This window comes from Caballeronia sp. GAWG2-1, from assembly GCF_023631405.1.
Taxonomy (GTDB): Bacteria; Pseudomonadota; Gammaproteobacteria; order Burkholderiales; family Burkholderiaceae; genus Caballeronia.
Genome location: NZ_JALQDD010000044.1, coordinates 1 through 57,509, shown reverse-complemented (window position 1 = coordinate 57,509; position 57,509 = coordinate 1). Strand labels below are relative to the sequence as shown.

Here is a 57,509-nt window from a genome sequence, read left to right as displayed (position 1 = left end):
AGACTACATCACGAGGCCAACCGTTCTCTTGATCGACGCTGGCTACTATTCGCCGATCACACGGAGTTTGAGCCGCTGGAGCCTAACGCCCCTCAACATAGACGCGCGACTAGGTTCATACACGGCCACCGATAGGCATGTGAGCCGCCACCAATCTACTTGTGCTGCGCGCCCTCGACGCTGTTGCGTGTCACCTCAATTATGAGACGCCAGACTTTGCGGACTAGCTGCTGCAGCGGGTGGACGGGTTCTAGCTTCGACATCCTTGTTACGACTGCGCATCAATTCCCAAGGGCATTTTGTCGAATTCACAGCCGAGCGTATCGATGTGGGTATTCAATACGGCGGCGCAAGTTGGCCAGAGATTGTGTCGACATTTTTGCGACGCAATGAGTGTTTCCAGTCTCCCGTCCAAGGCTGTCAAAGGGGTAGCGACGCTTGAAGACGCCGCTCGACTTAAAGCATTACCGGCTGTTTCACGATACATCTGCGCGTGGGTCACTCGAATTTCCGACTTGGCGCTAGTCGGAGGCCGCGCTCAACTGTTGTCTCTACACGGTGGTCTGGATGACCGGTCCGCTCCGCTACCAGCCCTTAGGTTCGCAATTGAACGACCGGCTGCTGTGGGTCGAGGTTGTGCGAAAACAAGAGAAGCACCTTGGCGAGCACACGGATGTACCCGATCAATCGACGGACGATCGAATAAGTGCGGTCACAAAAGAAAATTCGCCTCGCTTGCGATCAAGGCGACTCGCCGCTTGTTCTTATGTTCTTATCGCTTCGATCAGCGACGACGTACCCAGAATACTGATTGCTCGCTTCACGTTGTACGCCAAGATGTGAAGGCTCATCTCGGTTCTCACCCGAGGAAGCGTTTTCGTCAAGAAGTGCGCCGAGCCCATCCAGAACTTGAGCGTCCCGAACGGGTGCTCGACCGTCTGTCGTCGTAGTCTTGCAGCGTGTGGACTCTTATCGAGGCGACGCTGCATGTCCTCGAGTACCTTCTCATGTTCCCATCTCGCTATCCTTCGATATGGACTCGGAGTGCATTGCGACTTGAGCTTGCAACTTGGACATGCTGACGGCCAGTATTTGTGAATCGTCAGTCCCGCCTCGACCGTCTTGAAGTGCCAAATAGCTCTTTCGCCTGCCGGGCAGCGGTACTCATCGTCAGCCTCAATGTAAACGAAATCCCGCTTATCGAAACGACCGTCTGCCTTGCTGTTCGATGTCAGCGGTTTGGGGACGAGTGTCCTGATTCCTTGCTTCTCGCAGCGAAGAATTCCATCGCTCTTGTAGTAGCCGCGATCGGCAAGCACCGTCAACTTCTTTTTCCCGATAGCGTCCCGCGCCATTTCCGCCATTCTCGCCAACTGCGTTCGGTCATGTCCAACGTTGACGACATCATGTGCAACGATCATGTGACTCTTGAGGTCTACAGCGGTCTGTACGTTGTAGCCGACCATTCCCGTCCCGCGCCCACTGGTTGCCATCGAGCGAGCGTCCGGATCCGTTAGCGAGATTTGGCCATCGGGCGCTGCGCGCATTAGCGCCTCAATTTCGCCGAGCTTCTGCACTTGCGCTTTGAGACTTTGGATCTTCTCTTTCAAATGAGGGATCCGTTCATCCGGCAGGCTCGCCGGCTCTCGATCGGCCCGGTCCAGTTCATCCATATAGCGAGCAACGCTTTGTTCAAGTTGCTCCATGCGAGCCTGAAGCTTGCGATCAGTGAAATTATTGTCACGGTTGTTGACCGCCTTAAATTTGCTGCCGTCGATAGCAACGGTAGCGTCTGCGAATAACTTCAACCGGCGGCAAAGCAACACGAACTCGCGGCACACTTTGCGGATCGCAACGCCGTTGTCCTTACGAAAGTCAGCGATGGTCTTGAAGTCAGGCACCAGTCGGCCTGTCAGCCAGATCAATTCGAGATTCCTTCGTGCTTCCCGCTCGAGGCGGCGACTCGATTGAATTCGATTCAAGTACCCGTAGATGTAAATCTTGAGCAAGGTCGATGGATGATATGCTGGTCTGCCCACCAAAGAGGGCGTGGCTCGCTCAAACCCAAGACCTACTAGATCAAGCTCATCAACAAAGACGTCTACCACTCGTACTGCGTTATCAGCATCGACGTAGTCGTCGAGACACTCGGGTAGCAGTGCGACTTGATCTCGCGCCGCGCTTTCAATAAATCGCTTCATGGGCCACCACCGAAAGACGTGTTGACTAACTATAGGCAATCAACACGTTTTCGCACAGCCTCGGTCGCGAAGCGACTGTCATGGTCGACTAGTCGACCTAGTCATCACTCAACTCTAGTGCGCTCACAAGAGCTCCTAGGGCCTCGACATTGGCCTGAAGCATATAGACCGTAATGTTCATAGCTGTTACATCCCGAATCCAAGCCGGAGACACGATTTGTAAGTCAGCGGTTTCCACACGGTGAGCAGCTATTGCAGTAAGAGCGGTTATTCTTAACGTCTGTCGGAGATTCAGTGGGGAGCTCGCTTCTCGGCTTAAAAAAGGTTTGTTGAGCAAGATGCGACGACCTGTTAAGGTCAATCATTGCCTTGTCTCGGAGTGAAGATGCAACTCAAGTCGAACAACCCGTTGCGAGAAGACGCAATCCGCCTGCGTGCCTATTATCTTTGGGAGGCAGACGGTCGGCAGCACGGACATGATGATCTCTATTGGGACGAAGCGATTGCTCAGTTGCAGAACGAGAGTCGTGTCGCTTCGTCCCCCACTTTACCGGACGTTCTCGTTGATGCGGCCGATACGAAGCGGGTCTTGCAAGCGAAGAAAGGTGCGAGCACATCGAAGGGAAGGGCGGCCGCGCAACCCGATCACGACTTGCAAGGTGGCCGTGCACATGCGGACGCGGAGCCAGTCCGGACGACGGAAATTCCCGCATCAGCCACTGGCGCGAAAGTAAAGCAAGGCACAAAACACGAAGAGCCGCCAGCCAAGCCTGCGAAAGAAGTGGTCACGAAGGCGTCGAAGATCGCAAATGAGTCGGACGCAAAACCTAAGCGATCTTCCAAACCCAAGAAAGCTTCATCGGATGCAAGATCATAGCGGTGGCCTGTTCGGAAGCCCTGCATCAGTCAGCAGAAGTTGCGGCTGACGGACGTGAGTCCCCCAAGCAAGTGGGACAAGTCCACCAGTCGATGGGCAACCAGGTGTCGAACTTCTCCCTCGCACTGCCAGGTCCCGTACACGGCGAGCAAGGACGCTCCGAGCGCTTCCCTTCGTTGCTTTTCCTGCAATGACGGCCAGATGATCACATTGACGTTCCCCGTTTCGTCCTCGAGGGTGACGAACATTACGCCCTTAGCCGTCCCCGGTCTTTGCCGGACAGTGACGAGGCCGCAGCCACGCGCCAGACGCCCGTTTCGATAGGCTCGCAAGGTCGAAGCCGGCATCAGCCGTTGCTCAAGCAGCATAGGTCGAAGTAGCGAAAGGGGGTGGCGACCGAGTGTCAAGCCGGAGGCGTTGTAGTCGCTCACGATATCTTCAGCTTCAGATGGCGCACCCAACGCTGGCGTCTCGTCATCAATCCGGCCGTCGGCGAGGATGTCACGATCGGGTACGGCTGCAACCGATTGCCACAGTGCCTCGCGCCGATTGCCCGCTAACGACTGAAGCGCGTTCGCGACGGCCAGTACCTGAAGATCATGACGATCCAGCTGGGCTCGTCGCGCCAGGTCGCTCACGCTCCCGAAAGGGCTCACCGCTCGCGCGTTCTCGATGCGCTCCGCCGCCCCATCACGCATGCCCTTAAGCAACGATAGCCCTAGGCGCACAGCAGGCTTCCGGCGACCTGGGTGTGGCTCCAGCACCGAATCCCAGCCGCTGATCGTGACATCGATGGGCACTATATCGACGCCGTGGCGCCGTGCGTCCTGTACGAGTTGCGATGGCGAATAAAAGCCCATCGGTTGCGAGTTGAGCATAGCGGCGAGGAAGGCCGCCGGCTCATGGCATTTGAGCCAACTGCTCGCATACACGAGCAACGCAAAACTCGCCGCGTGACTCTCCGGAAAGCCGTACTCACCGAACCCTTTGATCTGCTCGAAGATGCGCTCGGCGAAGGCAAGGTCGTAGCCTCGTTCCTTCATGCCGTTGACGATGCGATCGTAGTATTGCTCCAGACCGCCTTTGCGCTTCCACGCAGCCATCGCACGACGTAGCTGGTCGGCTTCGCCCGGTGTGAAGCCGGCAGCCAGGATCGCGACTTGCATGACCTGCTCCTGGAAGATCGGCACACCCAACGTTCGACCCAGTGCCGTCTCCAGTGCTTCACTCGGATAGGTCACCGGCTCGAGCTTCTGACGCCGCCGCAGATATGGGTGCACGGCGCCGCCCTGAATTGGACCAGGGCGCACGATCGCCACTTCGATCACCAGATCGTAGAACGTACGCGGTTGCATGCGCGGCAGCATGCTCATCTGCGCGCGAGATTCGATTTGAAACACGCCGACTGTGTCGGCCTGCGAGATCATCTCGTAGGTGGCCGGATCCTCGGGCGGGATGTCCTGCATTTCGAACCGCTCACCACGCTGCTCGGAGACAATGTCGAGCGTGCGACGGATGGCCGACAACATGCCAAGCGCCAGCACATCGATCTTGAGCAGCCCGAGTGCCTCGAGATCGTCCTTGTCCCATTGAATTGCGCTGCGATCGGCCATCGCGGCGTTCTCGACAGGCACAAGGCGCGTAAGTTTGCCGCGGCTGATGACAAAACCTCCCGAGTGCTGAGAAAGGTGCCGCGGAAAGTTCAGGATCTGTGCCGCGAGCGTCGCCCACATCCGGATCAGCGGATTTTCTGGATCAAGGCCGGATTCCTCGAAGCGACGCAAAAGATCCTGCGAATGATCGAACCACTGGTGGCTCTTAGCGACCTTGTCGACGATTTGCGGGTCAACGCCCAGCGCCTTGCCGGTCTCGCGCAGTGCGCCACGCGGTCGGTAGGTTGAAACGGCCGCCGCGATTGCCGCCCGATCTCGCCCATACTTCCGATAGATGTATTGGATGACTTCTTCCCGTCGCTGATGCTCGAAGTCGACATCGATATCCGGTGGCTCGCCGCGTTCCTTACTAAGGAATCGCTCGAAGAGCATGTTGCCGCGAGACGGATCGACTTCCGTCACGCCAAGGCAATAGCATACGGCGCTGTTGGCCGCCGAGCCACGCCCCTGACACAGGATGTGCTGACTACGCGCAAATCGCACGATGTCGTAGACCGTGAGAAAGTACGCCTCGTAGCGCATCTCGCGAACGAGCTGCAGTTCATGTTCGATTTGTTGCTGAACCTCGTGCGGAATACCGGCCGGAAAGCGCCTGTGCGCGCCAATGTAGGTTTCCTGTCGCAGATATGCTTCATGCGTGAACCCTTCCGGCACCAGTTCATCCGGATACTCGTAGCGCAACTCATCCAGCGAGAATGTGCAACGCTCGAAGATGTTGAGCGTTTGAGCGAGCGCGTGAGCCGGATACAGATTCGACAGACGTAGCCGTGAACGCAGGTGCTGCTCCGCGTTCGGTGCGAGATCGTAGCCGCATTCCGCCACGGGCTTGCCGATACGGATTGCGGTCATTGTGTCTTGCAAGGGCTTGCGCGAGCGCACATGCATCACGACATTACCCAGCGCGACAACCGGTACGCTGTGCCGGTCGGCGACGTACTCGACGCTGCCGCGATGGATGTCATCCATCGCACGCTGGTGCAAGATCAACCCGACCCACGCGCGGGCCGGAAAGGTATTGTTGAGCCACTCGACTTGTGCCGAGAGCGCTTCTTCCTTCGCCGGGAAATCCGGCACGAGGATAGCCAGGCAGTCTGGCATGCCACGTAAATGAGCGTGTTCTTTTTCAGGTTTGGAGAGATCGTGCGGCGTGAGCAGATAATTTCCCTTTGCCGCCCGCATGCGGCCGAGCGTGATCAGCTCGGACAGGTTGCCGTAGCCGTTGCGATTCTGCGCGAGGAGAATGAGGCCGAACGCGGGGCTTTTGTCGGCATGCACGAGCCGAAAATACGAGCCGATGACGAGAGGCAGCTTGTCTTCCTTTGCCTGCACATGCGCGCGCACCACGCCGGCGAGCGAACACTCGTCGGTAATCGCAAGGCCTGAGTATCCCAGTTGCGACGCGCGCAACACCAGCTCTTCGCCGTGCGATGCGCCGTGCAGAAACGAAAAGTTCGTGAACGCGAATAGCTCCGCGTAGTCGGGTAGGGTCGACGAAAACAGATCCACGACAACACCACTTACCCGAACAGTCCGTGAAGAAACCAGCGGACTTCCTCAGTCTTCACGCTCGGTCGCTCGCGGTAGATCCAGTAACAGCTCTTGTCGGTGGCTTCCGCGACGTAGTAGTCGCGCGTCACGAGTTCGCCGTCGTGCCAGCCCGCTTCAATGCGCTCGCCAGCGGAAACGAGTTTGAGCGGCGAGCCGTAGAACGGTCGGTGGTTTTTGATCATGAGCCGCACCGGCTCGTTGAGTAGCCAGGTGGGGCGCGGAAGTTCGGCCGGGGGCGGACACGCTTGGGCGGTGTCCTGGACCGGTATCCACTGATTGGCGTGTTCAGGCCGGTGGTCTGAGGTGGGCGCAGGCCGCAGGACATTCTCAGGCCCCAAGCGCGCCACCAGCAATTCGAGCAGCCGGTTGTGATCTTCCGTCGAACCGCCCGGGTCGGGAAACAGCGAATCGCTCGGCGGCTCGGCCGGCTGGACTCGGGATGCCGTCAGCCGCACGGCAATGACGGCTGCTTCGAGCTCGATCCGTCCAAGTCGCTCTCTGAGCAGGCGGACCAGGTGTTCCTCGTGCCAGGTGGGTTCGGCAAGCGCAATGTCGATCTGCGTGGGCTCAATGGCCTGGCGACCGCGCTCGTGTTCCAGCGTGATCGTGGCCTGCGTGAGCGCGAGTTGCTGCGCGCTCAGCCAGCCGCACAGTTGGACGATCAGACGGCGCGCGGAAAAGAGAACGGCCTCGGCATGCTCGACCCGATCGGGCAGTTCGGTGCGCGCGCTGAAAGCGGGTGGCAACTCAAGCCACTCGTAGAGTTCAGGCGACAGGCCATAGGCGCGGTCAAGCGACTCCAATAAGTCCACGCCACACCTCTTTTTAAGCCCTGCACGCGGCAGGCGTCGAATATCGTCGAGCACTCGGCAACCGAGACCATTGAACCAGTCGCTGAACGACCGAATCTCCGGCACCACCACGAAAGGCAGCACGCCAAGGTGGCGTTCGAGCGAACTCATCTTGAGTACGCGTCTGCGCCCGCGCTTGGCGAGCAGCCACGCGCCCTGGCCGGTCGGCGCCACGCTCATGCGGGCGGTGACGCCGATCGTCCTGACCGTCTCGTTGATCTGCCGGCACACCTGTCGAATGCCGCCGAAAAGCCGAAGACTGGCGGTGACATCGACAATGAGGGTTTCTTCCTCGCGCATGGCGACCTGCGGCGAGAAGCGAAGCAAGGCAAAGGCGACTTCACGTTGTACATCGTGTTCACGCGTCGGGTCGCGGTCAACCATCAGCGCATCGGCCGCGAGTGTCGTGACACCTCCTCGTTTCATCCCCACTCTCACCCCCGCGTCTTGTGCTGCCTGGTCCAGCACAATGACCTTGTCGCGTTCCAACACCACACATCCGTGTTCAGTCGGAGGCGACCACCTCGGACGGAATACCTCCAGCGAGAGCCGGGGCAGGAAGATGGCGACGAATACGGCCATGGGGGCTGAGCAAGATCGGAGACGGTTGAAGGTGGATGGAGAGTGACTCGGTTCGGGTGGGTCCTCGTCGCTTGATGATGTCGACAAAGATGCCGCCGTCGGCGGGCCGCACTCCCAGTCGTAACGTCGCGGGTGACGAATCTTGGGCGGCGGCGAGCGGTCGAACCAGAATCAGGAGCGTTTCGGTTGCTTGTGCCGCCAGATGCAATCGCCGCAACGCCTCAGATCGAATGTGCTGCTGCCAGAAGAGCAGGGCGCCACAACTTCGTGCGTTCAGTACGCGCTCGGCGCACCAGAGCGCATCCGCGGTCTTCGGCGCGCGCAGCATCGTGAGCTTGTTCAGCGGCACCCCCAAGTAGGCGAAGGCGAGGCTGTTCGGCACGTGCGGGGCTTGCAGCAGCGCGACCGGTCGTTGGCTCGCGGCAATCAGCGCGGGAGTAAGCAAGCGCATTTCGCCGATTCCCGGCTGCTGGACGAGCAATTCGACTAAGGAGCCAATGGGCCAGCCCCCGCCAGGTAATTCCGCCGACAAAGCCGCGTAGCCGGTGTCGATCGTCTTGCCGTAGGCCCGCGCGAGTTGCGACCCACGCCAGATCGCGGGATGGATCGCTTCAATGTGCTTAAGCAGAGCGGCCATGGCAAAGAAGGTTCAGAAACACTGTATGGATGTACAGTGGTATCTTAGCGCAAAAATGAAGCAGTGAATTGCGCCCTTTTAGCTGGAACCGAAAAAAGCTGATCAATATGCTTATCCCAGATACTTCACGGCGGATCGCCGGAGTCGTGACCAGGCTACGTCGCGCATTCGACGCCGCGACCATGCACGAAGCGTTTCGCGCGTAAAAAGCGGCCCAGCCGACGTTTTTGCGCAGGAGAACGGGTGTTTGTTCGAACGAAGCCTCTTGATGTTTTCAATCGCTGGGAAGCCGACGGCAGCGTGCGCGATCGCCATTACTGTCGAGGGGCGACCCGCAGCGCGTCCGCATCTGCAACCGAGGTCGGCGGATCGGTACTATGGTGGAAATACGGAGGAAAAGCAGGATCGACATGATGAAACCTGACATCGACGAACTGACTGGCGCACGTGCGGATTTGCTCTGCTTTCTGGTGGCGACCGTAGCCGCGTCTTACGCTTTGACGCACGAATGGCGCGTCGATCACGTGGTGGAGAGCTGCCGCATCTGGCTTAAGCGCAATCTCGTCACGATGGACTGGCTCGCGCGCATCCGCATAGGCCAACTGGCCCTCAAAATTGCGCGACGCGATCTGAAGGGAGCGGGCATTGCCGTGCGCCAGGCGGACGTGCAGACACTGTTCACGGATGGCATGGGCCTGAATCACGCAAGCACAGTGGTGCAGAAGATGATGCGGCTGTGCCGTGACGCCACCGGCACGGCGAGCTAGCGCCCCCTTTTTACGATCGGACTTAAGGTCAATACCCAGGGAGACAACAGTGTGCTACTCGGCCCAGATTCAGGCGGACTACCGGAAATACGTCAAGATGTTCGGCGCGCAGATGGACATTCGTGAGTTTGCGCGCCTGTTCTGGGAGCGCGCCGAAGGCAGCAAGGCTAAGATTCCGAAGGCGATGGAGGACGCATTTCACGAACCACAAAGCGACGACGAACGCCAGATCAAAGAATTCATCGATCGGTTCAATGTCGAGCGGACCTCAAAGATCGAGCAGGAGCTTTTCAGGCAGCGCACGCGTCTTGCGGATGCTGAGCGCACGCTGCAAACGAAAACTACCAAAGCCGCTACCGAAAGCAAGCGGATCGCGACTGACAAGATCGAAGCCTCGTTGCGACGCCTGGAGGACCTGAACCGAACCGAGTTTAGGCCGCGCGACGCACGGATTTTCCCGGGCACGTTTGCACCGGTCCTAGTTAGCGAGAACGGCGAGTACGTCATCAAGCCGATGCGCTACCAGTGCCGAATCGCAGGCAAGCCGGCCAACTACGACGTCAAGTACCCCGGCACCTACAATGCACGGCGCGACAATCTCGAAGGATTCTGGAAGCCGTGCTTCGGTCACACGCATGGACTCATGCTGGTTGATGTTTTCTACGAGAACGTCAGCAAGGCAAAGATGGAAGGGACGCTGCTGGAGACTCATCAACGGGACGAAAATATGGTCCTCGAGTTTCGCCCGAACAACAAGCAGCTGATGTATGTCGCTTGCCTGTGGTCGAAATGGAGCGCACCGGGGGAGCCGGACCTGCTCTCCTTCGCGGCCATCACAGACGAACCGCCGCCGGAAGTGCAGGCCGCTGGCCACGACCGCTGTATTGTCCCAATCAAGCCCGACAACGTCGAGGCATGGTTGAATCCAGACGCCTCCAATTTGGCCGCGCTCTATGCGATCCTCGACGATCGCGACCGGCCCTATTACGAACACCGGCTCGCTGCTTAGGCGGGCGTGCGCTGCGCAGCTCCAAGCCGACGCCGCTAATACGCAGCGATTTATTCAAAAAGACGCTGATCGTCCCGGTCCTGACTAGCATGTCGCGATAGACATCCTGGGAGGACACATGGACGAACTAGAGAAACACCGAAGAACGCGATCGAAGCGCTTGCTGGCTTTGCAGTTTGCAGTCGCGAGCATCGCTCACACTGAAGGCGTGGTTTGCGAATTGCACGCGGGCGATGCTTGCACAGTGGGTCTGGAGTGCTCCAGGTCACCACTCTAAATGGCTCGCAAGCTCCCTCGCTTCGAGGCTGTCGGCATCAGAGAAGGCCGAACGTTCTGGCGCAAGTATCGCGGCAACGCGGACGTCGAGCGCATGTTGCTCGAGATCGCACAGGCGCGGGAGGTCATGCAGCAGATCGGCGATTACTTCGACTGCCTGCACAAGGTGTGGGTTGAAGAAAATTTGGGGCAACTGGTCGCCCTCGAAAAGATTCGCTTGCTGCTGAACGAGCAGGCCCTGCGACAGCGTGTACTCGCGGGACTCAAACCACCGCCTCGTAAAGGTGAACCCGATGACCGCAATGGACCCGATGAACCCGAAACTGAAGTTATCGGCTAGCCTCAAACAAGCCAGAAACATTGACTGGGAAGGCAAGCTGACGAACTTCAAGGTCAATGACGTACGTCGCGCGGTGCGCGCGCCGTACGAACGCGGGGCACAGCGGTTGCTTTACTTGGTCATTATCCACGTCAACCAGGAGGACATGATGGCAGGCGATACAGCTAATAAACCTGGACAGATCGTGAAGGTGTCGGGTATTTACTCGGTCGTTCACGATGATGGAAAGGACACGTTCGAGGTCACCTGTGTAAAAGGTGAACATTTCCCGCCGACGCGAAGCGGCAAGGGCGCACATTTCGAATTGAAGTATGGCGCGACCCACGCTCATCAGCATGAGGCACGCAAGGGTACGGGCTCGGGTACAGAATCGGTTTCGCAATCGCGGACTTAAGCCTTCACGGCTACTTCATGCCGACGGCCCGGCGCATTGCGAGTGTAATGCCTTGCCGCGTGCGCCAGTAGCCGTCCCACGGGTCGCGGTCCAGAGAGCGTTGCCTCTTGACGGCCTCCAGCATGCTCCATTGATCGCCGCTCTTTACTTCCTCGAGTTCGTCCCATGCGATGGGCATCGACACGGCCAGGCCCGGACGGGCGCGAACTGAGAACGCTGCCACGGTGCTCGCACTGCGTCCGTTGCGAAGATAATCGATAAAGATTTTTCCAACGCGGTTTTTGGGACCGAGCACGGCCGAGAAGCGGTCCGGTACAACCTGGGTCATGTGTTGGGCGACAGCTTGCGAGAACGCTTTAACTTCCTCCCATCCCTGTCGACGGGTCAGCGGCACGACGATATGGAAACCCTTGCCGCCGCTTGTCTTGACGAAGGAACGAAGTCCGATCTCATCGAGCACCACCTTGACCAATGTGGCCGCCTCGAGCATCGCGGACCAGGGCAGCACCGGGTCGGGGTCAAGGTCGAAGATCACGCGGTCCGGATGCGTAAGATCCGGCGCGACACCATTCCACGAATGAATTTCGACCACGCTCATTTGTGCGAGACCAACCAGTGCCTGAGGGGTATTGGCGGCAAGCAGTCGTGCATGGTTGGGATAGACACTGGCGGGCAGTTCTTCGATGCCGGGAATGCGGGCGCGCTCGCTGTGCTTCTGAAAGAACTGCTCGCCCGCGATGCCGTCGGGCGCGCGTACCAATGCCAGTGGTCTGCAATGAAGGTAAGGCAGCGCCCACTGCGCGATCGCATCATAGTAACGGACGATTTCCAGCTTGGTTAAACCGGATACCTTGTCCATCACGCGTTGTGGATTGCTGATCCTGATGTCGCGAACAAACACGGTCCCGCGCGGGCCAGTACGTTCGCGTGGCGCGCCAACGCTTTCGACTGCGGGATCGTCCACTGTGGTGCCTGCCTTTTCCTGCGTCACTGCGCTCGCCGGCTTGTCTTCCCGGAGTGCCTGAAACACAGGATGCCGGATCTCGCCGGAGGGCGTCCACTCCAGAAACGAGACTTCGGCAACGATGTCGGGCGCCAACCAGTGAAAGTCTCGATCGCGCTCTGACACCGGTGCATTGTGGAACGCTGATTTCGTCTGCCGAAGCGTTTCAGCGCGCTTGGCAAAGGCAGCCGCGCGTGACGGCGTGAAGTGAGGCGCAACGTTGCCCGCAAAGCGCAGCGATCCGTCTTCTTCGTACACGCCGAGGAGCAACGAGCGTACGCCCGACTTCGCCCCATTGACGCGTGAGAACCCGCCAATCACAAATTCTTGGCGAGACTTGCACTTGAGTTTGATCCAGTCCGGTGATCGGCCAGAGCGGTAGGGCGCATCGCCGCGCTTGCCGATGATGCCCTCGAGTTGCATCTTGCATGCGGACGCAACCAGCGACGCGGGGTCGTCGGCGAAGTCATCGGAAAAGCGGATGAGCGGGCTCCCGACTGCGTCCAACAGCTGGAGAAGCAGCTTGCGGCGCTGACGCAGCGGCTGCTCACGCAGGTCAACACCATTGAGCCAGAGCAGATCGAAAACAAATAGCACAATATCGGTGGTGCTACGACGATCGAAGGCGTTCTGCAACGCATTGAAATCGGGCTTCCCTGACGCGTCCAGCACAACCGCCTCGGCATCGAGCCACAGGTTGTCCACCTCAATCGATGCGAGCGCCTTCTGCAAGCGCGGCATGCGGCTCGTCCAATCGTGCCCGTTGCGAGTAATCAGCGTTGCAGCGCCACTCTCGACGCGAGCGAGCATGCGATAGCCGTCGAATTTGATTTCGTAGGACCAGTCGCCGCTCGCAGGGTGGCGTTCCATTAGCGTGGCAAGTTGCGGCTCGATGATGAGCGGCATCTCGCCTGCCGGCGTTGCCGGCGCGCGTACGCGGGCCTTGCTTGGGCCATTCCAGCGCCCCATCTTACGACTCGCCGCGATCGGGTTGAGCGGGCGGACCGTACACGTCGCTACGTGGGAAGCTTTGGCGTGGTCGAGATTGCCGCGGATGTAGCAGTTGAGTGGTGTCGATACCGGCCATCTGAAAGACCTCGGCAATCCGTCGGAGCTTAATGCTGAAGTTCATTGGCCAGTGAGACTTATCGTCGTCGCCGAAAACCGTTATGTTGTCATGGATCGTGAGGGCATAGCGCGCTAGCAGAAGAGCATCGACGAATCGCGCTTCGCGCGCGACCTGTTTTAGGAATGCGTGGGTTTTCATGGCGCCATCTCCAGGACACGCAGGTGCAAACAGCGGGCCCGACTGCGGGCCCCGATTAGTGTTGGTCCGTGCCGACGGCCCCTTGCGAAACTGCGATACGGGTTTATACTAACCAGCGTCTCCTCCATGTCTCCTGATATGGATTCAACCCGCTCGCAACCGAGCGGGTTTTTTTCAGCGCCGCTTTGTGACCGGTGCGCTCGTCTACGAGTTCGAACCGGCGCCTGGCAAGCTGCCTTGTTGGTTGGCACGCCGCAAAGTGCGACGTCACCGTCGCGTGCCTTCGATCAGAGTCCCGTCGAGGGTCTGACGTAATCGCGTCGCCGTTCGATGGCTGGACAAACCCATCAGAACACTGACCTCTTCATTGGTTTTACCCGCGATGAGATAGCGTCGACCAAACGTGTTCCGCAGCAGGCGCGGGCTCTCGTCCGGTGCGGAAAGATTTGCTTCATGCAAAGCGGCGCGCACACAGATTAGCAGCGTGTCCGGCCTCATCGGCTTGCCGGAGGCGGTCGTAACGAACAGCCAAGACGTTGCGCACTTCATGGAGCGGCGCGCGTCAAGATATGCGCGCAGCACCTCGGCAGCGAACATTTCGATCGGCACCCGACGCGCGATGCGCGCCCCATGCTTGTCGACGAAGACGGTCGGGCGTGCGCTTCCCATAACTAGGTCATCAATGCGTAATTGCCTGAGTTCGGCTGCTGTCACGCCTGAGGCAAGGAAGAGCGCAACGATAGCCACGTTCCGCAGTTGTTTGAATGACTCTGGCCTGGACGAGGCGCACAGTCTCTGCAGCCGCGCATCGTCCTCCGCAGACAAATAAATTGGCCTCGGTTCATCTTCCGGCCAGCTTTCGATGCTGAGCAGGACGGCGGCCGGATTATCCTTGCGCAGTCCCATGTTCACCAGATGCCGTGTGAAGCGATCAATCAGTTTGAGGTAGCGAAGCTTTGTCGTCGTACCGGGCGAGCAGTCTCGTGCAAGCTCGGCAAAGAAGCCCTCGACGTAATCGGTGCCGAAGGTCGCAACGGTCTGCCGATGCCCGGTGAGGTAATCGTTGAATCGCGAAAACATCGAGCGATGCTGAACGATGGATTGTTCTGCAAACGCTCGCCGGTCGGCGCCGACCGCTTCTTCGCGTTGCCATTGCCCGTAAGCTTTTTCAGGATCGGACAGCCACAATTCCATTGTCGTAAAAGTCGATATACTGAATTTAGCGAAACCCAAACATAACGCGAAGCTTACGTTTCGCCAAGCGCGCCGTCACCAAGAAGAGGGCTGTTCGACGGGCCAACGCGCCGGGCTCGACGCTATCACTCTCCGGTACTGGCACACCTTTACGCCATTACTCGCGGATCGGCGCATAGGGCAGATGCCCTCCGCCGCTTCAAGACGCCAGATCACCGCACAAGATCTGACACATTCACTCGGAGTACTGAGGATACGGTGTCGACGCGACGGGCATCGCTAAGCGTGACTCAAAGTGAGACCAATAGCGGCTCGCGAAGCGATGAGCGGAGGAATGGAGCACGATTAGTTCGCTGGCTCCCTATCGCGGCTCAAATACAGGCACTTTCGCTTGCTTAGGTATCGGAAATTTTCAAGGTAGTTGTCGCCTCAACGATTAGATTTCAGGCAGCCTCTCTGTCTTGATTTCGGTGTTGTGGGGCGTCGCCCCGATTGTCGATTCGATCCGGGTTCAGGTGCACAGCATCGACGCGTTGCCAGTTGCGCGTACGGCGTTTCCATCGAAGCGGATTGCATTGCCGGGCATTCTCGTAGAGCGCCGCGCGTCGATCCAGAATGTCCTGATCGAGGTTGGCATGACGCTGCGCCGGCGTCACGAAACGGATCGCGCTATGACGATGCTCCTCGTTGTACCAGCGCACCAGTGCGCCCACCCACGTGCGCGCGGCAAACAGGGTATCGAATGCCTTGAGCGGGTAAGCAGGTCGGTACTTCAAGGTCTTGAACAACGACTCCGAGTAAGGGTTGTCGTTGCTCACGCCCGGGCGGCTCAACGACGGCATGACGCCCAGCGCCTGAAGGGTGGCGAGCATCGTCGCGCCTTTCATCAGGCCGCCGTTGTCCGAATGCAGAATGACCTGGGCGGGCTGTATCGCTTCGCGCGCGCAGAGATCCCTGAGGACTTCGCTGGCCAGCACGCAGCTTTCCTCGGCATAGACCTGCCAGCCGACAATCTTGCGGCTAAACACATCCAGAAACAGATACAAGTAGGAATACTGCCCACGAACCGTGGTCGGCAGGTACGTGATGTCCCAGCTATACAACTGGTTCGGTGCATCGGCGCAAACTGAACGGGGTTTGCTGCGTGCCTGTGCCGGCCGTTCGCTGCGCCGATGGGCGAGTTGCTTCTCGGCCTTCAGGACCCAGTAGAACGTCGATTCCGAGGCGATATAGCGTTGCTGGTCTGCCAGTCGAGGCACGATCTGGCTTGGCGGCAGATGACCGAAACGGGGCGATCGCCAGAAGCTCGGCGCGTTCGTCGGCAGAGAGCTTGTGACGCGGCTCATGGTGCCGTAACGAGCGCCCGTCCACCGCATCAGGTTCGCCGCGCTGCCAGCGCTGAACCGTTCGGGCACTGAGCCCCAGAATGTTGCACGCACGCGCCTGGCGAGCCCCGGCCAGGGTCGCCTCGCTGATCAGGCCGATCAATGCCTTGCGCTCTTCAGGGACCGTCATTCGGCCTCGCCCCCGAACAGCGCCCGGTGCTTTTTTTGCAGCACCAACAGCGCCGCAGCTTCAGCGAGCGCTTTCTCTTTGCGTTTGAGTTCGCGCTGCAACTCGAGATTGGCCTGCTTCAGATCCCGCACTTCCTGGGCGCTTTCGCGCCGGATCGCGGTTCCACCGACGTTGCAAAAATCTGCTCGCCACTGCGCAAGATGATGCGCGAACAGGCCGCGCTCGCGACACCAGCCGTTCAACGCTTCGTCGACCAACCCATGGCTCTGCTGCAAGGCCATCAGCCGTTCTTCCAGCGACCAGTCTTCCGGACGTCTTGCGTGTCCGGAGCTCGAGCTCTGCTTCGTGGCGGCGGCCCCTCTCATCCATTTCCTCAATGTCAGTACGTTCACGTTCAATTCGTCGGCCACCGCTCCAACTGTTCGGTCACCGCGCTGCAGGACCTTCGACAGTGCCTGCTCTTTGAACTCAACAGAATACGTTTGTTTCGCCTTCAACTTGTACCTCTGACTCTTCTTGATAAGAAAGTTCAGAGGCGACAACTACTATGACGCCGGGGGGCCGCATCTGCGTTTTCTTGCCGCAGGTCGGCCAGCAGCACATGCTTACCGGCGCCTACGCGCCTTGCGATCGCCTGGCCAATCGAGCCGGGACCTATGACGACAACAGCTTGAGTCATGATGAATTCCTTCTTGAGATTGATCGGAATGGATGCACTTGACACGGTGCGCACCAGGCGCAAACCAATGCTGATACCGCGGTAGTCCGGTTCGTAGTCGCGCCGGAAAGCCGTGCGCCAGATCGTGGCAGTGGCGTGCCAAGTCCCGCCACGCACGACACGGCGCGTTCCCCGCTGCGGCCCCTGTGGATCGACCGCCGGGCTGCGGGCGTAGTAGTCCGCGTCATACCAGTCCTGCACCCATTCCCAGACGTTGCCGTGAACATCGTGCAGGCCCCACGGATTGGGTTGCTTGGTACCGACGGGATGGTGGCCGCCGGTCTGGAAGTCGCCGCCGTGCCAGGCGTAGCGGTCAAGTTGACGCTCGTCATCTCCGAAGGAGTAGCGCGTGCTGGTTCCAGCCCGCGCGGCGTACTCCCACTCGGCCTCGGTCGGCAGGCGGTAGCGCGTGCCACCTTCGCGCTTGTTCAGTGCGGCGATGAACTCCTGCGCATCGTTCCATGAAACCGTCGCCGGATGATCGGGCCGCGTGATGCGTTCGGCCATGCCCGGCAGCTTGTAGTAGGGATTCGAGCGGTCACGCTCATAGGGGTTCTCACCCAATACCGCCTGCCACTGCGCCTACGTCACCTCGTGCCGACCGATCTGGAAGGGCCCGGCTGATGGTGACCTGATGCTGCGGCTTCTCGAAAGCTCGCGCCTGATTGTCACTATCGGGCAACCCCATCATGAAAGTTCCGGCCGGTATGGTCACGAACTCCATGTTGAGGCTGTTGGTAAATATCGCAGCAGCACCTTGGGTTCGCTGCGCCAGGGCTGAGCCCGGCCGCCCAAATTGCCCCGTCGCGCAAACCCCGGCCGTGGCAGCGGCGGCAGTCGTCAGCAGCTTGCGGCGCGACGCGAAAAGATGATGATCAGGCTTCATGGCGCACCACGATTCGGGAGTTGGACAAGATCAGGGTCGTCTGGGTGAATGGCCTTCAGGTCCGCGAGCACCTGGGCTGGCTCCTGGTCCAGGGGCATGTTCTCGGCGTGGCCAACACCATCGGGCGACTTGCCGAAGTCGCCGGAATCCGCAGTCACCGCAGCGAAGATCGGTGCCAAGTCCTTGGGTACAGGGCCGACTTCGGCGACCAGCTCGAAGGTCTTGTTGCGGGCCTGCTCCAGCGTGAGGCTGGTCACCAACACCTCGGCGATCTGGCGGCGGGCGATCACTCCATCGGCGGGTGTGCCGGCGTGCCGGGTGTCGCCCTGGAGCATCACGATCCGGCGTTGATTGGCATCGTTGTAGTCGAACCATCCGGGACGCACGATCGTGTAGGCATTGCCGCTGGCGCGCACGAGGCGTTCCGAGCGTCGCTTCCAATCGTGCGCCTCGGTCCGGCGGTTATAGGAACCAACGCGGTCGGTGACGCCGATGGCGGTCATCAGCGCGATGCGGGTCTGCTGCCCGCGCGGGGCGAACAGCACGTTGCGCACGCCCCCGTAGTCGATAGCGCGCATGTCGGCGTTGCCGCCGTTGGAGCCGTGCGTGAAGACAATGGCGTCCACGCTGGCGACTGCTCGCGGTAGCGTATCCGGCTGGGTCAGCTCGCCGACCACAGCGTCCACCTGCGCCGGCAGCCCGGCGGCCTTGCCGCGGTCACGCACGAGCGCACGCACGGTGTGGCCCTGGCGTAGCGCTTCCTCGACAACGTGGCGTCCGACGCTGCCGGTCGCGCCGACGCACAACACAGTCAATGCTTTCGCGCTTATGTCAGACTCCGCGCGAATTCCTGCGCTGCGGCGAAGATTTCCTCGTCGCTGGTGCTGAGCGTAAAGGACGAGATGCCTCCATCGACCGGCATGACCGTGCCGGACACGTAGGTCGACAGGTCGCTGGCGAAGAACAGCGCCGCGTTGGCCACGTCCTCGGCCGAGCCGTAGCGGCCCATCGCCTGCTTGCTGCCCAGCCGCCCAACCAGGTACTGCACCAGCTCATCGGCCTTCTCGGGAGGAACGCCGAATGCCTTGGCGATCAGCGGCGTCATGATGACGCCCGGTGCCACACCATTGGTGCGGATGCCGAATGGCGCCAGCTCCTTCGCTGCATGACGGATCGTTCCGACGACGGCATGCTTGGCCGTCGCATAGGACACTGACGACCAGCCGCCCTGCAGGCCGGCGACGCTGACCGTGCTGATGATGGAGCCACCCGTGCCTTGTTCCTTGAACCGGCGTGCGGCGCACTTGTGGCCCAGCACCACCGAGCGCACGTCCAGCACAAAGGTCTTGTCGAAGCCCGCTGGCCCGATTTCGGTGATGGACGATCCATCGCCCGTGGAGCCGGCGTTGTTGAACATCACGTCGAGCCTGCCGAAGCGGGTGACGGCCGCGTCTACGGCAGCCTGGATGGAGGCCTCATCGGTCACATCGGTGCGCTGAAACACCGCCGCTTCGCCGAGCGAGGCCGCAGCCGCTTCGCCGGCCTCCTGCGCGACGTCGGCGATGACCACGCGCCCACCCTCGGCGACGAAGCGCTGCGCGGCAGCCAAGCCGATGCCACTTGCGCCACCCGTGACGATGGCGACTTTTTCTGCTAACAGGTTAATCATTTCGTTCTCTCTTTGCGCATTGGTTCGGCCTACCGGCACCACGCGATTCAGTTGATGGCGTTCACTTCGCGAGATACTTGCCGAAAAATGATTCCAGCTTGCCCCAGGGGATCAGGTCCGATCGGTCGTAGAGATCGACGTGCGTTGCGCCCTGCACGATGTGAAGTTCCTTCGGCTCCGACGCCATGTCGTAGGCATCCTTGCTGAAGTAGAGCGATTCGGCTGCGGACCCGGCGATGAACAGCAGCGGGCGCGGCGAGATGAGGCCGAGGGCCTCGAACGGGCGCGCGCTCGACATGACCGCATTGCTCGTCATCGTGAAGGTGCTGGGCGTGCGCGGATGCTGGCCGCGCGGCGTGTGGTAGTACTCGTGGAACTCGCGGAAGATGCGTGGCATGTCGTCGGTGACTTCCATCGGCGCGCCGCCGGCCATCTTCACCTCGGCACCCGCGGCCTCCGCCCAGCGCTGCTGGCCGACCGCTTCGAGCATCGAGCGATACTCGCCCTCGTTCTGGCTCTTACCGAAGCCATCGCGGACCATGCCGCCGATGTCGTACATACTGACCGTGGCGAGTGCCTTGATGCGCGGGTCGATTTCCGCAGCCGCCAGCGAGAATCCTCCAGACCCGCAGATGCCGAGCACGCCGATCTTCTCGAGATCCACCTCGGGCTGGACGCCAAGAAAGTCCACGGCGGCGCTGAAGTCCTCGGCGAAGATTTCAGGCGAGGAGATCCGGCGCGGCTCGCCGCCGCTTTCACCGCCGAACGAGGCGTCAAACGCGAGGGCGATGAAACCACGCTCGGCCATGGACTGAGCATAGAACCCGGAGGTCTGCTCCTTCACGCCACCGTAGGGGTGGCCGACGGCGAGCGCCGCGACGGGTGCGTTCGCGCTGGCTGTCTTGGGGCTGTACATGTCAGCGACGATGTCGATGCCGACACGATTCTTGTAGGTCACCTTGCGATGATTGACGGCATCACTCTTTGGAAAGGTCTTGTCCCAGTTCTGGTTCATGTCATGTGCTCCTTGTGTTGAGGAATGTCCGGTGGCTGGTATGAGCGATGCGTCGGCGACGGCCTTGATTTGCTCGGGCCTGCTGTTCGTGCCCGCCATCTTGCCATCGACGATGTTGAAGCCGAACTTGGTGGCGAACACCACCTGCTCGCGCACGGGGCGCAGGGCCTTGCCCACGGTTTCTTCGTTGGTGTAGGGGCCATACATCTCCGCCGTGTCGAAAAAGGTGACGCCGCGCTCTACCGCCTGGCGGATCAGCGTGATGCCTTCCTGCCTGCTGACCTTATGGGCATAGGAGAAGTCCAGGCCCATGCAGCCATAGCCGAGGGCCGAAACTTCCAGACCGTTCTTTCCCAGAATGCGTTTTTTCATGAATGTTCTCCTTTCCAGATAAATGCGGACGTGACCCGACATCACTTGCCGACGCGGGGCGCCAGCAAGCGTTCGAGGAGCGTTCCAGCGTGAGAGAAGGCGAACGCGCCTTGCCTTACTTCGCGCTGTATTCCTCGTCTGTCACGTGTTCCATCCAATCCACCGCCTTGCCGTCCTTCATTTCGGCGATGGCGATGTGGGTCATCGCGCAATCCGGCGATGCGCCGTGCCAGTGTTTTTCACCCGGCTCGATCCAGACGGTGTCGCCGGGGCGGATTTCCTGCACCTGTCCACCGGCGCGGCCGATGAGGCCGAATCCGGCGGTCACGAGCAAGGTCTGGCCCAGTGGATGGGTATGCCAGGCGGTGCGTGCGCCCGGCTCAAAGGTCACGGTCGCCGCGCTCAAGTTGCCGCTGCCGCAGAACGGGCAGTCGATGCGCACGGTGCCGGTGAAATACTCGGCCGGACCCTTGGCCGAAGGGGTGGAACCTGTCTTGGTGATCTTCATATGTGCTCCTGATGTTGGTGAACGCAGTCGCCGTGCCTTGAACGGCGGACAAACTGCAGGATGTGACTAAGTCGGCAAAACGGTGCGATAAGTTTTTTGCTCGTGCCTCGCGCGTGCCGTCGAGATACTGGGGGGAGAAGCTGATCAGCGTCTCAACTGCCGGGCCAGGGTATTGCTGCCTGTCATGCATGCGCATTCGCGCCGTATTCAACGTGTCCGAATCTCCAGCACCTTTGCCAGCGCTTCGCTGGCGCGCCGGCCGCTGTCAGCACCGACACGCTCACCCAGAACCTGCACGGCTTGTTGCATCTGCTGGGCCGTCAGGCCCATGTTCATGCTGTAGCCCACATGCCCTTGCAGTTGCCCTTCGGCGCCCGGCAGGGCCGACAACATGCCGACGGTCGCCAGCTCGCGGCTTTGCCAGTCGAGGTTGTCGCGCTCGAAGATGGCACCGAACAGGTGGGCCTGCAGGTACTCGCCGATGGCGGGGGCGAATTCGAAGATCGGCCCCGCCACGGGCTGGCCGACCAGCTTGGTCTGGTTGGCCGTACCGGCGGCGCGCAGCGCATCGCCCTTAAGAATTGCTTGGCTCGGCTCACGGCCCGGTGCGTCTTGAATGCCGCGCTGTTTGCGGGCATCAAGCACCTTCATCAGTTCGGTAAGCGCGTTAAGGCTGCGGGGAAAGCCAGCATAGGCGTAGAGCTGGACCAGCACTTCTCGCGCATCGCTGATGGTCAGGCCGGCATCCAGCCCCTGGTTCAGCGCGGTGTTTAGCTTGACGATGTCGCCTGCTGCGGCGAAGGCGGCGATGGACAGAATCGCCTGCTGCTGCGCGCTGAGGGTATCGGCCGCAGGGGCCGTGTTCTGTGTATTCATGATCCGGGACTCCTGTGCAAGGGCGGTTTTCGCGGCAGCGCTGGGAGATGCACTGGAGGCGGCGATTGCCGCGCCCAGAGCCAGCGCGCCTGCAAGCGCGCGATGCTTAGCGATTGTTGTATTGCTCATCGCTCACCAGTTCCTTCCAGTCCACGGCCTTGCCGTCGCGCAGGTAGGCGATTGCGATATGGCTCATGCGGCTATCCTTTGCCGCGCCATGCCAGTGCTTCACGCCGGGCTCAATCCAGACCACATCGCCCGCCTTGATAACGCGCGCGGGCTGGCCTTCCTCCTGCACCCAGCCCCGGCCTTCGGTGATGATGAGCAACTGGCCCACGGGATGGGTATGCCAGGCCGTACGCGCGCCGGGCATGAAATCGACCTGGCCGACGCTACCGTAGCGGCCACTCTTACCCGCAGCCTTGATGTCCACCGCTGCTTGGCCGGAGAAGGTCTTGGCGTCGCCGATCATCGTGGGGGTGGTGCCGGCGGGCGTGATCGAAATGCCGTCCGCATGGGCCGCTGCAGCGCCGAACAGTAAGGAAGCGCAGGCGGCGATGAGGTATTTCTTCATGAGGGATTCCTTTCGTTGCGTTGAATATCAGTGAGGTTTGGCCGACTGGCTTGCCGTCCGGCGGATCACGTAGCGCAGCCACACAATGTCGTCAGGCAGCCGCTCGAGATGCGTGAGTTGGAGAGTTGTCCCCTCCGACGGGAGAAGCCCAGCCGGCCCTTGACACTCGAACAGGGTATGGATGCCCGACAGGCCATCGATGCCCGGATAGAGCATCAGGCTCACCTCGTCGATGAGGCCCGCCTTCAGGAAGGCGCCGTTGACAATGCTGCCACCTTCGAGCAGCACGCGGCGCATGCCGAAGGTTGTGCCCAGCGTCTGCATGGCCAGCGCCAAATCGTGTCCGTCGCGGCCAGCGAACAAGTAGGAGATACCCAACTCGCGCAAGTGAGCCAGGTAGGCATCGGACACCTGCTCGGACAGCACGGCGATGAAATCATCGCCCTCGATTTGTCCACCTTCGTAGCGAATCCGACCTTTGGGGTCGAGTACAACTAGACTGCGCCGGGTCGTGCGTTCGCCCAGGAAGGGGTCGTATCTTGTCGTAGGCGGCAGCCCGTCGTGGTCGAAGCTGTGCGGCGCATGGTGGATCTGCACCGTGTTGCGGCCAAGCATCCACGCTTGGGCATTGAGCCGATCGCTGATGTCGTAGTAGCAGGCCGTAGCCTCGTCCACAGTTCTACCGTTGCGGGGCAGGTTCCAGCGCTCGCCATCGATGCGCCCATCGAGGGTACTCATCATGTGGCAAATGATCTGGGGACGCATGCAGACTCCGATTCAAAGAGGCCCCGAGACAGGCTATGTGCCGCTCATTGGCTCTAGGTATCGGAGCGTTCGCAGTCTTCAGTCCGGCCTACGGGGTGACGTTGGCATCAATGGCTAGACAGCGCGTCTATGCCAATTGCATTTCACTTTTTGAAATGATATGGAGAATGGCGGCCGGGATAAAGGTGCCAATTCCGCATGAACTCTTGAATTGAATTCATGAGTGAAGCCGGTGCTGACGCCCCCCAAAAAAAGGTCTGCTTCCAAGCCTGTGCCGGCCGCCGTCTAGCCTCGGCGCTCCAGCGCTTCTTCGCGGGCGCTGCGCAGGTGGTCGAGTTTTTCCTTGATGCGAATTTCAAGGCCTCGCTCGACCGGAAGATAGTACACACGGTCGCCCAACGATTCAGGAAAGCACGTCTGGTCCAGCGCCACGCCACCGGGTACATCGTGGTCGTACTGGTAGCCTTTGGCGTAGCCCAACTGTTCCATCAGCCGGGTCGGTGCGTTGCGCAGGTGCAGGGGGACGTCAGCCGTGCCATGCGTCCGTACTTCCTGCCTGGCTTGGGCGAAGGCCATGCTCGCCGCGTTGGATTTGGCGGCGCAAGCGAGATAGATCGCCAATTGCGCAAAGGCCATCTCGCCTTCTACGCCGCCGATGCGCTCGTAGATTTGCCACGCCTCCAGCGCCATGCTTTGCGCGCGCGGATCGGCCAGACCAATGTCGTCCAATGCCATGCACGTCAGGCGCCGTCCGAGATAGGCGGGATCGCAGCTGCCATCGAGCATGCGCGCCAGCCAGTACAGCGCCGCATCCGGATTGGAGCTGCGCACGCTCTTGTGAAGGGCAGAAATCTGGTCGTAGAACTGCTCGCCGCCCTTGTCGAAGCGACGGGTACGGTCGGCACCTGCGCCAGGGTCTGTGGCGTGATGTGCCCGTCCTCGTCGCTGGCCAGTTCGGCGGCGATCTCCAGCAGCGTCAACGCCCGGCGGACGTCGCCATCTGCGGCGCGCGCAATCTCGCCGAGCGACTCGTCCGAAACCTGCACACCCTCGCTGCCCAGCCCCCGCTCGCCGTCGTCCAGCGCCAGGCGCAGGGCCTGCACGATGTCCTGGGCGCTGACGGCTTCCAGCACATGGACCCGACAGCGCGACAGAAGCGCCGAGTTCAGCTCGAAGGACGGGTTCTCTGTCGTGGCCCCGACGAAAAGGATGGTCCCACGTTCGATGTGCGGCAGGAACGCATCCTGCTGTCCCTTGTTGAACCGATGGACCTCATCGACGAACAGCACAGTGCGCCGGTCTTGTGCGAAGCGCTGCGCTGCTTCGGCCAGTACCTGTCGCACTTCGGGCAGTCCCGTCAGCACGGCAGAGATCGCACGGAACTCGGCGTCGGCGTAACGGGCCAGCAGCAGCGCCAGCGTGGTCTTGCCGCAGCCGGGCGGTCCCCACAGCACCATCGAATGCACTCGTCCGGCTTCGATGGCGCGCCGCAACGCCGTGCCTGGCGCCAGCAGACGCCGCTGCCCAACCATGTCATCGAGCGAACGCGGCCGCATGCGCTCGGCCAGCGGACGCAGATGATCGGAAGTTGCGCTCAGCAAGTCGGTGGAGGGAGGGAATGGGGTTCGCATCGAATCTATAACCTGTTCTCAGTTCATCGTTCGTGTGCGCCGCGACCGCGCGGCAACGTGCCAGGAGCGCCGCGCGTGCCGACGCGCTCGCAGTCCATACATACACGCCGCGTCGTCAGCGCTTCTTCGCGCCTGATTGTCTGCGCGGCTCTCGGTGCCTCAAAGCCTCAACGATGACCGACATCGCACTGGAGGGATGGAGGCGGCTGGGGTAGTAGAGGTAGTACCCGGGATACGGCTGGCACCAATCGTATAGTACGCGCACCAGACGTCTCGCCGCGATGTGCTCCAGCACCATGTCTTCAGGCACGAAAGCCAGCCCATAACCGGCCAGTGCTGCCCTGACAATGTGCGTGCTGCTGTTGAACACCCACTGCCCAGCAACGCGGAAATTGATTTCCTTGCCATGCTTGTCGAAATCCCACGGAAGGAGGCTCCCTCGGGTGGGGAGGCGTAGGTTGATGCACTTGTGCCGAACTAGATCATGCGGCGTAGCAGGTTTGGAATGCTTGGCGAAGTAATCGGGTGACCCCACGACAGCCATGCGCAGGTCGGGGCTGATGCATACGGCGATCATGTCCTTGGCCACCTGAGCGCCCAACCTCACCCCCGCATCGAAACGCTGCAAAACGATATCTGCGAGAGCGTAATCTACGGTGATCTCGACCCGGATGTCGGGATAGGCGTGCAACACTGGAGCGAGCTTTGGCCATAGCACGCTATTGACTGCGTGTTCAGCCGAGGTAATCCGAATGGTCCCAGCCGGTTTGTCCCCCATCTCCGTCACTGCGGCGATCTCGGCATCGATATCCTCGAAACGAGGAGCGGCATTCGCGTATAGCCTTTCACCCGCTTCCGTCGTGGAAATCCTCCGGGTGGTGCGCGTCAATAGACGCACGCCCAACCGGGCTTCAAGTCCTTTCACAGCATGGCTTACTGCCGATGTTGACACGCCGAGGAGGCCGGCTGCTCGCGTGAAGCTACCTTCGCGGGCCACATGGATGAAGGCGAGCACATCGTTGAAGGTGTCGTTGCTGCGAGGCATTCCTCATTTCCTCTTGGCAGGATGACGCAGCGCATCGATCAGCACCGACATGGCGCGCGAAGGCTCGCTGCGATTGGGGTAGCACAGGTGGTAGCCGGGGAATGCAGGGCACCAATCCATCAGGACTTGGCGCAGCCGTCCTTGGGCAACGTAAGGCCGCGCCATGTCTTCTAGCACGTAGCCCAGGCCGAATCCGGCGAGCGCCGCATCGAGGACCTGCATGGGCTCGTTGAAGACCAGTTGCCCCTCTACGTGGGCATTGACGCGCTGCTTGCCCTTCTTCAGCTCCCAGGCATAGAGGCCGCCTTGGCACATTAAACGTAAGTTGATGCACGAGTGATGGATCAGGTCCTGCGGCGTCTTGGGCGCAGAATGCTGGGCCAGATAGGCGGGAGAGGCGACGATCGCAACCGGCCAGTCAGCGCTGATGCGCACTGCCGTGGTATCGCCCGTCAGCGTGTCGCCCAGGCGCACCCCCATGTCGTAGCGCTCGGTGACGATTTCTGCGAGCCGGGATTCGACAGTCATCTCGACTTTGATGTCCGGGTACTCGGGTAGCAGTTTCGCCAGCTTGGGCCAGAGCACCGTCCTGGTCGCATGTTCGGTTGTCGTGATCCGCACGGTCCCAGCCGGCTTGTCACTCAGTTCTCCGATCGCGGTCAGTTCCGCCTCGATTTCCTGGAACCGTGGCGCCACGTTCTGCATCAGGCGTTCGCCTGCCGCGGTTGGCGAGACGCTGCGCGTCGTGCGGGCGAGCAGTCGAACCCCCAACCTAGCCTCCAGCGCCCGAATCGTGTGGCTGAGCGCCGACTGGGAAACCCCGAGCTGGGCCGCCGCACGAGTGAAGCTTTGCTCGCGCGCCACAGCCATGAAGGCTAACAGGTCGTTGTAATTCGCTCCGGCCATTGATGAAATGAACTCAAAAGTGTTTGCTTATTTTACCATAGATGGAACCAATTCGAGCCGGCTTCCCTTCGCGGTTCATTGAGGGCCTCCTCTTTTTTATAAGGACGTAAGGCGCAGTATCGCCTCCGACCACGGCACCGTGAACGCCGTGACAGGCGTCAAGATCGTCACTGGTCCGTCAGTCCAAACGGGAACGGTTGGAAACGCTTCCAAGGTCAGCACGCACCGCAACAGGCTTCGAGACGTTTGGCAATGTGTCCTGATCACGTACGCCATCTATGGACTCAGAAGCGTCCGCATCCATCGCTTCAAAGAGCGGGGCCAGATCGGTCTGATCCTCGCCCTTCTCGGCGACCAACTCGAAGGTCTTGCGGTTCGCTGATTCTGTAAATAGAGATTCCACTAACACCTGCGCAATCTGCTGTCGCGCGATCACGCCGTCGTCAGGAGTGCCGCTGCTACGCCGGTCGCCCTGAATGAACACCAAATGATGCCGATCTGCGGCATTGAGGTCGAACCAAGCGGGACGAACGATGGTGTAGTGGAACCCGCTAGCCGGCACCAATCGCTCGGAACGGCGCTTCCAGTCGTGGACCTTGGAGTCCAAGTTATAGAAGACGGTATGGTCGGTGACGCCGATGGCGGTCATTAACGCGATACGAATCGGTTGTTTCGCCTGGAAGAGGACATTCCTCACCGCCCCATAGTCGACGGACTCATGCTCATCTTCGGTGCCGTTCGCGCCGTGGGTGAATATGACCGCGTCGCATTCTTCCAGAACCTTCGCGATGTCCTGCGCTTCGCTGATGTTTCCAGATCGAATATCTACGGAGGTAGGAAATTCGGAGGCGACTGGATTGCGCACCACGATACGGACCGCAACATTGCGCTGCACCAGCTCGTCGACAACGAGCCTGCCCACGCTGCCAGTCGCCCCGATCACAAGAACTTTTTGTATTGATGTCATCGAACTACTCCTTACGTCTTTCCTTTGATTCAAGAAAGACGGCCGGCGTATACCTGCGTCTGGCCGCCATCAACAACAAGATTGATCCCATTGATGAAGGAGCTTGCGTCGGAGGCCAAGAACACTACGGCATCGCCGATTTCCTCAGCCTTGCCGACACGGCCCACGGGAATCTCAGCCGCGCACTTCTCGGCGAAGTCCTTGACCTGCTCGGGCGTCATGCCTTGAACCGTTTCGTAGCCTTCGGTGGGAATGGCGCCGGGACTGACGACGTTCGCGCGAATGCCGCGCGTTTTCAGCTCGGTGGTCCAGACCTTCGCCATTCCGATGATGGCGGCCTTGGTCGCGGCATACGCCGTGTACTCCGGCAGACCGATGAAGGCGGTCATAGAAGAGGTCAGGATGATCGAGCCGCCCTTGCCCATGATCGGCAGCATGGCCTGGACAGTGAACAACTGACCCTTGAGGTTCACGGCGAGCATGGCGTCGAGGTATTCCTCTGTAACATCCTCAAGCTTGCTGCCCTTGTAGTAGCCGGCATTCGAGAAGATGACGTCCAACTTTCCCTTTTCCGCCTGGATGACGGATGTCACGCGAACCATGTCCTCCTTGCGGGACACGTCTGCGACGATGGCACGGACGTTCGGCCCCAATGATTTGGCGGCTTCATCCAGAACGCTTTGGCGACGCCCGATGATATAGACATACGCACCGGCTTTCGCCAGGCGCTTGGCCGCGCCGAAACCCAGGCCCGTGCCGCCGCCCGTGACCAATGCAATTTAGCCGTTCAGTGATTGTGTTGACATTTTTCGACCTCGTATTTGAAAGAGTAAGGAGTCAGATGCAAAGGAACACTAACCGCCCGTTTGCACCACGGTCATCCGGGACAGGTCGATGGCGTCCTTGATTTTTTCGCCAAGCGCCAGATGCTTCGGATCGTGCATATAGCGTTCAAAGTCGTCCCGCGAATCGAACTCGGCAATCAACACGACCGCCCGGCTCTCGCACCCGCCCAGGGTTTTTTCGACCGAAAATTTCCGAATCCACGGAACGATGCCGGGGAGCGTGCGCAAGGTTTCGACGACGCTGGTAAGGCGCTCGTCGGTGCAGCCCGGAAATGTCGGGCCAACGAAGACGTGCCTAAGCATGGTGGCGCTCCTTAGTTCTTTTCCAGCGTGGCCAGATCGATCACGAATCGATACTTCACGTCGCTCGTGAGCATACGGGTGTAGGCCTCGTTGATATTCTTGATGTCGATGACTTCAACGTCCGAGGTGATGCCGTGCTGTCCGCAGAAATCGAGCATCTCCTGCGTCTCGGCCAGGCCGCCGATCAGGGATGCGCCAAGCGAACGGCCCCGGAACACCATCGAAGCGGTGTTGAGCGTGTCGTTCAGCGGGCCGAGATAGCCGACCAGCACAATGGTGCCCTCGGCGGCCAGTGTGGCAATGTACGGATTCAGATCATGGTCATAGGGCACGGTGTCGATGATCAGATCGAATGAACTCGCGGCGGCCTGCATCTGCTCATCGCTGCCGGAAATGACGATGTGATCCGCGCCCAGCCGGCGGGCATCCTCCTCCTTGCCGGGGGAGCGGCTGAACAGGGTGACGTCAGCGCCCATTGCCTTGGCTAGCTTCAACGCCATGTGGCCCAAACCACCGAGGCCCACGGCCGCGACCTTCCTGCCCGGGCCTGCACCCCAGCGGCGCAATGGCGAGTAGGTTGTAATGCCAGCGCACAGCAACGGTGCGGCACCGGCGAGATCCAGGCCATTCGGAATGCGCAGCACGAATCGGTCGCTCACGACGATCTTGTTGGAGTAGCCGCCATAGGTCGGCGTGCCATCGTGGCGATCCTTGCCCGCGTAGGTCAGCGTGCTGCCGTTTTCGCAATACTGTTCGTGGTCGTGCTCGCACGATGAGCAGTGGCGGCAGGAATCGACCAGGCAGCCGACGCCCACGGTGTCGCCCACTTTGTAGCGGGTGACTTCCGGGCCAATGCGGGTCACTGTGCCGACGACTTCGTGGCCGGGAACGATCGGATAGCTCTCGCCGCCCCAGTCGTTGCGGACGTGGTGGATGTCGGAATGGCAAACACCACAGAAAAGAACGTCCAATTCCACGTCGTCAGGACGCAGATCACGGCGTTCAAACGACCATGGAACCAGATCGGCATCGGAGGAATGGGCGGCATAGCCGTGTACGGGTGTGGGCATCAGAGACTCCTTCATGTCAGAAAGTGGCCTGTCGGAAAAACGGGCCTCGTTTCGCTACGTTGAAAGTGGTGGCAACAACGCCATTGGTATTGAAATTCTCCGACTTCGCAGTCCGGCGTAGTTGCCGGCTTCAACGCATTTTTTGCCTATTCCGACGAATCATCGTCGCGAATGCGGCTTCCCTGGCTGGAAGGTCTATAGTTGAAAGTGCCCCAAAACTACCCAGAGACCATACGGATCAATGACCTTCATGACCGCTGACACCCCTGCCGATAGAGACGTGCTCGCGGGTCTCGTCACACAATTTGTACGTCATGACGGGGACTTCGCGACCGACATTCCTGAACTGACCTTCTATCAGCGCAGCAAGGTCAGCGAGCCCATGCCCTGTATTTATGGTCTCGGCGTGACGGTCGCCTTGCAGGGGCGAAAGCGGCTCATCATTGACGGCGAAAGCGTCGAGTATGGGAAAGGCCAGTCGGTACTGACCACGATTGACCTGCCGCTTGTCTCCCATATCAGCGAGGCCAGTGTGGCGAAGCCCTACCTGGGGCTGCTGCTGACGCTCGATCCGAAACTGATCGCGCAGATTTCCGCTGACATGGACTTCCCAGCGGCCAAAAAAGAGGAATCTCGTCGTGCCTTGTCTCGTCAGTATCTTGATGCGGGTCTGCACGCTGCGATGTGTCGTTTGGTCGCGTCCTTGAAGGAGCCGCAGATACTGAGATTGCAGATCACACCGTTGATTCAGCGGGAGATTTGCGTGCGGTTACTAGCCAGTGATCACGGGGCGAAGCTCCGTGACATTGTTTCAGCGGGTTCACCGACGCAGCAGATCGCGCGCGCAGTCACTTGGATCAAGCAAAACTTCCAGAAACCCATAGAGATTGATTTCCTTGCTTCGCAAGCGAGCATGAGCGCATCGACGTTCAGGCTGCATTTCCGTGCCGTCTGCGGCATGAGCCCGCTCCAGTACATCAAGCAGATCAGGCTGCAAGAAGCTCGGCAAATACTATGGACTCAAAAAATTGATGCGGGGGAAGTCGCTTATCGCGTTGGCTATGAAAGCACCTCACAATTCACGCGCGAATACAAACGGCTCTTTGGCAATCCTCCATTGCGAGATCTGAAAGCGCTGCAAGATGGTTCCGAGAGGAACTAACTAGCTCAAACTCATTCCCCGCTGCCGTCCAACCTCCCATACCAGCGCTCAAGGCTGGATCGATTGGGCCGTCCGGTTCTGGAATGAGGAAATCGGGATCGCGTTATGAGTAGATTACCAAAGTTACTTTCTCGTCGGGCTGTTGTGTCGGCATCCATGCTGCTGCCGCTGGTGACTTGCGTGGCCTCTGTACTGGCTGCACCAGAGGCAACACCACGTTCCGCACGCAAGACGCTGGTGACGTACTTCTCGCGCACCGGCAAGACACGCGTGATTGCCGGCCAGATTCAACGTGCAAGGGGCGCCGAAATATTTGAAATCCAACCTGCCACACCATACCCCGAGGACTACGAACAAGTTGTTGATCAAGCGCGTCGCGAATGGGACAGCGGTTTCGAGCCGGCGCTTCAGGCCAGGGTTATCGACATAGACGCCTACTCAACCGTATTCCTGGGCTTCCCGATCTGGGGAGGAACAGCACCACCCATCATTCGTTCCTTCCTCTCAAATCATGATTGGGCGGGCATGACGCTGATTCCCTTCATTACCCACGGAGGATATGGCCTGGGCAACAGCCTTACGGTGCTCGCTGCACATGCCCCTCAAGTTCGGCTGCTAGACGCCGGATTGACGTTGGAGGCCAATCAGGAGCGTCGGACTCTTGACCATGTCACGGACTGGCTCAAGCACGTTCCATCTACCACTGAACCCAAACGGAACACACCATGAAAATAACACCGCCCACGCACTCACCTGACAACGCGGGTGCTCGGCACTTACGCGCGACTATTGCTGTCGCAATGCTGGCCAGTCTGTTGGGGGGCAGCTGCCGCACAACAGTTGCATGACATCCCATCGTCTGAAAGCCCACTGATCCTCGAATCACGCGGCAGCTTCTTCGTCGGAGGCGAGCAGGTGGAAAGAACCGCCGTTGAAATCGGCAGCTTCGGGCCGGACGACCGGATCACCGTCAACCAGATGTACGTCGAGTACATGGTGCCCCACGGCGCAAGCAAGGTGCCGGTGGTGATGATCCATGGCGCCACGCTCAGCGGCAAGACCTATGACACCACCCCGGACGGTCGCATGGGCTGGTACGAGTACTTCGTCCGGAAAGCCATCCGGTCTATGTCGTCGACCAGGTAGGACGGGCGCGTTCGGGCTTCGACCAGTCCGAGTTCAACACGGCTCAGGCGGGGCAGGTTCCAACCGGCAGACAGACCAAGCTGCTGAGGCTCGGCGACCGTTTCGGTTCCTGGACCAATTTTCGCTTCGGGCCCGAACCGGGGCAGCCGTTTCCGGACACGCAATTCCCGGTCTAGGCCGCTGCAGAGTTGTCCAAGCAAAGCGTCCCCGACCTTCTCGGAACCTCGCGCGCAGAATCCGAATTGGAAGGCCTTATCGGATCTGGGGCGGCAGCTCGATGGTGCGGTGCTGCTTGTCCACTCCCAGTCCGGCCCGTAGTTATTGCAATCGGCCATCATCGACGTCACGGGCATCCGCGCCATCGTGATAGTGGAGCCCGGCACCAGCAACGCTACGGTTCACACGGACGACGAAATCGCCACCCTCAGCAAACGCCGATTTTCGTCCTGTTCGGCGACCATCTTGCGTCCGACACACGGCTGCCGGGACCGACCTGGGAAGATCGCTTCAACGACTGCCAGGTGTTCAAAGAGCGCATCGATGCAGCCCAGGGCGGGGGCAGGCCCCTGCGGGCGGATTGATCCCTATGCCGGCAGCAACTGCCGGCGCACCATCCACAGATTGGACAGCGCAAACAATGTCAGCACCTGTGCCGTGTTCTTGGCCAAGCCGCGGTAGCGCACGTTGGTGTAACCGAACTGACGCTTGATCACCCGGAACGGGTGCTCGACCTTGGCACGCATGCTGGCCTTCCAGCTCTCCCAGCGTTCAACCTGTTTGCGTTCCCGTGCGTTGCCAATGGCCTTGACCTGCGAGCGCTTGGCGACGATGAAGAATATCGCCTTGCAGTCGGACAGTAAGCGACTCGGCATGACCGTTTCCCAGTGCTGAATATTTCGACGCATGATGGGCGCGTTCAGCTTGACGGAGACAGTCAGCCATGTCGAACGCAGCGGGCCGTACGCATCCCCATCGCACGTATGCGCAAGAAATCAAGCAGCAGGTGATCAGCGAGACATTGGAACCCGGCATGTCGGTGTCGATTGTTGCGCGACGGCACGACATCAACGCCAATGTGGTGTTCGCATGGCGCAAGCAATACCGTGAAGGCAAGGTGATCATACCTGCACTCGAAGCTGCGCCGAGCGTGTCCAGCACGAAGCTACTGAGCGTCGACGTGATCGACTCGATCGACCCGGCATTGGTACTGCGGCCGCCTAAGCCGGCAGTGGCGTCGCAAGCGACGAGCGGCGCACCGATGTCGGCGCCCGTGTGCGAGATCGAGGTGGAGATCGGCAAACGGCGTGTGAGGATTCGCGGCCTGTCTGCGGAGCGCGCTGAAGCGTTCCTGCAGGAATGCCTGAAGTGATCGCGCTGCCGGCAGGTACGCGCGTTTGGCTCGTGGCCGGCGTGACAGATATGCGCTGCGGCTTCCAGGGGCTGGCCGCGAAAGTGCAGACAGCACTCGAAGAGAATCCGCTGGGTGGCAACGTATTCATTTTCCGCGGCCGCCGCGGCGATCTCGTGAAGCTGCTTTGGGCGACCGACGATGGACTCTGGCTGCTCGCAAAACGATTGGAGCGAGGCCGGTTTATCTGGCCACAGGCCGACGGTGGAAAGATCCATCTGACGAGCGCACAGTTGTCGATGCTCCTCGAAGGCATCGACTGGCGACACCCGCAACGCACCGCTGCTCTGTCGATGTTGTAAACCACATCGAAGGCTCGTAAACTGCGACGCATGTCCCAATCTGCGCCGCTTCCCACCACCGTCGCTGAGCTCCAAGCTATGGTGCTCAAGCAGCAGGCGTCAATCGAGAACATGGTGCGGGAGATCGCCGCACGCGACGACGAAATCGAACACTTGAAGGCGCAAATCGACAAGCTCAGGCGGATGTACTTCGGGAGCAAGTCTGAAAAACCGGCCCAGCAGATCGATAAATTGGAGGCGCAGCTGGAAGACCTGACGGCCGGTCAGGGCGCGGCCGAGACGCGAGGACACCGAGACAAGACGTCGACGGCGCCGCCCGGTCGAGCGCCCACGCGAGAGCCGCTGCCGCCGCACTTGCCACGCGATGAAATCGAACTCACACCGAATTCTGCTTGCCCCAAGTGTGCGACAACGATGCAGCGACTTGGCGAGGATGTCTCCGAGCAGCTCGCGCGCGTGGCGGCTGCGTTCAAAGTGATCCGCACGATCCGTCACAAGCTGTGCTGTCCTGATTGCGGCCACATCGAACAGCCCGCGATGCCGAGCCGGCCGATTGAGCACAGCATCGCGCATCCGAGCCTGCTGGCCGACATTGCGGTATCGAAGTTCGCCGATCACCAGCCACTGTATCGCCAATCGGAGATTGCGGCACGCGAGGGCGTGACGCTGGATCGCGCCAGCATGGGCCGCTGGATTGGGCAGATCTCCGAGATCTGCGGACCGCTTGTTGAAGCAATCCAACGCTACGTGCTGGTCCCCGGTAAGGTACATGTCGACGACACCCCGGTTGCGGTGCTCGCGCCAGGCCACGGAAAGACGGTGACCGGTCGCTTCTGGGTCTACGTGCGCGACGATCACCGCTCGGGCTCGACCGAGCCGGCTGCGGTATGGTTCGACTTCTCCTCGAATCGCAAAGGCGTCCATCCTCAGACCCGTCTCGCCGCATTCCGTGGCATCCTGCAGGCCGATGCTTACGCCGGTTTCGATCAACTGTATGCGAGCGGCGAGATCCACGAAGCGGCATGCTGGGATCACGCGAGGCGGTACATTTACGATGTTCACGCGCGCACACCGACTTCAGATACCCAGCAACTGCTCGAGATGATCGGCGAACTCTACAGCATCGAAGCCGACATCCGCGGCAAGGCGCCTGACGAGCGCCTGCGCTTCAGGCAGGAAAAGAGCAAGCCGTTGCTCGCTAAGCTCGAAGCGACGGTCAGGGTAAAACTCGCGATGCTATCGACGAAGTCCGCGCTCGCAAAAGCAATCAATTACTCGCTAAATCACTGGGCGGCGCTTGTGTTCTACTGCGAGGACGGTCGAGTCGAGATCAGCAACGTGCTTGCCGAGAACGCGCTACGCTGTGTCGCGCTCAGACGCAAAAACTATCTGTTCGTCGGCTCCGACAGCGGGGGCGAGCGAGCCGCCGCGATGTACAGCTTGATCGGGTCGGCAAAGCTAAATGGGATCAACCCGCGCGCCTACCTCGAATACGTCCTGACCCACATCGCTGATCACAAGATCTCACGCATCAACGAATTGCTGCCCTGGAACGTGGCCGACAAACTGAAGCCGGCCGCTGCGCCTGCACCCTCAACCGGGTAGATCTGGATAGATTTGCGTGGATCCTGTCCACGATCGCCGATCATGGACACGATCTCCCGTGATCTATACGAATTCCACCACGACAGCACCATCATGCCTCACGCGCGCGTGAATGAGGAACTGGCCCAGCCGAGTCGCTTACGTCAGACATCTCAGCACGCTTGTCTGCACCGGTATAGCCGTTGTCGCCGAACACACACTCTTCCTTGCCATGCAGCAGCGCATCGGTGACTGTGACATCGCTGACATTGGCGGCCGTGCACTTCACGTGGTGCACCAGTCCGGAGTGGTCGCGCACAAGCGTGATGCGACGCAGGCGGGGCTGGACTGGGCGACGCCGGAACTGGACGACGAGACCTTCCTGCATATGGATTCGCTGCTGGATGGCTTCGTCGATGACCTCGCATTGCTGGCGACCGAGACCCCGGTCGACATGCGCAAACTTTTGAAGGAAGCAGCCTAAATGCCGAAAGACTCGAACGTGTATGTGGTGGTCGGGGAGGGTGTCGTCACGGTTAAACGTGAAGGCTCCAATCGCGCGGTGCTGGCGAACGTCCTCGGAAAGGTACAAGTCGATGGCGTCGAGGTGCTGTGCCTTGACCGCCTCGTTCATGAAAGCCATGAGCAGCAATTTGGCGAGTGGACGTTGGCAGGAGCAGTCACGACCTTGCTGTCTCGATCGCTGCCGCCCCCGACTGGCGCGGCAGCATAAGACACAGCGGCATCCTCGGGTGCCGCTCGTCATACCCTTTAATCACAGCCCGGCTTTCGAGCCGGTTTTTTTTCGACTTTGCACCCGAGACCTGATGACCGTTCGGCCACACGTCGGGGTGTTTTCGCCATTGCGAGCCCGAGTGTTCGTTGCACCGCATCTCGTGGCCCTTAATGCCAATACGCTTCGTTCGCGGTCTGGCGTCCCCCCTCGTGCGCCGGCCGTTGCTTGCACGCGATACGAGCGGCGAGGCCGCTATCAAATGGCAAGGCTCATCGCGCGGCCGGGTCCGGATTCGCCATGACCGATTTGGGCCGCGAGCTGGCCGATTGTCCGCGTCGCAATCTCGCCAGTCACGGCAAACGATGCGACGGTTCGGGCAGCGTATTGGCGACGAGCACGGTCGGACTGGCGGCGCGGGCGGCAAAGGGAAGATCGAGCAAACCGGCGCTCGCGAGCGCGCTGCTTTTGAGAGGCTGCCGCTTCGGCGTCGCGACGCTAGTCCATATCGCTGCAGCATTCGTCGCGATCGCGGCGTCTCGGATCGGGGTAGCCATTGCACTGCTGTGCGTCGCTTTCTTTTTGCTGCCACCCCAAGCCGCGGTATAAACCCAGAGAGGAGCTGAGCGAGGCCGAGAAAACTAGTACAACTCGCTACGGTGAAGGCTGCGCGAGACGGAACACGGCGGTGTCCGCATCGGGGCGTATCGACGGCTCCCGCGGTCCTTTTCGAATTGGTAAAAGAAGAGGAGCATTCGAAGCTAGAAAATAGCTACTCCTTTCTATCCTTGCCGCGCCCTCGCCGCAAGCTGCCCCGGAATTATTCGGTAGCGATAGTTCTTTCGGGCCACGGAATGGAATTCGCGCCACTGCTCCGCATGGCGCTTGCGAGGTCGCTGTAGCCATGCGTGCCCTCTGGAGATCCGGGCACCTTGATCTCGACAATTAGCAGGGTCAGTGCGATCGCGAAAACCGCGTCGCTGAATCCCCCGAAGCGGTCAAGTCCGCGCTCGGCCCCATGCGTTTCCACGTCGGCAGGTCGTTTGCGTAGCATCGTCTGAGTCCCTTCGCATACGCCGGGGCCGCTCTGCTCGGAGCACAGCACGCACAATCTATGTCGTATTCGCAGGCTTACTTGCTGACCGAGAAAAGTTGCGTAAGTGCGACCGACTAAGAATGAGCGCTTCTGGCCGAAGCCGATCAAAAGGCTTCTAAGCCTGTGCTTCCGGCATCTCATTAGGATCAAGAGTTTGACGAAGGCGAGTGGCGGTGCGGTGGCTGGATAGGCCCATGAGGTTGCTCACCTGTTCGTTGGTCCTGCCTGCTGCGACGTGCCGGCGACCGTAAGTGTTCCGGAGCAACCGCGGGCTCTCGTCGGCCGCAGTCAAGCCGGCCCGCTTAAGAGCGACACGCACGCATTTGAGCATCGTGTCCGGCTGCATTGGTTTTCCTGCCGCGGTGGCGATGAACAACCATTGCGTCACGCACTGGATGCTTCGACGCGCTTCATAGTAGGCGCGCAGAACGTTTGCGGCAAAAGGATCGATGGGCACCCGTCGCGCGATGCGAGGCCCGTGTTTGTCGACGAAGACAGTAGGGCGATCGTAGGCGACATCAAGATCATCGGACCTCAGTTGCCTCAACTCGGCCGCCGTCAAACCCGAGGCGAGAAAGAGCGCAACGATTGCCATGTTCCGCAGTTCTCTGAACGCAGCGCCTTGCGTGTCGACACAGACGGCCTGTAGGCGCAAATCGTCTTCTAGCGAGAGATAGATCGGCGTCGGTTCGTCATCTGGCCAGCTCTCATTGATGAGCATCAGCGCGGCCGGATTGTCCGCACGCAATTCGATGTTGACGAGGTGCCGCGTGAACCGGTCGATCAGCTTGAGATAGCGCAGGCGGGTGGTCGTGCCGGGCGCGCAATCCTGTGCAAGTACCGAGAAGAAACCATCAAGGTGGTCCATTCCATAGCTCGTCACGGTCGCACGGTGAGCGATCAGATAGTCGTTGAACCGCGAAAACATTGACCGGTGCTGAACGATCGACTGGTCGGCGAACGCGCGGCGATCGGCGCCGGTAGCTTCCTCCCGTTGCCACTGCGCATAAGCGTCTTCCGGTGCGATAAGCCAAAGATCGTCAGACATAGATGTCGATATACTGAAGTTCGCTAAACCCCAACCCTACCGCGAAGCTAACGCTTCGCCAACCCCCAGCTTCCAAGGACCGGGGGCACTCCTGGCGACTTCTCTATCGATTGCATCAGGCAGCCGTCGGTCCACCGACGACGACCCGTGCAGAGCACGCGAGCATTTGATTGACGCTCAGGCCGAAGTCTTCGATGAGGGAGCCGCCCGCGCAGTAAGCGCCATCGCTTTCGGTAGCCGCCGCCTCAACGCGCTGAGCCAGCGTCGATTCGTTGGATCGATATCCCCAAACGGGCTTCCCTAGCGCCACCGCAAGGCCGACTTCGAGGCAGTGCTGCTGTCTGGCTCGCCCGCGCCCCGAAAATGATCGAGGCTCGCCATGACAATATCGGCCGAACGGCTCAACTGGACGTTCGCCATATAGGATATGGCGGGCTGCATTCTGCGCCGGGAGCGAGAAGGGAACCTCGCCGTCGAGCGGATAGAGCCCAACGAAGCCGCGATCGCGGCAGAGCTGCTTCAGGTGCTCGCCATGCGCCTTTGTGTCACGTCGAAGGACGGCAAAACAGGCAAGGGAGATAAGCGGCTGAGTCGCGGGACGCTCGATGGGACGATGCCGTTATCCTTGCGGCAACACAAACGGAACTCAGACGATGCAAGACCTGCTAACGGAACAAGCGGTCCGTGCACGCGCTTACCACTTGGGGGAAGCAGATGGACGTCAGCGAGGCCGCGACGAGTATTATTGGTACTAGCCATCGATCTTCTTGACGAAGAGGCTCAGCTATCCAAAAACATTTCCGCTTCGGTGTCAGCGTCGGCTGAAGCCAATCAGCAACGCTCACCAACTATTTGCAGACAGTGGCTCTCTCACTGACGTGGCATCAGGAGACACACGAAATGTTCAAACGCTCAGCCTGGAGAAAACGATGGGCGACGTTAAACCAGTGAAAACATCTAGAACGAAGTCCACCAAGGTAAGGGCGGCCCGCATTTAAATACGACGGCCGGATGGTCAGTTGAGCTGGGCCGGCCGTTAGGCGTAATAGACCTAGAGGCTACGCTGTGGCATCGGTCCCAACAGGTGGCGCCTGGCGTCGATCAACGTGCCGCTTCCGTGAGACATATCGAACACTATAAATATCTTGACGCCCAAGTTGTCGAAATCGAGAAGGAACTGGTCGCGCAGCTTCGCGAGGACGAAAACGCCGCTCGATTGCTTTCAATTCCGGGGATTGGCACCATCACGGCAAGCTTGCTCGCATCTGAGATCGGAAGCATCACACAGTATGCGGGTGGAAGAAATTTTGCCGCATCGATCGGACTAGTCCCACGTCAGAAAAGCACGGGCGGACGAACGACCTTATGCGGCATCAGCAAACGCGGTGACAAACATCTGCGCCGTCTGCTCGTGCAAGGCGCGCGTGCTGTCATACAGCGCGTGCAAAAAACGTAACGACAGGCTTGGAGATTGGATTCGTTCGATGTTGATTCGACGACACTCGAATGTGGTTGCATGCGCGCTTGCCAACAAGCTTGCTCGGATCGCTTGGGCCGTTCTGACGAAGCATACGGAATATCAAGGTTCGTTGTTGATTCACAAAAGTTGAGATTTTGCTAACCAGGTTTTGCGACTGCTGGAGTTTGATGACCAACGGCTCAGCGACCGGACGAATAACCTGACAAGTTCTACAGCTCATTAGCAGCTGCCGACATTTTGAGGTTCGACTGGTGCGGTTTTCATCTCGGAACAACGGACGAGCGTCCGGCACGATTCCGGATAGATTTGCGCAAGCCACACACTGTCACAACCAGAGGTTGCAAAATTCGGGCTGGCCATAGATTGAACTTGGGACCTACATCAATGTTCAGTTCCTTTTACTTATGTAAAATGCGACGCGGAAATTCGCATTAGCGATGCCACCGCGCTATGAAACTCTCAACTACCGTAGTCGGCCATTAGCCGTCGTTCAGATTCGGCGTCTTTCAGACATTCAAGCGTCAGCAACAACCCGAAACCAGCCCTCCAATCGCGAGTGATGAACGCTCGGGAGTCGGCCATCGCGGACGCTCCCCGTGTTGGTACGGCGAAAGCACATGGGACGATCGAGCGATCACCCTGTCGGTCTCCGCAGAGACATGCGCTCTGCGTACATCTCGAACTGGTAGAAGCGACGATGCCGCGTCAGTCTGCGCACTGAATCAAAATCCGCGGAGATGGGCGGTAACGTGACCGAGCCGGAAAAGTGCGATGACGACGCGCTCGCAGCGATCCTCGATGACCTCTTGGGCGACGACACGATCCGAGGTTCAGCATAAAGTTCTCCCTTCGGGGGGCGTGCTTTATATCGCGACCACAATCCGCGCGGGCGGCCGTGAGAAAATCTGGCCACATTCTTTTTAATTATTCCAAGCAAAAACACATGGCTGCGAACAAGTTCAACCTGTCTCTGCTTCAAGCCGTTAGCGACTGGCAGCGCAGTTCGACGGAGAAACGGGCTGCAGCGCTCAAGGAGCAATGCGCTTCGCTCCCGGCGAAATTCCGGACAAGTGTGAAACGCTGCTACCGCCAGGTCGGCCTGACGAAGGGTTTCGTATGGGACCTGATCGCCGACGACTGCTTTAGAGAAAAAGTGTCGTCCTGGACGCTGAGCTATCCTGTTGCCATGACCTTTAAAAATGGGGTACCGCCTCGGGGAAGTGACTACCAAGGCGCGATCGTGGCGATCGAGAGGCCCGCATCCGCGCAGATCATCGTCAACATCAACCGTCTGTACAAGGATCGTGATTTTGCGACTGCCATGGAAGCGAACAAGGCATCGATCACCGGCTACGCGCAAGGCGCGGGTCGCTATAAAGGCAGTCAGCAGGAAATCGTCATCGAGATGGACACGGTCAGCAAAAGTCAAATTCGCTCACTCGGCGGTCATTCAAGTGACCTCGACGAGTTGGCGACACTCGCCCACATGAGCATCTATTCCCAATGCGGTCGCCTCGCGACGCCACAAGAGCTCGCGCATCTCAGGTCCCTTGTTGGTCCGAGCTGGCTTTCTCAGGCAGCCACCACTCGTGTTCTGGATCGCACGGAAGTTCACACCGAGATTCTACGGGAAGTAAAACGGCTACAGGCACAGGCACAGGCACAGGCACAGGCACAGGCACAGGCACAGGCACAGGCACAGGCACAGGCACAGGCACAGGCAGGACGGCGGTCTGAATGACGACGTCTTCAGTGGTGGCCGTGACCCCCAAACAAAAATACGATACGTCGCGCGCGCCGGCGTAAAGAGAGAGTGTGATGCAAGTCTTCAGTTCCAGGACTAAAGGGCAGTGGCTCGCACAGTTGCCACCACCTGCTCCGCCCGCTGCCGCCGTAGTGGCTAACGCAGCGCCCGCGCCGGAAGACCCAGCTGTCTCCGAAACGAAGCGCGCCCTCTCGGACGTACTCCGCTGCACTAACTTCGTTGTGCTTTCAGGCCTGGGCACATCCCTTTGCGTACGACCGGCCTTTCAGGGAGGTGCCAAAGCGCCGACCATGCGAGACCTCTGGCAGCAGGTCGAAGCCGCACAGAACATTCCGGTGCCGCCGGGTGTTGCGCAGAAGCCTACATTTCAAGGGATTTTGCAGCTAGTGGGGCACCCGCAGGACAAGACTGACATTGAAGCTCTGCTGTCGAGATGTCGGCTGGCCGAGTCCTTCCTTGGTGGGCCACAGAAAACTGACGTCGAGAACTTTATTGCCACAGCGGAAGGTGTTATCGTCCGGGCAACGAATTTTCTCGCGGATAACCACCCACTCCCGGTTCACACCGAGTTCCTTCGCCGCGCCGCTCGACGTTCGCAGCGCAAGTCCCGAACAAAGGTGTTCACCACAAACTACGACCGCTGTTTCGAAGAGGCGGGGCGCCAAGGTCGCTACATCGTGGTTGATGGGTTCTCCCATACGGTCCCGCCCACGTTCGACGCCATTCATTTCACGTACGAGACCGTGCGCCGCGTGAACGACACGGAAGCTCTTGAGCCAATCCCCAACGCATTCCACCTGTACAAGCTCCACGGGTCGGTCGACTGGCAACGACAGGACTCCGGCGAGATCACCAAGTGGACGCAAGGCGGAAAGCCTGTGCTGATCTATCCGCGCAATTCAAAATACGAGTTGGCGTTCGAGCAGCCTTACCTGGAGATGATCAGCGCGTTCCAGTCGGCCATGCGCGAGCCTGACACGGGTCTTTTGGTGGTCGGGTTCGGGTTCAACGATAACCACCTGGCTGAGCCCATCATGTCAGCGATCCGCTCAAACCTGTCGCTGAAAGTGGTCGTCGTGAGCCCCGGACTGGCTCCGTGGGATAACGGGCAGGGACAACAAGGGCCCGGAGAATGCGTCACGAACAGATACCTCGCCAGACTGCGAGACCTGGCCAATGCTGGCGATGCTCGCATCAGCCTGCTTAATTGCGGTTTCGAGCAGATGGTTCCGCTTGTACCCGACCTTGCCGCGGAAACAGACCTAGAGCGGCATGTGGCACGACTCCGCAGCGTTGGTGCAGCATGAGTGGCCTTGTGGTCTCCCCCTTCGACGGTCAGCGCTACATCGGGTCCGTTTGTTCGGTTCGGCCTGCTACGGTCGAGGTAAACCTGCCCCTCGCATCTTTTCCGAACAGCACGCATGTCGCCGGATATCAACTGCAACGCGGTCAGGTTGGCGAATTCGTCGTAATCGAAGGTGAAGAGCATGCAGTGCTTGGGCGGCTGATCGAAACTCGGCTTCCAGAGCGAGAGCGTTTGACTGTTGAACCCACGCACGAAGGCGACGACCGTCCGAATCCGGTAGGAGTCGTCCAGCTTCTAACTGCAATCGACCTAACCAATGGCCTCGCCCTTCGGGGGGTACCGCTTGCGCCGCGGATAGGCCAGCACGTATTCTCCGCCCACCCGCTTGTTATCAAGCAAGTCGTCGAATCAGGCAGGACGCTGGAAGACCGAAGAATCCAGCTCGCCAGCTTTCCACACGCGCGCGATACGATGGTGTCGCTTTCGCCGAGTCACCTGCTCGGGAGGCATTGTGCAATCCTTGGCGCCACGGGCGGTGGCAAAAGCTGGACGTTAGCTCTTCTTGTTGAAGAGGTGGTTCGACTGCGCGGCAAGGCGATTCTCTTTGACGCCACCGGCGAGTTCCATACTCAGGACGCACATGGCGTCACTCACGTCTATCTTGGTGGGCGACGAACCAGCGCAGCAGACCCACGACGCTTTCTGAGCTTTCCATATTGGCAGCTCACCGAGTCAGACCTGTTTGTTCTTCTTCGTCCAAGCCCTGGCGTGCAGGCTCCGAAGCTCAAAGAAGCGCTGCGCAGTCTGAAAGTCGCCCATCTGGTTCCCGTGTTAGCACAGGACGGCCGAATTCGGAAATCCGGGCAGCCGAGGCAACCCTTCGAAGCCGCGTGCGTTCAGCACGCCCCGGCATTAAATCGCCCCGGCACTTACTTCGACATTAGCCTGCTATCGGAACAAATATGGGAGGAATGCGTCTATCCCAATGGCTTTGGCAACGCTGCCGGTAACTGGGGTGCGGCTACGCCAAACGAACAGTCTGCTTGTGTAACATTGCTCTCGCGAATCGAAAGTGAACTCGCGTCTCCCAACCTTGAGTGCCTGTTTTCGCCGGCCGGCCTCGAATCGCTTCCGGACATCGTCAATGAATTCCTAGCTGACGTGAACCAGCGGGTTCTTCGCATCAGCCTCGAATTTCTGTCCTTCGAGCACAATGCACGTGAAGTCGTCGCGAACGCAGTCGGGCGCTACTTGTTGGCCCTTGCTCGTGAAGGGCGCTTCCTGCAAATGCCGACAGTATTGATGCTCGACGAAGCCCATCAATTTCTCGACAAATCCGTCGGCGACGAATTCTCGCGAACCGACCTTGACGCGTTCGGGTTGATTGCGAAAGAGGGGCGCAAGTATTCGTTAACTTGCGTGCTCTCGACGCAACGACCGCGAGACATTCCGGAGGACGTGCTAAGTCAGATGGGTATGTTTATCGTCCACCGACTCATCAACGAGCGGGATCGCACGGTTGTGGAAAAGGCATGCGGTGATTTGGACGCTTCCGCAGCCTCATTCCTGCCGACGTTGGGTCAGGGCGAAGCGATGGTGGTCGGGGTTAGCTCGCCAATGCCACTTCCCGTCTCAATTTGTAGGCCACGTCGACCGCCTTCGTCGCAATCCGCAAACTATGAAGCTCTGTGGGTCTGACGGCCAGAATGCCGGCGGAATTTGCCGTTACGCATGTCTCTTCGGTCTTTTACACAGCGAATAGTCGTTGCAGAACTGAAAGGGCGTTCTGAAGATTCGTCCATGCGCCATGCGATGATGCTGATCAACGCGGTGATCAGCGCATGTTGTGAAATATGCCCAGATCATGCGACCAGAAATTTAATTTGTGAACATCTAAATGAGGCGCTTGAATAAAGATTCCTGTCCGGCGACGGATGGTCGCTCAGTTAATCCCGGCGATTGCGCTTATTGCAGGCGACTTTGAAGAGTTCTGTGGCAAGCTTCTCGATCACCTCTTGAAGACTCCGTTGGAGCATTCTGGCGTGAATTTTGTTGGTCAACCAGTCAGCAGCGTTCTTGACAGCACTAGCGACGATGGCACGGTGGTCGCCCAATACTCCGCTGAGGCCGGCTATTTTGCAGGGGATATGCAAAAAGCGCTCGGCGATATAGACAAGGCGCTCGTTCGGCGGCCAATGGCAAAGCGCATCCTTCTGATATCTGCAGAGCAGACGCGGCCTATCGTCGCCGACAACTTCAAGAAGAAGGTGCTCAAGCAGAGCCGGATGAAAGGCCGCTCTCTTCGTATCTTGGGGTCGCAGACTATCGCGACGCTTATTGTGCGACACCTACTGTTGAATGACGCGGCGATCGAAGAGCTCTCGCAGTATCTTCCGGTGTTGGGACAGTTGCGCGAAGAGTTTGCAAAGGATCTGCTGTTTCTCGATTTGCCCAAGCGGCATCGGCCACGACCGGAGATCACCCGCGAGATTCGCTCTCGGTTGGCTGCAACTCACTGCTTGGTCCTCACCGGTCTGGGCGGCAGTGGTAAGTCGGTGGCGGCGGTTGCTTACGGGTTCGAGCACGCGAATGAATATGACCTCCGGATATGGTTGGAACCGGACGAATTTAAAGGTGCCAAGGCCCTTCACGCACTTCCACTAGTGCGAGGCGGCACAAGGCGCAACGTCGCCACGCTTCTCAAACGCCAGAGATGTCTGTTAGTTATTGACGATCCCGCGGTATCGGTTGAGGCAGCAGAGTTGGCTGCAAGGTGTGGAGAGGGATCACATGTGCTTGTCACGGCGAGGACTACGGTTATCGGCGAATATCGCATTCCGGCATTGACCCAGGATGAGGCGCGCGACATTCTGAACGATTCAGTTATGCCTCATTGCCCGCCCGGGATCTTCGACACAATTTGGTCAACAGTAGCGGGTCATCCCCTTAGCTACGCACTGATGAACGCAGCGGTGCGGACCGGTGAGATCTGGCAAAATCTCGCGCTCGACTGTCGAGAAGTCGGTCAGCTTTCTGATTCGCAAGTGGAGCCGCAAGCTAACCCACAGCAGCGCTTAGCCGACCGCTTGCTTTCTCGGTACAGTGCCGTGTTGAGGAAGGAACTGTCTTTCTTCGAATGGGTGGGCCAACCGGAGTGCGACCTCGGGTTCCTCAGCCGGGCAATCCTTCCCGCTGGAATCCGGAAGCCCAATGAGCGGGCGCTTACCACATCCGGGCTTCCATCGATGATCCGGCTTCACGACGTGGTTTACTCCAGCCTTTCGAGCATCGACTGGTTGTCCTCCCAGACAAGCAATCGATGGAATGATGTGCTTGGTGAATATCTTGCCGAGACGTCACAACTCAACGACCTCAGCTTTCGCGCCACGGCCTTGAGCCTGCGAAATCGTCTTCGCAAACTTATCCAGGCAGGAGATACGCGACCGGCTTACGTTCTTGCGCTATTGGCGGTCACCAGTCACGAAAGTTCTGACTCGCTCGGCCTGGATTACCCCCAGTACCTAGTGACCCAAGTCGCCGGTCGGACTGATAGGATCGACCCGCTGTGGTTCAGAATGATCATCGAAACATTCGAATGGCAGTATTTGCGCGTGAAATTGGTCGGAATGAAGGAGGCAAAGGCCTTCGCCGAGCGAGGCTTAACGCTATTCGATGACCTTGAGCGTATCCCTGATTTGACCTCTCGGCAGCGTTCTGAGATCTGCCATCATCGAGGCAAAGCGCTCGCATGGGCAGGCCGTCGTGACAAGGCGGTCCAAGAATTCGAGGCGGTGATGGCGAGCGAAACTCCTCTCGACGCCACGCGGCTCCAACTTCTGCGCGCCTACAAGAACGCCGGTTTGAACGACAAGGCGATCCAATTGGGTTTGGAAGTAATAATGGCCGCTGAGGCTCATGCAGGAAACGTTTCGCCGTCGGTGCTCGTTGCAGTAATGCAAGACATTCCTTGGCGTGAGGAAAAGGCAAGAAGGGAGATATTGCGCCCCCGTGAGGACTTCATTATCCGGACGATCTTGGACAATGCGGCCGCAGGGGTCGAGCAGGCTTACAGTACGCTGGCCGCAGTCGCTCGCTTCTGGTCGCAAGAAGCGCCTGAAATTCTACAAGCAGTTCTTGAGAAAATTCGGAAGCCTGACATGGCCCGCTTCGAAGACGACGATACTCGTCACGGATTTGCCGAAGTCCTGTTCGAATACGGCAGAGGACGCGGAGAGAATGGTAAGCCCTCGCTGGACACCGCTTTAGCTTTATTCGAGGGGGCGATTCGAGCTAAACCATACAACGAACAGCGCAAGGCAGAGCTATTGATTGAGATGGGCCGCGCCGGGGAAGCCGAAGCTATATTGGCAAATCGAAACGAATTGCAGACGAGCGGCTGGATTCAGAGGCTAATGGCGCGGGCGTTGCTTGTACTTGGGCGTCCCGAAGAGGCAATAAACTGGATTGATCGGGCTTTCGAAGACCAAGCCTGTCGGTCTCAATTCCATCAGTTTCGGGAGCATCGATACGAAATTCGTCAGGCGCTAGGTGATAAGGGCGCGACAGATGATCTCCGTGCTGCGATAGAGTTAGCACCAGAAGGTGCCATTAGGGACAGGTTGAAGAGTAGGTCTTCCTGCTAGAACGGCAACGCTAGGAATGCTTGGCGCCGCTCTTTGGTCATATGGGACTTGGCAGTGGTAGGCGAAGTCTTGCATCTGGACGCTCAGCTACGTGTGACGGCCACGATTAACATCATTTCATGACGAACCCTAACGATATCAATCTCGAGAAGTGGCCTTCGTACATTCAGCACGACGGCGTGCTCCATGCTTTACAAATTGCCGAGCAGGTTGCAATTTGGAACGAAGAAAAAATTGTACGGACTCAAATTGCACGCTTCTGATCCAAAGCATTTGTCTGCTACCGCGTTTTCGATAGTTCACGAGCACCAGAAATCCTGTCTCTTCTTGGTTCAACACGGCCTCGTCGGTTCGGCCACAGCATTGATGCGTCCATCCGTTGAAGCCCTGATTCGTGGACTGTGGTTGCAATGGGCGGATGAGCTGGAGCTTGTCCGTTTCCAAAGAGGAGAAGACAGTCTCAATCCAGAACGTGCAATTAAGATGATCGTGCAGCGCTCAGGCGTCGCACGCTACAACGATTTGCTTGCCATGTGGGTTGAGTCAAAGACAACGCTGCACGGTTACGTACATCACAGCTTTCAGTCAATAATTCGTAGGTCCGGACAAGTTGATATACCCCCAGAGGAAATTGTTTCTCTTGTGACCTTCAGCGCCGCGCTCGCAACGCACGCTTCGATTGAGCTTACCGAGCTTGCAAGCAAGCGAGCCGTCCCGGGCCAAGAAGAGGCTCGTCGAGAAGCTATGCACATGTTACAGGTTGAACTAGTGAGCTTCCTTGATGCACTCAGCGTCGCCGAAATCCGGACTAAGTAGAATGTTGTTCGCTAGAGGCTCGGAATGGAAGATGGTTACATCGATGGGGCAGCCTCCAGTCTCGATTTCCGACCGGCGTGCGTGATCGTTCTCTCACGCACGCTTGAGATCATAGTGCCTCCGCGCTAACCTCCGGCGTTCCTTCAGGACGTCCGAAGCAATTCTTTCGTTTCGCATTTCTCAAACAACACTGTCATCGTGCTGGACGGTCTGCCCGAGAGCGAATCTTCTAATGCGAAGAACGCCTACAACGCATTGCGCGACCTGTCGTACCGATGGAGTGATCTAAGAATTGAGTACATGCGTGCTGACACGACTGCGGGCATGAAAAGCGCGCTGGGCTTGATCCTCGCGAACGTCGAAAGTGGCTGCTTGCCCATTATCCAGTTTGAGTGCCATGGCGACGCGCTCCGGGGATTCAAATTGGGAGATATGGGCGAATTTATGAGTTGGACCGAACTCGAGGTGCCGCTGCGCAAAATAAATAACGCGAGCAAGTGCAATCTCGGCATTGTCATGGCAGCATGCTTCGGGATGTTCGCCATCTCGCCGTTGAAGATTGATCGCCCCTCCCTTTTTTATTTCCTGATAGGAAGCCAAGACATCCTTACAGTGGGGGAGCTGCGTTCGCAACTGCGAGCGTTTTATGGAACGCTCTTCGAAACAGCGAGCCTTGCGGCAGCTATGGGAAAGTCCCGTCTTTCGAGCAATTCCACGCTGAGCGACTCCTGGCTAGTACGCTTACCGATTATGTCCGCCAAGGATGCATGGGAAAGGGAAAGGCGCAACGTGTCGAAGATTTGTTGACAAGGCTTAATACCGAGAACCCAGGTGAGATCAATCGGGAAGGGATGCGGCGCGCGAGAAGGGCGGCCAAATCACTCACGAAAGCAGAAGACCAAGAGTCGGTGTTAAAACGCTATGCGAAAGCGTTTCTGCCGGGACGGAAAGTTTCGTTCTCTTTCGGCGACATTGTTTCGCTCGCTCGAAAAAGCAGCGGAAACCAAGCCCTCGCCTAACGCTGCGAGGCTCCGACGTCGCAACGTCCACCCGATGCATGAAAGAACGGTCGCAGCCGGTCGAGGCCGCGAAGGCCCTCTATTTTTGCGCGTCGGGTGTTTCGCCAGATTCGAGTGTTTGACGAAGGCGAATGGTGGTGCGATGGCTCGACAAGCCCATGAGGTTACTCACTTGCTCGTTGGTCTTGCCTTCGACGATGCGTCGGCGACCATAAGTATTTCTGAGTAAGCGCGGGCTCTCGTCTGCTGCCGTCAATCCAGCTCGCTTAAGTGCGGCGCGGACGCATCTGAGCATCGTGTCAGGCTGCATCGGTTTCCCGGCTGCGGTGGTAATAAACAACCATTGGGTCGCGTACTGGATGATTCGACGCGCGTCATGGTAGGCGCGAAGCACGTCGACCGCGAAAGCGTCGATGGGCACTCGACGCGCGATGCGAGGCCCATGTTTTTCGACAAAGACAGTGGGGCGGTCATTAGCGACATCGAGATCATCGACCCTCAGTTGCCTCAACTCGGCGGCCGTCACTCCGGAGGCGAGAAAGAGCGCCACGATTGCTGTGTTCCGAAGCTCCTTGAACGCCGCGCCATCCGATGACACACATACCGCCTGTAGCCGTGCGTCGCCTTCCTCCGGCAGATAAATCGGCGTTGGCTCGTCCTCCGGCCAGCTCTCGTTGATGAGCATTTGCGCGGCCGGATTGCTGGTCCGCAATTCGATGTTGAGTAGGTGGCGAGTAAAGCGATCGATCAGCTTCAAGTATCGGAGCCGGGTAGAGGTGCCGGGGGCGCAGTCCTGCGTAAGGTCGGTGAAGAAGCCGTCCAGGTGGTCCGTTCCGTAGCTGACCACAGTTGCGTGGTGGGTGGCCAGATAGTCGTTAAAGCGCGAGAACATCGAACGGTGCTGGACAATCGACTGGTCGGCGAACGCGCGTCGATCTGCGCCGATGGCTTCCTCGCGTTGCCATTGAGCATAGGCGTCTTCCGGTGCAACGAGCCAGACGTGATCACTCATAGAAGTAGATATACTGAAATGCACTATAGCCAAACCCTACAGCGAAGCTGACGCTTCACCAACCCCAAGCCACCAAAACAGGGCGCACTCCCGGCGACTTCTCGATCGATTGCATCAAGGCAAGCCGTCGGTCCGCCGACGACGACCCGTGAGCACGCGCGCATCAGATCGACGCTCAGGCCAAAGTCTTCGATGAGATAGCCGCCCGCGCAGTAAGCGCCATCGCTTTCGGTAGCCGCTGCCTCAACGCGCTGAGCCAGCGTTGCTTCGTTGGATCGATATCTCCAAACGGGCTTCGTAAGCGCCACCGCAAAGCCGACTTCAAAAGCCGTGCCGCTGTCCGGCTCGCCCGCGCCCCGAAAGTCATCGAGGTTCGCCAACACAATACAGGCCGAACGGATCAACTGGACGTTCGCCATGTAGATGTGGCGCGCAGCGTCCTGCGGCTGGAGGGAAGAGGAGACATTGCCGTCGAGCGGATATAGCCCAACGAAGCCGCGATCGCGGCAGAGCTGCTTGAGGTGCTCGCCATGCGCCTTTGCGTCACGTCGAAAGACGTCAAAACCGGCAAGGTAGATAAGCGGCTGAGTCGCGGCACCGTTCGATGGGCAAGGGCGCGGGCGCGATCTTTCCGTCCCGCACTCGCTGTTTCAAGCGCGCGATTTGTCGCTTAACCGCGAGAACGCTTTTGCCGAGTTCCGCCGCCACATGCTCGGCGGAAAGCCCTCGATCCAAGCATCTCATGACGCGTCGCTGTGATTCTGTAGAATTCCGCGCGGGCATTGGTCCGTATCAATGTCTCAGAAAGTCACGTTTTTAGCATACGTGCAGACGCTCGGTGTCAAGCCAGGGTCGCCGACACCCCTGTCAGCGGCACAAGGCGCCGCGATGCATCAAGCGACGAGCCCTGGTTGCTGGATAACCCCGACAACCAGATTTTCTCGCCGTCAGCGTGCGTACTCGGAGATTAAAATGCTGTCGCTGTGATCCGCGCGTCCTAGAACAGCAGGATGAAGGCGTCGCGCCTCTGCAGCGAATGCAGCGCGCGCGTCTGCACACGTGAAGTCGACGTCAGCGACGATCTTTTCAGCTACGTCGTGGATCTTGCCAACGCGCTTGCTGTCGCTGGCAAGGATGACGGCAGTTGCGTTAATGCCGCGGCAGTTTTCTTTGAAGACGACGCTCGAAGCGTCGATGCTGAATGCTATTTCCTTGAATCCTGACGTTTCGGCCGAGCAGGAATGCTTGACCTATTCCATCAGACTACTGCCGGCTGGCAGAAGTCAAGGCGGCAGACTCGTGTTAGTTCGCGACCTTGATCTCCTTTGCGGCCTGCTCACTACGCTGAGCGAGCGTTCGAAGTTCACCGGCTACGACAGCGAATCCACGACCATCCTTGCCTGCGCGTGCAGCCTCAAATTAACCGCGCTAAACGCCGCTACCGGTCTAATACCCACACCCAAGTTGCTTATTCACAATGAAGTGAATAACGTTGTAGAGATGCCTAGACCGAGCAACCTGCAGAGACGGTCGAATATTGAGAGGACTTTCGCTCATTTTCTGAGCGCAAGCATTTCCTCTGGCGCTCATGGGCCGAGTGTCAGCGCGGCCCTTGGGAAGATGAGAACGACGGTCACATATTTAAATTCACGGACATCGGTTATATCGACACAAAGGCCGCCGCGAACGAGCGGGCGATCGCATGGGTGAAGGCGTGGCTGGACAGTAACTACTGAGGCGAACATGAAAATCGAGCTAGAGCTGACCAAAAAAGGTCTACGACGGGCTGGTGATGGTGGCATCCACTGCAAGCGAGCGCAATGTGCGGCGCCACGGGACGACAACTCATGGCGCGATCGACGTGAGTCGAATGCTTGAAATGCTGGCCGAGGACGTGTCGATGATGCACACGCGGCCTGAGTCCTTGGAGGCATCCAACATGTTTTCGGTATTTGCCTCGCACGGCTACCGGTTCGAATGAAAGGACGGGGGCTGCTGTTCCGTTAAGCGAGGTTGCGGAGCGCACAGATCGCATCCAAGTTGCTTGCACGCGATCCGAGCGGCGAGGCCGCTATTAATGTGGCAAGGCTCATCGCGTCATCGCGCGCTTGGGTCCGGATTTCTATATGACCGATCTGGACTGCGAGCTGGCCGATTGTCCGCGTCGCAATCTCGCCAGTCACGGCGAAACATCAGACGCGCGTAGGTGCGTTGCCACCACGTCATCTTTGGAGGCTCCGGCGTCTTCAGGTATAAATGCGCCTTGTCCAGTGACCTGACCGCGACACATGAAGTTTTATGCACTTGTCTCGAGCAGTAACTGCAAGTCGCGACTCGGCATCTACCTTTGCGCTGGATTTACAGGGTCACTTGTACCTGATCCTGAAACCGGCGGAATTAAATCGATTTGGAGGTTGTCAGGCAGCGGCGTGTACTGTTGGAGAGGTCGAGGGCCGAGAGGGAAAGGGTGCATAGGGTAGGGTTGATGCGTCGCGTTGGTATGCTGACCACCCGCCCGGTCCTGTTGCGAAGTGTTTGGCTGTGTCTTGACGTTGGGAACTAAGGCCCCGTTCGGTTGTGGTGCGACGTTGGGAACAGCATTGCCACCGGGGTTCGTCTGCGCAGCGGCTGCCTGTACCCGAGCGCCTTCCTGATCGACGACCACCCCCTTGTAACCGATGACGACGGGGTTTGAGAAAACCCTCTCCACGCGGATACCAGAGGTCGATCCCGAAATCACTTGCGCTGAGACGCCCGCAAATTCCTGCTGTTCGAAACCTGTCGCTTGCTGCGTCAACATCTCCAGGAGATTATTCAACCTGGCTTGCTGAGCCGCTTCGTCAGTTCCTGCGTTCGTCCCTGCGCCTGGCACAGCACCGGCTGGTGCCGCAGCTGCCGGAGCTGGCACCAGTGCGGGAGCTGCTGCGGGCGCCGGCGTTGCCGCCGCGACCTTGGTTTGCATTGTCTGTGCGTCCGACACAGCCTTCGTGAGGGCTAGCAACGTTGCATTTCTGGTCGAATCGGCCGGGCTGTTCAACTTTGCCGATAAGCGCGCGGCGGCCCCTTTTTCAAAAGAGAAATTAACGCTGATGGCATACGCGGCATAAATCTCGGTAATTGCCAGAAGGATTGGTGACGCGTCAGCACCACATTGAGGCGCATAGTAGGCTTTCATCCCTTCGACCCAAGGCCAGAACTGAGGCTCCAGATTGCTCTTAATCTTGTCGTACACCGCAAACTGACCAAGCATGAACGGTACGCCATAGGACCCGGCCGCCGGAATGTTGATTGAGATCGACGCCACATCGTTGCTAGAAAGCCCTAAACCAGCCAGGACAACGCCTGCAGGGACAAGAGCGCTAGCCTGAACGGACGTTAGCGACGTAGAGAAGAATTCCGGCAACGAGACGTTCCGCAGCGCGAACTTACGGCCCTTTTCGACCATGCCGTCAAGGGAAGGCATGGTGCCAATGCTATTTGGATTGGAAAACGCGTTATTTTTTGGCGCCTGATCCTTGGTCAGGCCTGGCATCCTTATGGCAGTGTCGTAGTTATCCCCAAGCGTTTTGCTTAAATCAAGGCGCGCGATCCATAAGGATTGAGGCGTTGGGCCTGTCGGCGTTATGTTGGCGGTGGAAAGCGAATTGGCATCACAAAGAAGATAAAGATCACCGACCTGGAGGTCTTCGCGCGGCGGAAATACGGGGTTGATTTGGTACGCTCGAAGCCGATCGCTCCACTCATTTGCTAAATTGTTCGGATTGACCACCGGCGTAGCGCATGCCGACACGAATAACGCTGAGACGGCGAGGCTGAGCGCACACTTTGTGTTACTCATCGCAGCTCTCCCATAATTCTGAAGTTTATAAGGATTCCTATCCGATCATCTCCAATCATCGCTTCGCCGATGGCTGAAACTAGATCTTAGGACACGCATTTTGGTGTAGCCAAATAATGACCGAGTATTCCACCTCCATGATGATGGCCGATCGCCACCCCTCCGCTTCGTGAGACAGCCGTTGTGCCTCGGGCGGTCAGGCTTTCGCAGCAAGCCGCCGACGCAAGGTCTGTCGCTGCAACAACGGTTCACACCAAGAGCGGCTCGTCCCAGTAGGTCGTATAGCGCGGGCTGATAAAGTCGCTGCGTAGAGCCCAGACCGGCCTCCGCCCAATGCTGGAATTTTCATTAGGTATACGAATATAACTAGCGCAAAGTTGATTATCATGCGCGCGCGAACGCGGCGGGCACGCAGCTAGCAGGCAACTTAGAGCGCAGGCCTCTTGCGGCTGGCATGTTCTAGGCATATTGCTTGTCGAAATCCGCTAGAGCACTTTTAAGGCTCCTGGCCATCTAAGCTACCGGAACACCTGAATCACTGCCGTGCGCTTGGTCGTTTCGTCTCGTGCGCATATAACAGAAGTGGCGCTCAGCTGTTCACGCATATTGGCCCCCGGGACCCCGCACAGCTTGTCGCGCTCTTTGATCCACGCACGCTCATCGTTCCTTAACCGCTCCTGCGCATTGCTGTCCAAGCGGGCCATCGCTGCCTTGTATTCCTGGTTTAGCCGCATATCGGCCTGCTGTCTTTCGGCTTCGACGCACTGCACAGTAGCCGAGCCACTGCCCATCTTGCTGCATTCACCGCGAGCGGTTGGTTCCATCGAAGGGGGAGCTGACGATGGCAATTCTGAGGAAGGTGTCGGAGCGCGTTGCGCCGTCGGAGTGCTCGTCAAACCTCTCTGCCGAAAAATGCCGGTGCAGGTTTGCATCGTTCCGGTTCCTGGCCCGGAGTAAACAGGCGCACAATGAATATCTCCGAAACGTCGACCCACGTTGAAGAACCCAACAATACGGATCTTCGGTTCCGCCGCGGACACGCCACGCATTTCACCTGTGACACCGTACGCACGGGCCGAAGTAACGAGTCTGCTATAGGTTATCTGTCCATCGATAGCAACGTAGCCAAGCGTTCCCGGTTGGCCCACTGTACCTGAAATTGTACCGTCCTTGATCTGCACCGGAACGGTGACCTGGAACGTCGGATTCGGCATTGTCCTTACGTCAAGTTGCCACGCGCCGTCAAATTGACTTACATTCGCAACGTCTGCGATCGCGTGCGTGCATGCGCCGACAAATGCCAGCGTTGGCAAACGCTTTAGCAATTCTTGTTTAGCGTACCTTCTTTTTTGTCGCTCCATTGGCGTCATTTACGTCAGATGATGTCGTTACGGCTTTCCAGATCCCGAAGATCGAGTTCTCGGCTTCGGCAACTCGTGGCGCCGTAATCACAAATCCAATGTTAGGTGGTCAGCTTAATTAGACGGGCGGTAGTTGGACTGGCTCGCCAAGTTCGGGTGCTTCGTTCTAAGCCCACTAACCCCGGTTCGACGCAGAGCCCGCTTGGGCGCCGCATACTTTTCGGTTCGCTTCGGGGCATCGCCATCACCCGAGCCACCCGCGTCGGGTGCACCACGCTGAGTCCCGACCAGAGCCGCGTTCTCTGGCGCCGCCTGTGCGCCAAATAATGTACGAATACCCTCTACCAGGCGGTTAAGAATCAGAATCACTACGGATGTGCTGAATCCGAGGACGAACGGAACTAAAAGTCGCAAAGCTTGGTTCCACTCACTCGGATCTTGAAATAGAGAGGTCGGGGCGTCTCGGGCTAACCCACTATGCTTCGCATTTGCGATCCAATCCCCAAATGACAGGAATACCTGCCACGCGAACGGAAGCGAAAACATCAGGCCAAATAGCGCTCCCACGATAACGCGAACACCTAATAGTCGGCTGCTCGTGATATCGAATGTGAGATCGTCTTGAACCGAGAGTAAGTTCATCGCGACAAAGGCAGTCGCCCCTAATGCACCCATCGCAGTTAAATACACTACGTACGGGATGAACGAAACAGCGGCCGCGACGCCAAGCATCGACATTACAACGGAGGCAATGAAACAGGTCACAACTAGCGCAAGGCACCAATACGCCATTTTGGGAATCCACGGTGGGAACTGACCGAACAAGAACCGTCGCCGTAATGGCGTATCAAGTTTCGAAAACAGGACCTCTAGGCTTCGGTCGAGCGTGTACCACTGATCAGCGTTGGGTCGTTTTCCAAATGTACCGTAGGTTACGTATTTCACCCCGGATATAAAGCCAGATGGGACTTTTTTTGATTGAAGCTCCTTTCCGTTGAACAATAAAAAAGCGTATAAGTCGCGAAGAAGTTGGGTCTGCGCGACAAAATTACGGTCGTTCACAACCCAGTAATCTTTTTCCAACTCCGCTCTTCCTTGGAGGCAACCAACCGGATGCCCCGCGGCACGTTGACTTCTGAGAAGCATTCTTATGATCTTTATTGTCGCGCCCATATAGGTCTTACCTCCGTTGGATGAGGAGCTTTTAATGAGTTGTAGGCGAAATCTTGGGTTTGACAAGGGCATGATTACTTACCGAGTTATTAGCGAGCGTCAGTTTTCAATCCGTCTCAATCCTGCGAAGGAAAATTGTTGACCGCAGCCCTCAGGGTCGAAAAGTAGCGTTGAAATATTCTGCGAGGCTGCCGTCGAGCCTATTGGGTCCAGCAACAGAGAAAGCTTGACGACCTACATCGATAAGGAGTACAAACATGTCGAGGCCAATTTGAAATGTCCGATATCCGGCTAAATTGAAATGTCCGGTTTGGGGTCGGTTCCTGCTTCCAA

53 protein-coding genes and 6 pseudogenes are annotated in these 57,509 nt (G+C 58.9%); 23 read left to right on the top strand and 36 right to left on the bottom strand.

The window, feature by feature from the left end; translation table 11 throughout:
- Positions 1-764 precede the first annotated feature (764 nt).
- Positions 765-2,201 carry an IS1182 family transposase gene (locus NCR98_RS31250; protein ID WP_250528292.1) on the bottom strand — a complete coding sequence of 479 codons (1,437 nt, stop codon included), beginning with the start codon at positions 2,199-2,201 and terminating at the stop codon, positions 765-767.
- 385 nt (positions 2,202-2,586) lie between these two features.
- Between NCR98_RS31250 and NCR98_RS31245 the strand changes: the two genes are divergently transcribed.
- On the top strand, positions 2,587-3,078 hold the full coding sequence (locus NCR98_RS31245) for a DUF2934 domain-containing protein (protein WP_250528291.1): 492 nt from the start codon (positions 2,587-2,589) through the stop codon (positions 3,076-3,078).
- A 29-nt stretch (positions 3,079-3,107) separates the two neighbouring features.
- Here NCR98_RS31245 and NCR98_RS31240 read toward each other — a convergent pair whose 3' ends face one another.
- Genes NCR98_RS31240 through imuA form a run of 3 tightly spaced genes read right to left on the bottom strand, consistent with a single transcriptional unit; the run spans position 3,108 to position 8,369 of the window.
- Positions 3,108-6,257, bottom strand: a complete 3,150-nt coding sequence (locus NCR98_RS31240) for an error-prone DNA polymerase (protein WP_250528290.1) — start codon at positions 6,255-6,257, stop codon at positions 3,108-3,110.
- 11 nt (positions 6,258-6,268) lie between these two features.
- Entirely contained in the window at positions 6,269-7,732 is a 1,464-nt protein-coding gene (locus tag NCR98_RS31235; RefSeq protein ID WP_250528289.1) for a Y-family DNA polymerase, read from the bottom strand.
- On the bottom strand, positions 7,656-8,369 hold the full coding sequence (imuA, locus tag NCR98_RS31230; RefSeq protein WP_250528288.1) for a translesion DNA synthesis-associated protein ImuA: 714 nt from the start codon (positions 8,367-8,369) through the stop codon (positions 7,656-7,658). The genes NCR98_RS31235 and imuA overlap by 77 nt, the downstream gene beginning before the upstream one ends.
- 410 nt (positions 8,370-8,779) lie before the next feature.
- Here imuA and NCR98_RS31225 point away from each other — a divergent pair, with 410 nt between their 5' ends.
- The 4 genes from NCR98_RS31225 to NCR98_RS31210 all read left to right on the top strand — a co-directional run bounded on the left by NCR98_RS31225 (position 8,780) and on the right by NCR98_RS31210 (position 11,155).
- The gene (locus NCR98_RS31225) at positions 8,780-9,136 is read left to right on the top strand and encodes a hypothetical protein (protein ID WP_250528287.1); all 357 of its coding nucleotides are present in this window, start codon (positions 8,780-8,782) and stop codon (positions 9,134-9,136) included.
- Positions 9,137-9,185: 49 nt separating this feature from the next.
- Entirely contained in the window at positions 9,186-10,145 is a 960-nt protein-coding gene (locus NCR98_RS31220) for an SOS response-associated peptidase family protein (protein ID WP_250528286.1), read from the top strand.
- Between the two features lie 277 nt (positions 10,146-10,422).
- Positions 10,423-10,761 carry a hypothetical protein gene (locus tag NCR98_RS31215; protein ID WP_250528285.1) on the top strand — a complete coding sequence of 113 codons (339 nt, stop codon included), beginning with the start codon at positions 10,423-10,425 and terminating at the stop codon, positions 10,759-10,761.
- Between the two features lie 148 nt (positions 10,762-10,909).
- A complete protein-coding gene (locus tag NCR98_RS31210) occupies positions 10,910-11,155 on the top strand; it encodes a hypothetical protein (protein WP_250528315.1) in 246 nt (81 codons plus the stop codon).
- Positions 11,156-11,165: 10 nt separating this feature from the next.
- On the opposite strand, the gene ligD is transcribed toward NCR98_RS31210, so the two are convergent.
- From ligD to NCR98_RS31110, 20 genes and pseudogenes are all read right to left on the bottom strand, one after another.
- A complete protein-coding gene (ligD, locus tag NCR98_RS31205) occupies positions 11,166-13,127 on the bottom strand; it encodes a DNA ligase D (RefSeq protein ID WP_250528284.1) in 1,962 nt (653 codons plus the stop codon).
- Position 13,128: 1 nt separating this feature from the next.
- Positions 13,129-13,425, bottom strand: a complete 297-nt coding sequence (locus NCR98_RS31200) for a hypothetical protein (protein ID WP_250528283.1) — start codon at positions 13,423-13,425, stop codon at positions 13,129-13,131.
- Positions 13,426-13,692: 267 nt separating this feature from the next.
- Complete coding sequence (locus NCR98_RS31195; protein WP_250528282.1) at positions 13,693-14,619, bottom strand: tyrosine-type recombinase/integrase; 927 nt, start codon at positions 14,617-14,619, stop codon at positions 13,693-13,695.
- Positions 14,620-15,062: 443 nt separating this feature from the next.
- Positions 15,063-16,631, bottom strand: a pseudogene (locus NCR98_RS31190) (IS3 family transposase).
- Positions 16,632-16,663: 32 nt separating this feature from the next.
- On the bottom strand, positions 16,664-17,416 hold the full coding sequence (locus NCR98_RS31185) for a formylglycine-generating enzyme family protein (protein ID WP_250528281.1): 753 nt from the start codon (positions 17,414-17,416) through the stop codon (positions 16,664-16,666).
- Positions 17,409-17,738: a hypothetical protein gene (locus tag NCR98_RS31180; RefSeq protein WP_250528280.1), complete on the bottom strand. Its 330-nt coding sequence runs from the start codon at positions 17,736-17,738 to the stop codon at positions 17,409-17,411. Before NCR98_RS31180 ends, NCR98_RS31185 begins: the two co-directional genes overlap by 8 nt.
- On the bottom strand, positions 17,735-18,547 hold the full coding sequence (locus NCR98_RS31175; RefSeq protein WP_250528314.1) for an SDR family oxidoreductase: 813 nt from the start codon (positions 18,545-18,547) through the stop codon (positions 17,735-17,737). Before NCR98_RS31175 ends, NCR98_RS31180 begins: the two co-directional genes overlap by 4 nt.
- A gap of 17 nt (positions 18,548-18,564) precedes the next feature.
- Positions 18,565-19,407, bottom strand: coding sequence for an SDR family NAD(P)-dependent oxidoreductase (locus NCR98_RS31170; protein ID WP_250528279.1), 843 nt, complete (start codon positions 19,405-19,407; stop codon positions 18,565-18,567).
- A 61-nt stretch (positions 19,408-19,468) separates the two neighbouring features.
- Positions 19,469-20,794 (bottom strand): aldo/keto reductase, encoded by a 1,326-nt coding sequence (locus tag NCR98_RS31165; protein WP_250528278.1) that lies wholly within the window; start codon positions 20,792-20,794, stop codon positions 19,469-19,471.
- A gap of 115 nt (positions 20,795-20,909) precedes the next feature.
- Positions 20,910-21,302, bottom strand: a complete 393-nt coding sequence (locus NCR98_RS31160) for a (R)-mandelonitrile lyase (protein WP_250528277.1) — start codon at positions 21,300-21,302, stop codon at positions 20,910-20,912.
- 207 nt (positions 21,303-21,509) lie between these two features.
- Positions 21,510-22,307, bottom strand: a complete 798-nt coding sequence (locus tag NCR98_RS31155; RefSeq protein WP_502799824.1) for a carboxymuconolactone decarboxylase family protein — start codon at positions 22,305-22,307, stop codon at positions 21,510-21,512.
- The gene (locus tag NCR98_RS31150) at positions 22,285-22,752 is read right to left on the bottom strand and encodes a (R)-mandelonitrile lyase (protein WP_250528276.1); all 468 of its coding nucleotides are present in this window, start codon (positions 22,750-22,752) and stop codon (positions 22,285-22,287) included. The genes NCR98_RS31155 and NCR98_RS31150 overlap by 23 nt, the downstream gene beginning before the upstream one ends.
- A 27-nt stretch (positions 22,753-22,779) precedes the next feature.
- Positions 22,780-23,517, bottom strand: a complete 738-nt coding sequence (locus NCR98_RS31145) for a RibD family protein (protein WP_250528275.1) — start codon at positions 23,515-23,517, stop codon at positions 22,780-22,782.
- Between the two features lie 285 nt (positions 23,518-23,802).
- Positions 23,803-25,148 (bottom strand): annotated as a pseudogene (locus tag NCR98_RS31140) (replication-associated recombination protein A).
- A 115-nt stretch (positions 25,149-25,263) separates the two neighbouring features.
- Entirely contained in the window at positions 25,264-26,193 is a 930-nt protein-coding gene (locus NCR98_RS31135) for a LysR family transcriptional regulator (RefSeq protein WP_250528274.1), read from the bottom strand.
- Between the two features lie 3 nt (positions 26,194-26,196).
- Positions 26,197-27,099: a LysR family transcriptional regulator gene (locus tag NCR98_RS31130; protein WP_250528273.1), complete on the bottom strand. Its 903-nt coding sequence runs from the start codon at positions 27,097-27,099 to the stop codon at positions 26,197-26,199.
- A 178-nt stretch (positions 27,100-27,277) separates the two neighbouring features.
- Positions 27,278-28,066: an SDR family oxidoreductase gene (locus tag NCR98_RS31125; protein ID WP_250528272.1), complete on the bottom strand. Its 789-nt coding sequence runs from the start codon at positions 28,064-28,066 to the stop codon at positions 27,278-27,280.
- A 29-nt stretch (positions 28,067-28,095) separates the two neighbouring features.
- Positions 28,096-28,839 carry an SDR family NAD(P)-dependent oxidoreductase gene (locus NCR98_RS31120; RefSeq protein WP_250528271.1) on the bottom strand — a complete coding sequence of 248 codons (744 nt, stop codon included), beginning with the start codon at positions 28,837-28,839 and terminating at the stop codon, positions 28,096-28,098.
- A gap of 81 nt (positions 28,840-28,920) precedes the next feature.
- Positions 28,921-29,214, bottom strand: coding sequence for a Dabb family protein (locus NCR98_RS31115; protein WP_250528270.1), 294 nt, complete (start codon positions 29,212-29,214; stop codon positions 28,921-28,923).
- An 11-nt stretch (positions 29,215-29,225) separates the two neighbouring features.
- Positions 29,226-30,284, bottom strand: a complete 1,059-nt coding sequence (locus NCR98_RS31110; RefSeq protein ID WP_250528269.1) for an NAD(P)-dependent alcohol dehydrogenase — start codon at positions 30,282-30,284, stop codon at positions 29,226-29,228.
- Between the two features lie 250 nt (positions 30,285-30,534).
- Here NCR98_RS31110 and NCR98_RS31105 point away from each other — a divergent pair, with 250 nt between their 5' ends.
- The 3 genes from NCR98_RS31105 to NCR98_RS31095 all read left to right on the top strand — a co-directional run bounded on the left by NCR98_RS31105 (position 30,535) and on the right by NCR98_RS31095 (position 32,592).
- On the top strand, positions 30,535-31,446 hold the full coding sequence (locus NCR98_RS31105; protein WP_250528268.1) for an AraC family transcriptional regulator: 912 nt from the start codon (positions 30,535-30,537) through the stop codon (positions 31,444-31,446).
- A 156-nt stretch (positions 31,447-31,602) separates the two neighbouring features.
- Positions 31,603-32,175: a flavodoxin gene (locus tag NCR98_RS31100; RefSeq protein WP_250528267.1), complete on the top strand. Its 573-nt coding sequence runs from the start codon at positions 31,603-31,605 to the stop codon at positions 32,173-32,175.
- A gap of 111 nt (positions 32,176-32,286) precedes the next feature.
- Positions 32,287-32,592, top strand: a complete 306-nt coding sequence (locus NCR98_RS31095; protein WP_250528266.1) for an alpha/beta hydrolase family protein — start codon at positions 32,287-32,289, stop codon at positions 32,590-32,592.
- 584 nt (positions 32,593-33,176) lie between these two features.
- Here the strand turns inward: NCR98_RS31095 and NCR98_RS31090 are convergent.
- A pseudogene (locus NCR98_RS31090) lies at positions 33,177-33,437 on the bottom strand (transposase); the annotation flags it as partial.
- 95 nt (positions 33,438-33,532) lie between these two features.
- Between NCR98_RS31090 and tnpA the strand changes: the two are divergent.
- From tnpA to tnpC, 3 genes are read left to right on the top strand one after another with little or no spacing between them, the layout of a single operon-like run.
- Complete coding sequence (tnpA, locus tag NCR98_RS31085; RefSeq protein WP_250528265.1) at positions 33,533-33,961, top strand: IS66-like element accessory protein TnpA; 429 nt, start codon at positions 33,533-33,535, stop codon at positions 33,959-33,961.
- A complete protein-coding gene (gene tnpB / locus NCR98_RS31080; RefSeq protein WP_014194213.1) occupies positions 33,949-34,302 on the top strand; it encodes an IS66 family insertion sequence element accessory protein TnpB in 354 nt (117 codons plus the stop codon). Before tnpA ends, tnpB begins: the two co-directional genes overlap by 13 nt.
- 30 nt (positions 34,303-34,332) lie before the next feature.
- Positions 34,333-35,907, top strand: coding sequence for an IS66 family transposase (tnpC, locus tag NCR98_RS31075; protein WP_250528264.1), 1,575 nt, complete (start codon positions 34,333-34,335; stop codon positions 35,905-35,907).
- 148 nt (positions 35,908-36,055) lie between these two features.
- Here the strand turns inward: tnpC and NCR98_RS31070 are convergent.
- Positions 36,056-36,205: pseudogene (locus NCR98_RS31070) on the bottom strand (transposase); the annotation flags it as partial.
- On the opposite strand from NCR98_RS31070, the gene NCR98_RS31065 reads away from it, so the two are divergent.
- Together NCR98_RS31065 and NCR98_RS31060 are read left to right on the top strand one after the other, a co-directional pair.
- Entirely contained in the window at positions 36,194-36,370 is a 177-nt protein-coding gene (locus NCR98_RS31065) for a hypothetical protein (RefSeq protein WP_350029540.1), read from the top strand. The pseudogene NCR98_RS31070 and the gene NCR98_RS31065 sit on opposite strands and share 12 nt — an antisense overlap.
- Positions 36,371-36,619 (top strand): hypothetical protein, encoded by a 249-nt coding sequence (locus NCR98_RS31060; protein ID WP_250528263.1) that lies wholly within the window; start codon positions 36,371-36,373, stop codon positions 36,617-36,619.
- Between the two features lie 353 nt (positions 36,620-36,972).
- Here the strand turns inward: NCR98_RS31060 and NCR98_RS31055 are convergent, their stop codons facing one another.
- From NCR98_RS31055 to NCR98_RS31045, 3 genes are all read right to left on the bottom strand, one after another.
- Complete coding sequence (locus tag NCR98_RS31055) at positions 36,973-37,176, bottom strand: hypothetical protein (RefSeq protein ID WP_250528262.1); 204 nt, start codon at positions 37,174-37,176, stop codon at positions 36,973-36,975.
- Positions 37,177-37,439: 263 nt separating this feature from the next.
- A complete protein-coding gene (locus NCR98_RS31050) occupies positions 37,440-37,673 on the bottom strand; it encodes a TMEM175 family protein (RefSeq protein WP_250528261.1) in 234 nt (77 codons plus the stop codon).
- Positions 37,674-37,830: 157 nt separating this feature from the next.
- Positions 37,831-38,763 carry a tyrosine-type recombinase/integrase gene (locus tag NCR98_RS31045; RefSeq protein WP_250528260.1) on the bottom strand — a complete coding sequence of 311 codons (933 nt, stop codon included), beginning with the start codon at positions 38,761-38,763 and terminating at the stop codon, positions 37,831-37,833.
- 605 nt (positions 38,764-39,368) lie between these two features.
- Between NCR98_RS31045 and NCR98_RS33560 the strand changes: the two genes are divergently transcribed.
- The 8 genes and pseudogenes from NCR98_RS33560 (at position 39,369) to NCR98_RS31010 (ending at position 49,580) form a co-directional block, all read left to right on the top strand.
- Entirely contained in the window at positions 39,369-39,518 is a 150-nt protein-coding gene (locus NCR98_RS33560) for a DUF2934 domain-containing protein (RefSeq protein ID WP_350029539.1), read from the top strand.
- A 377-nt stretch (positions 39,519-39,895) separates the two neighbouring features.
- Positions 39,896-40,373: pseudogene (locus NCR98_RS31040) on the top strand (IS110 family RNA-guided transposase); the annotation flags it as partial.
- Between the two features lie 813 nt (positions 40,374-41,186).
- On the top strand, positions 41,187-41,984 hold the full coding sequence (locus NCR98_RS31035) for a hypothetical protein (RefSeq protein ID WP_250528259.1): 798 nt from the start codon (positions 41,187-41,189) through the stop codon (positions 41,982-41,984).
- A 314-nt stretch (positions 41,985-42,298) separates the two neighbouring features.
- On the top strand, positions 42,299-43,315 hold the full coding sequence (locus NCR98_RS31030) for an SIR2 family protein (RefSeq protein WP_250528258.1): 1,017 nt from the start codon (positions 42,299-42,301) through the stop codon (positions 43,313-43,315).
- Complete coding sequence (locus NCR98_RS31025; RefSeq protein WP_250528257.1) at positions 43,312-45,012, top strand: ATP-binding protein; 1,701 nt, start codon at positions 43,312-43,314, stop codon at positions 45,010-45,012. Before NCR98_RS31030 ends, NCR98_RS31025 begins: the two co-directional genes overlap by 4 nt.
- Before the next feature lie 236 nt (positions 45,013-45,248).
- Entirely contained in the window at positions 45,249-47,957 is a 2,709-nt protein-coding gene (locus NCR98_RS31020) for a tetratricopeptide repeat protein (protein WP_250528256.1), read from the top strand.
- Between the two features lie 186 nt (positions 47,958-48,143).
- Complete coding sequence (locus tag NCR98_RS31015; protein ID WP_250528255.1) at positions 48,144-48,773, top strand: DUF6988 family protein; 630 nt, start codon at positions 48,144-48,146, stop codon at positions 48,771-48,773.
- 198 nt (positions 48,774-48,971) lie between these two features.
- On the top strand, positions 48,972-49,580 hold the full coding sequence (locus tag NCR98_RS31010; protein ID WP_250528254.1) for an SPFH domain-containing protein: 609 nt from the start codon (positions 48,972-48,974) through the stop codon (positions 49,578-49,580).
- Between the two features lie 291 nt (positions 49,581-49,871).
- On the opposite strand, the gene NCR98_RS31005 is transcribed toward NCR98_RS31010, so the two are convergent.
- Both NCR98_RS31005 and NCR98_RS31000 read right to left on the bottom strand, forming a co-directional pair.
- Positions 49,872-50,804, bottom strand: coding sequence for a tyrosine-type recombinase/integrase (locus tag NCR98_RS31005; protein WP_250528253.1), 933 nt, complete (start codon positions 50,802-50,804; stop codon positions 49,872-49,874).
- Positions 50,805-50,827: 23 nt separating this feature from the next.
- Positions 50,828-51,382 (bottom strand): nucleoside 2-deoxyribosyltransferase, encoded by a 555-nt coding sequence (locus tag NCR98_RS31000; RefSeq protein ID WP_250528312.1) that lies wholly within the window; start codon positions 51,380-51,382, stop codon positions 50,828-50,830.
- Positions 51,383-51,814: 432 nt separating this feature from the next.
- Here NCR98_RS31000 and NCR98_RS30995 point away from each other — a divergent pair, with 432 nt between their 5' ends.
- Positions 51,815-52,027 (top strand): hypothetical protein, encoded by a 213-nt coding sequence (locus NCR98_RS30995; RefSeq protein ID WP_250528252.1) that lies wholly within the window; start codon positions 51,815-51,817, stop codon positions 52,025-52,027.
- A gap of 91 nt (positions 52,028-52,118) precedes the next feature.
- Here the strand turns inward: NCR98_RS30995 and NCR98_RS30990 are convergent.
- Positions 52,119-52,220, bottom strand: a pseudogene (locus tag NCR98_RS30990) (methyl-accepting chemotaxis protein); the annotation flags it as partial.
- A gap of 373 nt (positions 52,221-52,593) precedes the next feature.
- Between NCR98_RS30990 and NCR98_RS30985 the strand changes: the two are divergent.
- Positions 52,594-52,785 carry a hypothetical protein gene (locus NCR98_RS30985; RefSeq protein ID WP_250528251.1) on the top strand — a complete coding sequence of 64 codons (192 nt, stop codon included), beginning with the start codon at positions 52,594-52,596 and terminating at the stop codon, positions 52,783-52,785.
- 360 nt (positions 52,786-53,145) lie between these two features.
- Here NCR98_RS30985 and NCR98_RS30980 read toward each other — a convergent pair whose 3' ends face one another.
- The 4 genes from NCR98_RS30980 to NCR98_RS30970 all read right to left on the bottom strand — a co-directional run bounded on the left by NCR98_RS30980 (position 53,146) and on the right by NCR98_RS30970 (position 57,086).
- Complete coding sequence (locus tag NCR98_RS30980) at positions 53,146-54,642, bottom strand: hypothetical protein (protein WP_250528250.1); 1,497 nt, start codon at positions 54,640-54,642, stop codon at positions 53,146-53,148.
- A gap of 248 nt (positions 54,643-54,890) precedes the next feature.
- Positions 54,891-55,109, bottom strand: coding sequence for a DUF4113 domain-containing protein (locus NCR98_RS33555; protein ID WP_350029538.1), 219 nt, complete (start codon positions 55,107-55,109; stop codon positions 54,891-54,893).
- Between the two features lie 51 nt (positions 55,110-55,160).
- Positions 55,161-56,003: a lysozyme inhibitor LprI family protein gene (locus NCR98_RS30975; RefSeq protein WP_250528249.1), complete on the bottom strand. Its 843-nt coding sequence runs from the start codon at positions 56,001-56,003 to the stop codon at positions 55,161-55,163.
- Positions 56,004-56,117: 114 nt separating this feature from the next.
- Entirely contained in the window at positions 56,118-57,086 is a 969-nt protein-coding gene (locus NCR98_RS30970; RefSeq protein WP_250528248.1) for a hypothetical protein, read from the bottom strand.
- Positions 57,087-57,509: the final 423 nt, after the last annotated feature.

Coding starts and splice junctions, on each gene's coding strand:
- NCR98_RS31250 (WP_250528292.1), bottom strand. CDS start 2,201: ATGAAGCGATTTATTGAAAGCGCGGCGCGAGATCAAGTCGCACTGCTA.
- NCR98_RS31245 (WP_250528291.1), top strand. CDS start 2,587: ATGCAACTCAAGTCGAACAACCCGTTGCGAGAAGACGCAATCCGCCTG.
- NCR98_RS31235 (WP_250528289.1), bottom strand. CDS start 7,732: ATGGCCGTATTCGTCGCCATCTTCCTGCCCCGGCTCTCGCTGGAGGTA.
- imuA (WP_250528288.1), bottom strand. CDS start 8,369: ATGGCCGCTCTGCTTAAGCACATTGAAGCGATCCATCCCGCGATCTGG.
- NCR98_RS31225 (WP_250528287.1), top strand. CDS start 8,780: ATGATGAAACCTGACATCGACGAACTGACTGGCGCACGTGCGGATTTG.
- NCR98_RS31215 (WP_250528285.1), top strand. CDS start 10,423: ATGGCTCGCAAGCTCCCTCGCTTCGAGGCTGTCGGCATCAGAGAAGGC.
- NCR98_RS31210 (WP_250528315.1), top strand. CDS start 10,910: ATGGCAGGCGATACAGCTAATAAACCTGGACAGATCGTGAAGGTGTCG.
- ligD (WP_250528284.1), bottom strand. CDS start 13,127: ATGGGGCGCTGGAATGGCCCAAGCAAGGCCCGCGTACGCGCGCCGGCA.
- NCR98_RS31200 (WP_250528283.1), bottom strand. CDS start 13,425: ATGAAAACCCACGCATTCCTAAAACAGGTCGCGCGCGAAGCGCGATTC.
- NCR98_RS31195 (WP_250528282.1), bottom strand. CDS start 14,619: ATGGAATTGTGGCTGTCCGATCCTGAAAAAGCTTACGGGCAATGGCAA.
- NCR98_RS31180 (WP_250528280.1), bottom strand. CDS start 17,738: ATGAAGCCTGATCATCATCTTTTCGCGTCGCGCCGCAAGCTGCTGACG.
- NCR98_RS31170 (WP_250528279.1), bottom strand. CDS start 19,407: ATGATTAACCTGTTAGCAGAAAAAGTCGCCATCGTCACGGGTGGCGCA.
- NCR98_RS31165 (WP_250528278.1), bottom strand. CDS start 20,794: ATGAAAAAACGCATTCTGGGAAAGAACGGTCTGGAAGTTTCGGCCCTC.
- NCR98_RS31160 (WP_250528277.1), bottom strand. CDS start 21,302: ATGAAGATCACCAAGACAGGTTCCACCCCTTCGGCCAAGGGTCCGGCC.
- NCR98_RS31155 (WP_502799824.1), bottom strand. CDS start 22,307: ATGAGCAATACAACAATCGCTAAGCATCGCGCGCTTGCAGGCGCGCTG.
- NCR98_RS31150 (WP_250528276.1), bottom strand. CDS start 22,752: ATGAAGAAATACCTCATCGCCGCCTGCGCTTCCTTACTGTTCGGCGCT.
- NCR98_RS31145 (WP_250528275.1), bottom strand. CDS start 23,517: ATGCGTCCCCAGATCATTTGCCACATGATGAGTACCCTCGATGGGCGC.
- NCR98_RS31135 (WP_250528274.1), bottom strand. CDS start 26,193: ATGCCTCGCAGCAACGACACCTTCAACGATGTGCTCGCCTTCATCCAT.
- NCR98_RS31130 (WP_250528273.1), bottom strand. CDS start 27,099: ATGGCCGGAGCGAATTACAACGACCTGTTAGCCTTCATGGCTGTGGCG.
- NCR98_RS31125 (WP_250528272.1), bottom strand. CDS start 28,066: ATGACATCAATACAAAAAGTTCTTGTGATCGGGGCGACTGGCAGCGTG.
- NCR98_RS31115 (WP_250528270.1), bottom strand. CDS start 29,214: ATGCTTAGGCACGTCTTCGTTGGCCCGACATTTCCGGGCTGCACCGAC.
- NCR98_RS31110 (WP_250528269.1), bottom strand. CDS start 30,284: ATGCCCACACCCGTACACGGCTATGCCGCCCATTCCTCCGATGCCGAT.
- NCR98_RS31105 (WP_250528268.1), top strand. CDS start 30,535: ATGACCGCTGACACCCCTGCCGATAGAGACGTGCTCGCGGGTCTCGTC.
- NCR98_RS31100 (WP_250528267.1), top strand. CDS start 31,603: ATGCTGCTGCCGCTGGTGACTTGCGTGGCCTCTGTACTGGCTGCACCA.
- tnpA (WP_250528265.1), top strand. CDS start 33,533: ATGTCGAACGCAGCGGGCCGTACGCATCCCCATCGCACGTATGCGCAA.
- tnpB (WP_014194213.1), top strand. CDS start 33,949: ATGCCTGAAGTGATCGCGCTGCCGGCAGGTACGCGCGTTTGGCTCGTG.
- tnpC (WP_250528264.1), top strand. CDS start 34,333: ATGTCCCAATCTGCGCCGCTTCCCACCACCGTCGCTGAGCTCCAAGCT.
- NCR98_RS31060 (WP_250528263.1), top strand. CDS start 36,371: ATGCCGAAAGACTCGAACGTGTATGTGGTGGTCGGGGAGGGTGTCGTC.
- NCR98_RS31055 (WP_250528262.1), bottom strand. CDS start 37,176: ATGGCTACCCCGATCCGAGACGCCGCGATCGCGACGAATGCTGCAGCG.
- NCR98_RS31050 (WP_250528261.1), bottom strand. CDS start 37,673: ATGCTACGCAAACGACCTGCCGACGTGGAAACGCATGGGGCCGAGCGC.
- NCR98_RS31045 (WP_250528260.1), bottom strand. CDS start 38,763: ATGTCTGACGATCTTTGGCTTATCGCACCGGAAGACGCTTATGCGCAG.
- NCR98_RS33560 (WP_350029539.1), top strand. CDS start 39,369: ATGGGACGATGCCGTTATCCTTGCGGCAACACAAACGGAACTCAGACG.
- NCR98_RS31035 (WP_250528259.1), top strand. CDS start 41,187: ATGGCTGCGAACAAGTTCAACCTGTCTCTGCTTCAAGCCGTTAGCGAC.
- NCR98_RS31030 (WP_250528258.1), top strand. CDS start 42,299: ATGCGAGACCTCTGGCAGCAGGTCGAAGCCGCACAGAACATTCCGGTG.
- NCR98_RS31025 (WP_250528257.1), top strand. CDS start 43,312: ATGAGTGGCCTTGTGGTCTCCCCCTTCGACGGTCAGCGCTACATCGGG.
- NCR98_RS31020 (WP_250528256.1), top strand. CDS start 45,249: ATGGTCGCTCAGTTAATCCCGGCGATTGCGCTTATTGCAGGCGACTTT.
- NCR98_RS31015 (WP_250528255.1), top strand. CDS start 48,144: ATGCTTTACAAATTGCCGAGCAGGTTGCAATTTGGAACGAAGAAAAAA.
- NCR98_RS31005 (WP_250528253.1), bottom strand. CDS start 50,804: ATGAGTGATCACGTCTGGCTCGTTGCACCGGAAGACGCCTATGCTCAA.
- NCR98_RS30995 (WP_250528252.1), top strand. CDS start 51,815: ATGAAGGCGTCGCGCCTCTGCAGCGAATGCAGCGCGCGCGTCTGCACA.
- NCR98_RS30980 (WP_250528250.1), bottom strand. CDS start 54,642: ATGAGTAACACAAAGTGTGCGCTCAGCCTCGCCGTCTCAGCGTTATTC.
- NCR98_RS33555 (WP_350029538.1), bottom strand. CDS start 55,109: ATGCCTAGAACATGCCAGCCGCAAGAGGCCTGCGCTCTAAGTTGCCTG.
- NCR98_RS30975 (WP_250528249.1), bottom strand. CDS start 56,003: ATGGAGCGACAAAAAAGAAGGTACGCTAAACAAGAATTGCTAAAGCGT.